Here is a 57,671-nt window from a genome sequence, read left to right on the forward strand (position 1 = left end):
ATTCTCTACTACTTTGACAGCAACGGTTATCGTATTACAGATCTGACAAGCAGATATACAGGACCATATACATTACAGGTGGATAGAACCAATGGTGTTATGACTGTTTATGCAGATTCTGCAAGAACGATTCCGGTAAAAACAATCCGTGTATCTGTAGGTTTACCGAGTACACCAACTCCGACAGGAACTTATTCATTGAGCAGAAGTCTTAGATGGCAGCCGCTGATGGGACCGTCCTGGGGACAGTATGGAACACATGTAGATGGAGCCGGTCAGGGTGGAATTTTCATTCATTCTGTAGCGTGTGCACAGGCAAACTCCTACAATCTTCCTACTGTTGAGTACAATAAGCTTGGATCCCCGGCATCTCATGGATGTATCAGAACTTGTGTTGCTGATGCGAAATGGGTATATGATCACTGCAATGGAGCAACCATCAATATTTACGACGGTAAATATAAAGCAGATGATGCTTTAAAAGGACCGCTTGGAAAGAAACCTCTGACTCCATTAAAAGGAGCTGCAAACTACGACCCGACAGACCCGAACTTATAAAAAGTACGAGCTGTATCTGAAGTGTAGAGAAAGTTTATAGAAAATAATAAAGAGACACAAAGAGCTTTGATTACTCTGCGTGTCTCTTTTTGTATGAGTTACTGAGAATGGAGTGAACAGCAACTTGTATAATCATACAGTAGTAAATTTAACCGTGATTATCTTGCACATATGTAATTAATTGTGTATAATATCTTAATAATATTGTAATAATTAATTCCGACCGATGTGCAGACTGGGCGGATATAGTATGAACAGGAGAAAGAAATGAGAAAAAAATCAATAAAAATCGGGAGAAAGATAGCAATCGGGCTTCTGGCAGCTGCGATGGCAGTGATACCGTCGGTAAGTTCTGTTATGGCGAATCCTCATTATGACAGACGTGACACGGTTGCAGAGGAAGAACGTGTACCGGCAGCAGGAGCTTCTGGTACAGAGAAAGCAAGGAGTAAAGTAAGCCCGAATGCCTGGAAGAAGATTAATGGTGTCTGCTACAATGGAAGCGGAGAAGTAATTCCGGGAGCCATTACAAGAGGAATTGATGTATCGGAATGGCAGGGTAATATCGATTGGGCGCAGGTGAAGAAATCTGGAATTGATTTTGCATTTGTACGTATTTCTTATGGTGCTAACCGACTGGATAAAACCTACGATGCCAATATGACAAAGGCAGAACTGGCAGGAGTTCCGGTTGGAACATATGTATACAGTCTGGCGCTGAATACAGAGACAGCTCTGAAAGAGGCACAGGTTGCCATTGAGCAGATGCAGGGATATAAGGTATCCTACCCAGTTGTATTTGACCTGGAATATTCTAAAGCAAGCAATCTTTCCAGACAAGAGGTATCAAAGCTGGCGCTGACTTTCTGCAATGAAGTGCGTAGGGCAGGATATTATCCGATGGTGTACTGTAATGTAAACTGGTATAACAATTATGTGGACTGGTCTATGTTATCCGGGATGGATGTGTGGCTTGCCAGTTATGGAGACAGGATTCCGGCACCTGACAGGAGCAAATATAATTATACGATCTGGCAGTCAACAGATGGAAACAGTGAGTATGGACTTAATAGCACAAGCGGTCTGGTAGGCGGAATCCCTGCCGGAGATGACGTTGATATGAATTTTGGTTTCGTAGATTATACGAAGAAGATCACACCAAGATGGAAATCTGTTGATTCCTACGTTGCTTCCACAACACCTGACACAGGAACAGCAGATAAGGAGAAAGAAGGCCTCCACAAAGTAGACGGAAAGTATTATTATGTGGATGAGAATGGCAGCCGTGTATCAAGCCGATGGATAACTGCAAACGGAAAGACTTATTATATCAGTTCCGATGGTTATGCGTTGATGGGAATGAAGAAAGTAGACGGGAAATACTACTGGTTCCACACCAAATACGGATATATGTTCAAGAGCCGCCGCGTGACCAGATCCAATGGAGATATTTACTATTTCGGCAGTGACGGTGTCCGCTATGAGAATGGAATGTACCGTGTTACAGAGAGTAGCGGGGAGCATACCTATTATTTCCAGAAGAACGGAAAGGCATATAAAGGGTGGCGTACATTAAATGGCAATAAGTATTACTTCTATAAAGGAAGTTCCGCACTTTCCGGCACCAGAGCAGAGAACATTTCTCTGACAAGCAGCAGCGGACTTGTGTCTGTATTTGATGGAAATGGAGTCTGCGTCAGACAGTACAAGAAATAAAGTATAACAGAAGTGAAAACTATAAAGAAAGATAAAAAGAAAGGTTTTGACTGATATCTGGTTTGGTTGAGGATATCGGTCAGAACCTTTTTTGTTGAATAACAAAATAGCTGCATTGTTACTTGCTCATAACCGAATAACTGCTTATTGCTTTTCGCAATTGAAGCAGAGGACCTCCTGATTCGGTTAAATGTGGCTCAAAGCGTATAGATAATAATTCCTGCAATAATGATCAGATTTCCAATAATCTTACCCTTAGTGATCTCTTCTTTCAGAATAAAATGAGAAAGGAGAAGCACAAACACATAAGCCGCAGTATCGATCACCGGACCGTAACGCATATCTACCTTTGTATAACACCAGGTATTCAGCAGAAGAATCAGCATAAAGATCGCATAAGACAGGATTACGCGGAAATTTAAATATTCCCGGATTCTGTTTTCGTATTTAATGTTTGCACTCTGCTTCAAAAGTATCTGGGAAACCGCAGAGAAAAAAGTTCCACCCAGCATAATTAAAATAAACATTCTATTCATATCTCTGCACCGTCCATACTCCGATTAAAACTACCAGGATACCAATGATATTCTGGATTGACAGATTCTCATGGAAAATAACAACTGCCCAGATCTGTGACCACAGAAGATACACGCTCTTATTGGCATAGGCAGTAGACAACGAAAACTTCTTGATAACCTGCTGCCAGGCAATCGCATAAACTCCACAGTTAGCAACCATCAGAAACAGAAACAGGTAAAGCAGCGGACTGCTCAGACCATGCTTATTGTATTGAACAGAAGCAGCTTTGGAAAAGACACTTGTCAGTGAAAACAGCAGAATATTCAGATGCAGTTGTATGTAGTCTTTTATTTTTGACATAATACCTCCCCAATTATAGACATATATAGTTTATTTTACATAAAAAGACAGGGAAGTCAAGGTTTGTACAGGATGAAACTTGAAATGGCATGTTGAAAATGATATGATAAAAATGATTGCAAAAAGATGAAAAAAGGAAAGGGAAAGCATATGAGCTTATATTCAGTGGTTGTTCCTGTATATAATTCTGAACATACACTGGGAGAACTATATACCCGATTAGAGAAAGTATTCCGAGAGACTCTGAAAGAAGATTTTGAACTGATCCTTGTAGACGATGGGTCAAAAGATAGATCCTTTGAAATAATGAAAGAACTTCGAGAAAAAGACCATAGGGTTCGTATTATACAGATGGCACGAAATTTCGGACAGCATCCAGCACTTTTGTGTGGATTTGCTCACGTAAAGGGAGAATTCGTGGTGACTATGGACGATGACCTTCAGCATCAGCCTGAGGAACTTCCGAAAATGGTAAGAACCATGCAGGAGAGACCGGATGTAGATGTTATTATCGCAAGTTATGAAGGCAGAAAGCATGGTCCGATCCGTAAACTGGGAACAAAGTTCTCTGTATGGGCAACTTCCAAGATGCTTGGAAAGGACCCGGATCTGCAGATCACCAGCTACAGACTGATCCGCAGATTTCTTGTAGATGCAATGGTAAAGACAAACACTTATCTGCCACAGATCGGAAATCTTCTGATCCGTAGTTCGAACCGCATCATCAATGTTCCGGTTCAGCATGCAGAAAGGGCTTACGGCAAGAGCGGCTATTCCCTGAAACGATTAGTCAAAGATCTGATGTACGATATCACTACACATACTGCATTTCCACTTCTCCTTGTGAGAAATATCGGAATTGCAAGTTTTCTGGTAAGTGTGATAATGGCAATTTATTATCTGGTGAGATACTTTACACTTGGAATCTCTGTACAGGGATGGACTTCACTGATGCTGGTTATGCTGGCATTTTTTGGACTTATCCTGTTATCCATCGGAATTATGGGAATCTATTTAATGAACATTCTGAATGAAGCGAAGAAAATGCCTCATTACGTAATACGTCAGGAGGACACAGACGAATAATGACGAAAGAAATTGGCGGATATTTCCAGTTGGAAGAGATGCCGGGTGAGGAATACTATACAGATCTATATAGAGTAAATCTTGGAAGGACAGCTCTGCTGTGGATTCTGGAGAGCCGCAGATGTAAGAAGATCATTCTGCCTTATTTTCTGTGTGAATCAGTAGTACATACCTGCAGTGAGAATCAGATAGAGACAGAATTTTATCATCTGGATGAGAAACTGGAGGTTCAGTATCCGAAAGGACAGCTCCCGGAGGGAGTATACCTGTATTTAGTCAGTTACTATGGCCAGCTTTCAGACGACAGGATTCTGGAATATAAGAAGCTTTACGGAAATATCATTGTGGACCATACTCATGCATTTTTTCAGAGACCACTGAAAGGTATTGACACTCTTTATTCCTGCAGGAAATTCTGGGGTGTCAGTGATGGTGCTTATCTGTCAACAGATACCAAACTGACAGAGAACAATACACCGGATTATTCCGCGGATCGTATGAAACATATCCTTGGACGTTATGAGCAGGATGCAGGAACTTATTATAAAGATATGCTTGCAAATGCAGCAAAATATGAAGGTATGGAGCTCCGGCAGATGTCCAGGCTTACGCAGAATCTGCTGAAAGCTGTGGACTATGAGACAGCAAAAGCGAAGAGAGAAGAGAATTACCGGATACTGAGTGAACTGCTTCCATCAGAGAACATTTTCAATCAGATCATTCCGGAGGGACCTTTTGCCTATCCGTATTTTCACGCCAATGGTATGGAACTTCGCAGACGCCTTGCGGCAAAGAAGATTTTTGTGCCGACTTACTGGAAGAATATCCTTGAGAGCTGTGAAAGAGACAGTCTGGAATATACCTGGGCAGCTGATATTCTGCCTCTGCCCTGCGACCAGCGTTACGGAGCGGAGGATATGAAATATATGGCAGCTGTTGTCAGAGAATGTGAGGAATTAGAATGAAACATAAAGTGCTGATCCTGGGTACACTTGGAGAATTTACAGAACTGGTCAGAAAAGCGAAAGCAAGAGGCTATGAGACGATTGTGTGTGACGGTTATCCGGATGGTATTGCAAGAGAGTATGCAGATAAGGACTACACGATCCCTGTAACAGATATCGATGCCATTGCACAGATGTGCAGAGAAGAGAGTGTAGACGGGATCATCACATCATTCTCAGATCTGCTTCTGGAATGTATGACGAAGATTGCAGATAAAGCAGGTCTGCCCTGTTATCTGAAACCGGAACAGCTTCCCTGGTACAGAGACAAATCAGCATGCAGAGAAGTTCTTGAGAAATTGGGACTTCCCACACCGGGCTTTCGTAAAATTTCTGTAGACCTGCTGAGACAGGGTACAGAAGCGCAGCTGCAGGAGGGCATTGCCGGCCTGGAGTATCCGCTGATCAGCAAACCGCTGGATAAATATGGATCAAGAGGAATCTTTATCATCCATGACCAGAGTGAAATCAGAAGAAAAGCATTACAGACAGCAGAGTATACAAATTGTCAGGAAATTCTGATCGAGGAGTACAATGACGGTTATGAATTTAATATGATGACCTGGGTCATGGACGGCAGAGTCAATGTCGTAAGCATTGCAGACCGTGAGAAAACAGAAGTGGAAGAAGGAATGCTTCCGATCAGTACACGAAATGTCTATCCGTCCCGTTTTCTCACTGAGGTGGAGAAGGGTGCCACAGATGTTCTGCAGAGATACATTGGTTATACCGGACAGACGGAAGGTGCTCTGTCCATGCAGTTCTTCTGGAAACCGGGAAAAGGAATCCAGGTATGTGAGATTGCAGGTCGTTTCTTTGGATACGAACATGAGCTGACGGACATGGTCTATGGATTCCAGATCGAAGAACTTCTGCTGGATTATCTCTATGAGAAAGAGAGAATCCGGGAAATGTTTGCAAAGCATAACCTCCATGCACCTCAGAAATACGGGGCAGTGCTGTATTTTCAGGGAAGACAGCTGCAGATTGCAGATCAGACAGCGCCCCGCCGTCTTGCAGAAGAGAAATGTGTAGTAAAGCCTTGGATTTTTTACAAAGAAGGAGAAAAAGTGGTAGAATATGGACCAAATCCATATCTGGCACTGTATTATATAGAAACAGAGACCCGCGGAGAACTGGACAGAGAAACGGAGAAGTTTTTCAGTGAAATGAGCATCAGGGATCCGGAAGGGAAAGAAGTTGCTTACAAAAATAGAATACCTGACTATGAAAAGGGAAAGAAAATAGATGATTGATTTTAACAGACCTGCTTTTACAGGTAAGGAATTTGACTATATCCGTGATGCTGTGGAGCGGGGAATGCTCTGCGGAGACGGAGAATATACGAAGAGATGCTCCAAGTGGATGATGGATCATTTCAATGTAAGGCATGTCATGCTTACTACATCCTGCACCCACGCATTGGAGATGGCAGCCCATCTTTCAGACATTAAGCCGGGAGATGAGGTGATCATGCCATCCTATACATTTGTGTCAACAGCGGACGCATTTGTATTAAAAGGAGCAAAGATTGTATTTGTTGATATCAGACCGGATACAATGAATATTGATGAGAAGCTGATCGAAGCGGCAGTTACAGAGAAGACAAGAGCAATCGTGCCAGTTCATTATGCAGGTGTTGCCTGTGAGATGGATACCATTATGGCAATCGCGAAGAAATATAATCTCAAAGTTGTTGAGGATGCTGCGCAGGGAGTGGATGCCTATTATAAAGGCAAAGCACTCGGCACGATCGGAGATTTCGGATGTTACAGCTTTCATGAGACTAAGAATTATACTATGGGAGAAGGCGGCGCGATCCTTTTCAACAACGATGAATATCAGGATAAAGCAGAGATCCTGAGAGAAAAAGGGACAGACCGAAGCAAGTTCTTCCGCGGACAGGTAGACAAGTATCGCTGGATGGATTATGGTTCTTCTTATCTTCCGAGTGAGCTGAATGCTGCATATCTGTATGCACAGCTGGAAGAACGTGAGAAGATTTTCAACAAGCGAATGGAAATCTATAATTACTATCATAAGAGTCTGGCACATCTTGCAGATGAAGGTAAAATTGAACAGCCGTATGTACCGGCGGAATGCAGCCATAATGCACATATGTATTATATTAAGGTTCATGACATTCAGGTGAGGACCCGTCTGATCAGTTATCTTCGTGAAAAAGAAATCTGCAGTGTATTCCATTATGTACCGCTTCACTCTGCTCCGGCAGGACAGAAATTCGGCAGATTTTCGGGAGAAGATGTCTACACGACGAGGGAGAGTGAACGTCTGTTAAGACTGCCGCTGTTTTATAATCTTGACATGGAAGATGTGAAGTATATTACGGATACGATCGCTTCCTTTGATGGATTTTAACCGAATCAAGTAAGTCGCCGGATTCAAGTATGAATATCCGTTTGACCCGAATAGCGAAATTGGTGATTTTGTTCGTTTGGCGCAGTAACAGATATTCGGCATCAGGGGACAGACAGATAAGAGGACACAGTATTATGAAAAAAAGAAACCATTTATTTAAGATTGCATTGCTTTCCAGTGTGATTGCAATGACATCTGTACAGATGTGTGCAGCGGCAGAGGTGACTACACAGGACACTGCATCAACAGCAGAAACAGCCCCGGCATCTATTTCCACCAATGAAATTCCGGGATGGCCTGCAGGACCTGAAATCACATCAGAAACAGGTGTGTTGATAGATGCGGACAGTGGAACCGTTCTGTACAGCAAGGGTGGAGATGACATCCGCTATCCTGCAAGCATCACAAAGATTATGACATTACTTCTTGCAGTGGAGAATTGCTCTCTGAAGGAGGATGTGGTATTCACGGAAACAGGAACCCGTGACATCAGCTGGGATTCCGGAAATATCGGAATGCAGGTGGGCGAAGTAATGAGCATGAGGGCATGCCTTTATGCACTTATTATCCAGTCTGCCAATGAGGTTGCAGCTCAGATCGCGGAACATGTAGGCGGCACAGAGCAGAAATTCATAGATATGATGAACCAGCGTGCAGCAGAGATCGGATGCACGAATACACATTTTGCAAATGCCAGCGGACTGCCGGACCCGAACCATTATTCCACAGCCCATGACATGGCGCTGATCATGCGAGAAGGTCTGAAGAATAAGAAATTCCGCAGGATCATCGGCACCACAGATTATACGATCAAACCAACAAATATGAACAGCGAAGCAAGGGTTCTGCATACTCACCATCCAATGTTTGCACCGGAAAGTGGTTATTACTATAATGGATGTATCGGTGGCAAGACCGGATACACCAGTGAGGCAGGCAATACTCTTGTGACAGCAGTTGAGCAGAATGGAACCACTTATATTACAGTGACTATGAAGGCGGCAGATCTTGCCGTTGCCAGCACAGATTCCACAGCACTGTTCAATTATGGCTTTCAGAATTTCACAAAACTACAGGTAAATGGTGGAGAAATCCTTGCGCCAAACGGTGTGACTGTGGATAACCTGACTGTTCAGGAATCACAGGAGAACGGAGAGACAGTGGATAGCTATTATTACAATGATTATCTGCTGGGAAGCGTCACAGTTCCGGAAGCAACACCAACACCGGAACCAGCAGCGGATACTGCTTCAGAGAACGGAAGCGGGGCAGATACGTCTGATGGAAGTGAGACAGTTCAGTCTGACAGTACACAGACCTCAGATCAGACAAAGACCACTGCCGAAGACTCACAGACTTCTGCTGGGAGGATTCAACTGAGAAAAATCCTGCTTGGTATAGGAGCAGCTATGGTTCTGCTTATTATCATTCTCTGTATCGCACTTGCAAGAAAAGAGCGGAGATATAGTGAGTAGTAACGATATTTGACTGATAGAATATAAAAGAATGATTACTGTTTAGTAGTGAACAGTAGCAAATAATGACATAGCATAAGAGAGGAAATCAAAATGGGAAAAATTAAAGTAACAGAATGCGGTGGAATCAAAGGATTAAAAGTAGTAGAACCAACAGTTTTCGGAGATGCCAGAGGATATTTCATGGAAACATACAACTACAATGACTTCAAAGAAGCAGGGATCGACGTAGAATTCGTACAGGACAACCAGTCCAGCTCCCACAAAGGAGTACTTCGCGGACTTCACTTCCAGATCAACTATCCGCAGGACAAACTTGTCCGTGTTGTAAACGGTGAAGTATTTGACGTAGCAGTAGACCTTCGTGAAGGTTCTGAAACATATGGCAAATGGTTTGGCGTTGTACTTTCCGCAGAGAACAAGAAACAGTTCTTTATCCCTAAGGGATTTGCACACGGATTCCTGGTACTTTCCGAACATGCGGAATTTGTTTACAAATGCTCTGACTTCTATCATCCAAATGATGAGGGCGGCCTGATCTGGAATGACCCGGATATCGGAGTAGAATGGCCAATTCCGGAAGGAATGGAATTAAGCTTTTCTGACAAAGATACCAAATGGGGAAGCTTCAAGGATTACCGCAAATAGGAGAACGAGAGATTGAGTACAATTTTTTCTTTACCAAAAGATATTTATAAAAACAGACGGCTTGTGGCAAAGCTGGCAAAGAATGACTTCAAAACAAGATACGCAGGCTCTTATCTGGGAATCGTATGGGCATTTATCCAGCCCGTGATCACGATCCTGGTATACTGGTTTGTATTCTCTGTAGGCTTTCGTTCAGGAACCGGAGATCTGGGAGTTCCGTTTGTTCTTTACCTGGTAGCAGGTATCGTACCCTGGTTCTTTTTCCAGGACGCGCTGATCGGAGGAACGAACTCTCTGCTGGAATATAATTATCTGGTAAAAAAAGTAGTCTTTAATATCAGTGTCCTTCCGGTAGTTAAGATTATTTCTGCTATGTTTGTGCATGCGTTCTTCGTATTATTTACGATCATTCTGTATGCAGCTTATGGGAAATTTCCTGACCTTTATTATCTCCAGATCATTTATTACAGCGGATGCGTATTTATGCTGGTTCTGGGCTTGTCTTATGCAACCAGTGCAATTGTTATCTTTTTCAGAGATCTGACACAGATCATCAACATCGTACTTCAGGTAGGCGTATGGCTGACACCGATCATGTGGATCGTTGAGAATACCCCTCTGGTGGGACATCCGGTGATCATGAAGATCCTGAAACTGAATCCGATGTACTATATCGTTTCCGGATACAGAGATACCTTCCTGATGAAGAATTGGTTCTGGGAACACGCAGGATGGACCATTTATTTCTGGGCATTTACATTCCTGTGCTTCTTATTCGGCAGCTGGGTATTCAAACGTCTGCGCATTCATTTCGCAGATGTCCTGTAGAAGAAAGAGAGTAAGGTGTTCACAGATTATGTTTTTATGCAGTAAGTGCAGAAGATGGAGTGGACAGCAGTTATAGAGATACAGATATGGCAGAAAGGAAATAACGTGGAGAACAAGAAAGTAATTCAGGTGAAAGACCTCACCAAGATGTATAAATTATATGATAAGCCCTCCGACAGACTCAAAGAAGCGCTTGGGCTTACCAGAAAGAAACTTTACAAAGAACATTATGCGCTTCATGATGTCAACTTTGATATTTATGAAGGCGAGTGTGTGGGTATTATCGGAACCAATGGTTCCGGTAAATCCACGATCTTAAAGATCATTACCGGCGTTCTGACTCCTACTTCAGGAGAAGTAAAAGTAGACGGAAGAATTTCCGCACTTCTGGAACTGGGAGCCGGATTTAATATGGAATATTCAGGACTTGAGAATGTGTATCTGAATGGAACCATGATTGGTTTTTCAAAAGAAGAGATTGATGCCAGACTGAATGATATTCTGGAATTTGCAGACATTGGAGACTTTATCCACCAGCCTGTAAAGACATATTCCAGCGGTATGTTCGTGCGTCTGGCTTTTGCTGTCGCGATCAATATTGATCCTGAGATCCTTGTAGTAGACGAGGCATTATCTGTAGGTGACGTATTTTTCCAGGCAAAATGCTACCATAAATTCGAGGAATTTAAGAAACAGGGCAAAACGATCCTGTTCGTAAGCCATGACCTGAGCAGTGTTTCCAAATACTGTGACAGGGTTGTCCTTCTGAATAAAGGTGTGAAGATGGATGAAGGTTCCCCGAAGCAGATGGTTGACTTGTACAAACAGCTTCTGGTAGGACAGAGTCCTGTGAAACAGAGTGAAGCTGCGATTGATGAGCAGGTTTCAGCAGGAAATGGAGAGGATCTGGGAGATTTTCAGGTGAATCCGAACATGCTGGAATACGGAAGCCGCATTGCCGAGATCATAGATTTCCGTGTGATCGATGACAAAGGAATGTGTTCCAATACCATTGAAAAGGGAAGCGAATTTAAGATCCGCATGAAAGTCCGTTTTAACGAAGATATTCAGGAGCCGATCATGGCGTACACATTCAAGAATATCCAGGGAACGGAGATCACAGGTACAAACACCATGTATGAGAATGCAAAGGTAGAACGCTCCGGAAAGGGCGATGTATGTACTGTGACTTTCACACAGAATATGAATCTCCAGGGCGGTGAATACCTCCTGTCATTTGGATGTACCGGATATAAGAACGGAGATTTTACAGTATTCCACAGACTTTATGATGCATGTAATGTGACAGTTATTTCCAGTAAGAATACCGTAGGGTTCTATGACATGGATTCAAAAGTAGAAGTCAGGTGCGGCGAGTAATTTGTGGATATACGGTGGAGACTTTGGGCTTCGGGCACAGATTAAGTTTGCAAAACAAACGATATTCACTGGGCTTTGCATAAGGAGGCTCGGCTTTCCTGTACCGCAAAGCATGTTGCTGGACAAAGTGAACAGTAACAAAAATAAATGAGCGCGAGGAATATATATGGAAGAAAAAATCGGAAAAGTAGTCCTGGATACGACCTGCTATCTCGGACAGGACTTATACAGCGATGGTGCGATAGAGGATGAGATGCTTGCGATTTCCAGAGATTTTGCACCAGAAGAATTTAACAGAGTCATCAGCGAGCGCAAAAGCTGGCCAATCCTGTATCATTTTTCTCATATCAGAGAGAACATCTTAAGCTGGCTTCCTTTCACGGGAGAGGAGAGGGTTCTGGAGATCGGTTCCGGATGCGGAGCTGTCACAGGTGCTCTGTGTGAGAAGGCAAAGGAAGTTACCTGCATCGAGCTTTCCATGAAGAGAAGTAAGATCAACGCATACAGACATCAGGATCAGGATAACCTAAAGATCCTTGTAGGAAACTTCCAGGAAATCGAGAAGAATCTGACTGAGAAATACGATTACATTACGCTGATCGGTGTATTTGAATATGGTGAATCTTACATTCAGAGCGAGAATCCATATGTGGATTTCCTGAAGATCATTTCCAGACATCTGAAGCCAGACGGAAAGATCATTCTGGCAATCGAGAACAAGCTGGGACTGAAATACTGGGCAGGATGCACAGAGGATCATTTTGGAACTCTGTTCGAGGGAATCCAGGGATATCCGAATACCAAAGGCGTGAAGACTTTCTCCAGAAAAGAATTTAACACGATCCTTAAAGATGCCGGAGACTTAAAAGCTGACTGGTATTATCCATATCCGGATTACAAATTTCCGATGACTATCCATTCAGACAGACATCTCCCTGCCAGCGGAGAGCTGAATATGAAGGATTACAACTTCGACAGACTGCGTCTTGGGCTGTTTCAGGAATCTCAGGTATACAACACACTTCTGAGCAATGACCTGTATCCGCAGTTTTCTAATTCTTTCCTTCTTGTGATCGGAAAAGAACAGCCGCAGATGGAGCCGGTTTACGTGAAATTCTCTAATGAGAGAAATCAGAAGCTTTCCATTTATACAGAGATCAGCCAGACTGCTGAAGGCAGACTGACAGTAAAGAAAGTACCAACCCAGAAGAAAGCCACAGAGCATGTACAGAAGCTGAAAACAATTTATGAAAATCTGACCAGTATGTACAGAGAAGAAGGAATTGAAGTAAACCGTTGCACACTTAAAGAAAATAGTGCAGAACTGGAATATCTCACAGGAATTACTCTGGAGGACAAGCTGGATCACCTTCTGGAAGATGGCAGAACGGATGAGCTGGAGGAATTATTCTTCACTTATATTCAGAAGGTAAAGAATATTCACGAGAAGAAAGCATTTGAGAAAACACCAGAATTCATCCGTGTATTCGGAGATGTAAATCTGCGTTCTGATCTGAAGAGTACAGAGGTATCCAATATAGACTTCGTTCCTGCAAATATCATTCTCTCTGAGGACAGAGTATCAGTGATTGATTATGAATGGACATTTACATTCCCTGTGCCATCCCAGTTTCTGGTTTATCGTATGATCTTCTACTATCTGGAACTGAACGACAAACGTGGAGTATTAAAGAGCAGAAACTTCTACGAGAAAGCCGGCATCACAGAGAAAGACATAGAAGTATACGTGCAGATGGAACACAATTTCCAGCAATATATCCTTGGTGAACATACCGCAATGCGAAACATGTATGCCGAGATTTCCCCGGGACGTGTGGAAATGGCAGACTATTATGCAGAGAAGAGGCAGGAGTCCATGGAGAATCTTCAGATTTTCTGGGATAACGGAAAGAGCTTCAATGAAGCGGATTCCGTGAGATACCTGTTCAGAAACAGAAAAATTCAGGCGGAGTTCAAACTTCCAGAACATACCACAATGCTCAGACTTGATCCGGGTGAAATGGCAAAAGGCCTCAGAATCATAAAGATGAACTGGGATGACGGAAGCACTGTGAAATTCCATACAGATGGATGCGAGGTAGCGGACGGAGAATTCTATTTTGGAGGGGACGATCCGCAGATCATTATAGACAGTGTTCCTGAGAATACGAAGTCCATGGAAGTGGAAATGGAGATTCTGGATGACAAAACAACAGAGAAGAAATTCTGGAACATATATACAGAACAGAAACGGGCAATGGACCAGATGAGTCAGGAACTTGCACAGAAGAAAGCACTGGTTGATCAGGTAGAAAGCAGCAAGGCATGGAAAGTTTACCGTGCTATTAAAAGGGTTTAAAGGGATAAATTATGGGAAATATACTTTGGAGTGTGGACAAGAAAATATACAGCGACAAAGAAAATCATACTCTGACCATTACCGGATGGGCAGTAACAAAAGACCAGACAACATATGATTTTTCTCTTTATGGTTCAGGAAAGGAGCTCTCTTTTCCTGAACCTTCGCGCTATGAAAGAGCGGATGTAGCTGAGAATCTGAAAGAAACAGTAAAAGAAATAAAAAACGCAGGCTTTACAGTAAAGATACCGGAAATCCTGCAGCTTGCGCAGGAGCATGAGAACTTCCAGCTTGCACTGCAGGCAGGAGATGAAAAAGAAATCATCTGGGAAGCCAGTGCACAGCAGGTGAAGGATTTCTGCATAGAGAGCCTGATCGAATATTATATTGACGAAGAACAGATCACTCAGGGAAACATCCTGACCATCAAGGGATGGGTAGTAAACCAGATGGATTCTGATGATGTATTTGTACAGGACACAGATGGAAAAGTTCTGGAGTGTACCATCACCAGACACAGACGTCCTGATGTAGAAAAAGCAAAAGGAATCTCTGAGTCTGAGAAAAGAAATCTTGGATTCAGCATCACTGCAGATCTGGAGAACATACACGATCAGAACATCTGCATCTGCTTCCGCGGACAGGACGTGCAGAAAACATATACTGTAAATGTAAAGAAATTAAAGAGAGAGAATACAGGTCTCTATCAGCAGATGAAACTTCTGTCTCTGGAGAACAGACAGAAGAATCATGCGTATATAAAAGAAAACGGGATTGGAAGATTTTTCCGTTATGTACGCAATTCTCAGCTTAAGGATGGTGAGCAGGATTATGAGGACTGGCTCAAAGATCACGAAGCATTCCGAAAGGAACTGAAGAGACAGAAGAATGCGGTCTTTTCTTATTCACCTCTGATCAGTATCGTTATTGTACTGGCAGATACAGATGTGAGACGCCTGAAGAATGTGATCGATGCATATACAGATCAGACCTACGGTAACTGGCAGCTCTGTCTGGTGGACGCCAATGAAGGAGAAGAAACCGGAGAGTTTTTACGAAAGAAATATAAAAAAGAGATTCGACTTTCTTATAAGAAAGTTACAGAGAATAAGGGAATCTCTGAGAATCTGAATGCAGCACTGAAACTGGCAATGGGAGATTATGTACTGTTTGCGGATCAGGAGACAGTACCTGCGCCGGATGCTCTTTTCTGTATGGTTAAGGCAGTCACTGAGAAGAAAGCAGACATGATCTATACAGATGAAGATCAGATCAGTGTGGATGGAAAACAACATTATGAACCGAAATTCAAACCGGATTTCAATCTGTACAGATTACGAGAGAACAATTATATTGGACGGTTCTGGGCAGTCCGGAAAGAAATTATGGAGCAGGCCGGATGGTTCAATCCGCAGTACGACGGAGCCGAGAATTTCGATATGCTTTTAAGATGCAGCGAACAGGCTGCGCAGATTGTGCACATTCCAAGAGTTCTCTGCCATAACATGGATGCCGGACAGCAGCTGTCACAGGAAGAGAAACAGAAAGCCGGGGAAGCCGGAAGAAAAGCACTGGAAGAGCACTATCACAGAGTACAGATCCCTGCCGCTGTAGAACAGACAGAGAAACCGGGATGGTACAGGAGCCATCTGGCTATTCAGGGAGAGCCGCTGGTCTCTATCATTATTCCGAGTAAAGATCACATCAATGACCTGGATCTCTGTGTTACTTCCATAGAAGAGAAGAGCACCTGGAAGAATTATGAGATCATTGTTGTAGAGAATAACAGTGTGGAGAAGGAAACCTTCGTATACTATGAAACACTGAAGAATCGGTATCCAAATGTCAGGATCCTTACCTGGAAAAAAGAATTCAACTATTCTGCCATCAACAATTTTGCAGTGAGAGAAGCCCAGGGAGAATATCTGCTGTTTCTCAATAATGACGTAGAGATCATCACCGATTCCTGGTTAGAAGAGATGCTTCAGCTTTGTCAGCAAAAAGGTGTCGGAATGGTTGGAGCGAAACTCTACTATCCGGATGATACCATTCAGCATGCCGGGGTAGTAGTTGGACTTGGCGGGGTTGCGGCACATGTTTTATGTAAACTTCCGCGTGATGCAGAAGGATATATGGGACGTCTGCGCTGCGTACAGGAGATGAGCGCAGTCACAGCAGCGTGCATGATGGTAAAGACTTCTGTTTTCAAATCTGTTGAGGGATTTGACGAGGAACTCAAAGTTGCATTTAATGACATTGACCTCTGTATGAAAGTAAGAAGCAAAGGCGAAAAGATTATTTTTACCCCATATGCAGAGTTGTATCACTATGAATCCAAATCCAGAGGAATGGAAGACACTCCGGAGAAGCAGCTGCGTTTCTCCAGAGAAGTCAACTGTTTCCGCAGAAAATGGGAACGGGAGCTGTTGAAGGGAGATCCTTATTACAGTCCGAACCTGACATTAAATAACACAGACTGCTCTCTGAGAAAACTGGAGAGAAACGGAGATTAACATGCCTAAGGAAATATTTGAAGTAGTAAGAGAGAGATTTCATTTATCAGACAGAACTCAGTATATTGTTCAGGGCCACTGGCCGAAAACGGCGAAATTAGAAGCGTATCTGGACAATAAAAAGCTGGAAACATCTGTAAAAGAGAATGAGAACGTAAGTGCTCTGGAGCGTTTTCAGGATCCGGAGAAAATGGAAGGAATGCAGATTACAGCAACCATCCAGATTCCAGAGAATCTGAGCAGCTATCATAAACTGGTGATCTATGAAAAGTTCCCGGACAAAAAGCAGACCTGGTTTTCCATCACAGCCCGTGAGTTGGATAAAAAGAGAGATAAGCCGCAGGTTTATTTCGAAGAGGAGAAAGCAGAGCAGGGAACTGTTCGTATCAGGGGATGGGCCATTGCACCGAAACCGGTGACAATCCGTATCTTTGATGCGGACAAAAAGCCGATTACTGCTGAGATCCAGAGAACAGACAGAGTAGATGTAAATCAGTTATTTGAAGAAGCTCAGGATCCGGGAAAGACAGGATTCTTCTCCGAGATCACGAATGTTTCCGGAAAATGCCTGTATGTAGTTTTCTACGCAGGAGAGAAGAAGACGGTACACGTAGTTCCACTTCGAAAAGCAGACATTCTGGCAAAGAAAGTCGATAAATATGTAGAAAAAGGTATCCGCTACTGGAAATCCCAGGGTATGACGGCACTTGCAGAGAAAGTAGTCACTAAGGTAAAAAATGTCCGCCAGGGTCCGCCGACCTACCAGAAATGGATCAGACATCATCTGCCTGGAAAAGCCGAACTGGAGAAACAGCGTAAGACTACATTTGGATACAATCCAAAGATTTCTTTTGTAGTACCGCTGTATAAGACACCGGAAAAATATCTGCGCAGACTGGTAGAATCTCTTCAGGAGCAGACTTATTCCAACTGGGAACTGTGCTTCTCTGACGGAAGCGGAGCCGAGTCACCACTGATCGATTTATTAAAAGAGCTGTCAGCAAAAGACAAGAGGATCAAATATGTTTCCCATGATGAGGCACTGCAGATCTCAGAGAATACCAACAGTGCGATCGAGATTGCTGCTGGTGACTTTATTGCATTTGCAGACCATGATGATGAGCTGACTCCGAATGCGCTGTTTGAGTGTGTGAAAGCATTAAATGACAGACCGCAGACACTGGTGATTTATACAGATGAAGATAAGATGTCCATGGACGGACATAAATTCTTCCAGCCGCACTTTAAACCGGACTACAATCCGGATCTGCTCTGTACAGTAAACTATATCTGCCATCTGTTTGTAGTTTCACGAAAAGTAATTGAGAAGACCGGCGGACTGAGAAGCGAGTTTGACGGTGCCCAGGATTATGATTTTGTATTCCGCTGCGTGGAAACAGTTAAAGATGAGGAGATTTACCATATTCCGAAGATTCTGTATCACTGGCGCTGTCACGAAGACTCTACAGCAGAGAATCCAGAGAGCAAGCTATATGCTTTTGAGGCCGGAAAACGTGCAGTACAGGAACATTACAACAGAACCGGAATTAAGGCAGAGGTGCTTAAGGGAGAATATCTTGGATTATACAGAACGAAATTTATCAGAGATTATGATCCGCTGATCTCCATTATTATTCCAAACAAAGACCACATTGATGATCTGAAGAGATGTATGGATTCTATTGAACAGAATTCTACTTACAAAAACTATGAGTATATCATTGTGGAGAACAACAGTACAGACCCTGCGACCTTTGAATATTACAAGAAGCTGGAAGCTGAGAATCCGAAAGTACACATGGTATACTGGGACGGAATCTTTAATTATTCCGCGATCAATAATTACGGCGCATCTTTTGCAAAGGGTGAGTATCTGCTTCTTCTGAATAATGACACAGAGATCATTAATCCGGACTGTCTGGAGGAACTGCTTGGCTACTGTATGCGCAGTGATGTTGGTGCAGTAGGAGCCAGACTCTATTACGAGGATGACACCATTCAGCATGCGGGTGTTGTAATCGGATTCGGAGGAATTGCAGGACATTGTTTCGTTATGCAGAAGAGAGGTACAACAGGATACTGCCACAGAATTATCTGTGCACAGGACTACAGTGCAGTTACAGCAGCCTGCATGATGGTAAAGAGATCCGCCTTTGATGCAGTAGGAGGACTTTCCGAGGAACTGGCAGTTGCATTTAATGATATTGACTTCTGTATGAAACTTCGTCAGGCAGGATATCTGATCGTGTATAATCCTTATGCGGAATTATATCACTATGAGTCCAAGTCCAGAGGTCTTGAGGACACGCCGGAGAAGGTAGCACGATTTAATAAAGAGATTGCTACTTTTGAGAAAAAATGGCCAGATATTTTAAGAGATGGAGATCCGTACTATAATCCGAACCTCACATTAAAAAGCCAGGATTTCTCACTGAAGAGAATCTGAAAAGTATCCATGGATTTTGACTTGTAACTGTGAAGGTACGGAACAGTTATTCTGAAAATAAAAATGAATGTGAAAGAAGATATGTCAAAGAAAATAGAGATTAATGAAAAAAGCATGACCATAGCTTTTGTACTCCTTGCGTTTATCATTCTGACGGTCTGGGCGATGACCCAGCCGTTTAATGCAGGACCGGATGAACATATGCGATATCTTGTTGCAAACTATATTTATACTCATCATGGAGCACTGCCAAAGGGTGATGATGAAGCAGTACGAAACGCTACCTGGGGAATTTCCTATGCGTATTACCCGGTAGTATCCTATATGGTTTCTGCAGTTTTTATGCGGATCGTCAGATTCTTTGGAAACCCAGGAAACTATATGTTCCGTGCTGCGCGTATGGCAGATGTGCTGTTTGTCACAGGTGCAGTATATTTTCTGGTAAAAGCTTCCGGAAAATTATTTTCAAAGGAGAAGTATTCAAAAGAAGCGAGATGGTTATTTGCAGCACTGGCAGGATTTATGCCTCAGGCGATTTTTCTGGGAACTTATGTAAATACGGATTCTCTGGCACTGTTGGCAGCAGCCATGCTTCTGTATGTATGGGCCTCTTATCTGAAAGAGGACTGGACCTGGAAGAATTGTATTCTTCTTGCTGTGGGAATGGCAATCTGTGCATTGTCCTATTACAATGCATATGGATGGATCCTGTGTAGCTTTTTCTTCTTCTGTCTGACGATTTTATTGTGTAGAGAAGAAGCTTTTGGACAGAGAGTAAAATTCCTTTTCAGCAGAGGACTGGCGATCACTGGTGTGACACTGGGACTCTGCGGATGGTGGTTCATCCGAAACGGACTTTTATACAATGGGGATATTCTTGGAAGAAAAGCAAGCGCCGCCTGTGCAGAGAAATATGCGTTAAAGGATTACCGGCCGTCCAATTATCCGACTCCGCAGAAATTGGGATGGACATGGAAGGACATCCTGATCTATCAGGATCCGGGATGGTATCACAACTGGGTAGTGACTGTGTGTGTAAGTTTTATCGGTACCTTTGGACTGATGGAAATTTACATGCCTTATACGGTCAGCAAGCTGTATATGGTATTTTTTGCAGCAGGCATTCTCAGTACATTCTTTGTAAAAGGAATGTACAGACTGAAAAAGAGAATGTATGTTACACAGAAGAAAACCGTAGGCACAGATACCTGGAAAATAAAGACAAAAGTAATTTCCAGGAAATGGAATAAGCAGGGCATTTTTCATCTGATCATGATACTGGCGATTTTGATTCCTGTAGGATTATTTATGGATTATGTGTACTACAGCGACAATCAGGCACAGGGAAGATATATTATTCCTGCGCTGTATCCGCTGATGTATTTCGTGACTGTAGGATGGGATAATATTCTTACTAGAGTGGTCAGAAATGAGAAAATACGAAGCTGGATTTACAGAGTACTGACTGCATTATTTGTTATTGCACCATTTGCATGCTGGGCATTTCTGGTGCTTCCATATTATGCGAAATAAAAATGATTGATTTATGCAGCTATGTATCGAAAAATACTTTTTAGGATTAACGTTATTGGGTTATGAGCAAGTAGCGAAGCAGATGATTTTATCCATTTGACTGGATTATGAAAAACGGGAATTACCACATTAGAAGGTAATTCCCGTTTTTGATATTCTTTTATTTGCCTGGTGAATCCTGAAGACAGGACTATTATGACTTGATCACTTTGATCAGCAGGAAGAGGAAGAACAGCAGAAATGCCGCTCCGATCGCTCCGATAATATAATATGGAGTTGTCGTATGAGAAGCAGAATATTTCTGTGCTGCTTCCATATTCTTCTGACCTGTGACAGCGGCCTCATTTGTCTCTTGCTCAGTATCTTCAAGAACTGCAGTTCCTACAGGTGCTCCACCAAAGTAATATTGACGGATGATCTGTCCGTCAGAAGAAGTATCCTCAGTAGTCAGATTGTCCTCAGTAGCACCGTTTGGTGTAATGACCGTACCGCCGGAGATACGGTTGAAATCATTGTCTGCGATAGTCAGAGGAGAGAAATTGTCAAATCCATAATTAAGAAGCGCAATTGCCTCGTTATCTGTGACACCGGATGCGCCGTTTAACACAACACATACAAGATTCATATTATTCTTGGAAGCCTCGCATACCAGAGTACTTCCGGAAGCTTCAGTGTAACCTTCTTTTCCACCGATACATGGCTCATAATAACCGTCACTGGCATTGTTGATCATAGTGAAACTGTTTGTAAGTACACGCTCACCGCCGGAAACATTGGTTGCCGGGATTGTATAGGAAGTGGTTGCAGCAATCGTTCGAAATGTTTCATTTGTCATGGCAGTCTCCATGATCAGTGCCATGTCATGAGCAGTTATATGCTGGTTCTCATCCGGAAGACCGGTCGGATTAGTAAAAACGGTATTGGTACATCCAAGTTCCTGTGCACGGGCATTCATATTCTGTACGAATGCATCCACAGAACCTCCTACATGTTCCGCAACCTGCAGGGCGATATCATTTGCAGATCCAACCATAATAGCATACAGACACTGTTCCATAGTGAACACTTCGTCAATCTGTGAGGAAATATTGGCTCCTCCGTCTGTGACACCGGATACACCGGTAGCTGTCATAGTTACCTGCTCATCCAGACTGCTGTTCTCAAGGGCAAGCAGGCAGGTCATAATTTTGACTGCGCTGGCAGGATAGAGCGGCTGATCTGCATTCTTGGAATAAAGGACTGTGTTAGTGGAAGTCTCCATCACGATCGCTGCAGTGGAGGAAATATCAGAAGCCTGCGGCCATCCGTCAGTTCCGTTTGTAGTAACGATGGAAGGGTCTGCTGTCTGTACCTGTGCTTGGGTAGCTGCCTGGTCTGTATCAGTTGTCTCAGCAGTTTCTTCAGCAGCAAAAACCGGAAGCTGGGAAAAGACAGTAACGGTACTGAGTCCCAGAGCCAGCAGAGCTGCGGTAATTCTTTTTTTCTTCATGTTATAATAATACTCCTGTGTTAAAATCTAATAATCAGGTAAAGTTACTTTTCACTCTGTGCATCGCGAAGCGCATTACTGAGAACGGAGTGAACAGCAACCTTTGCATAGTTACTGTTCACTCCGTTCTCAGTAACGTAGCCAAAATTCATTCCAAATTGCCTGCGGCAATGGAATTTTGGCTTGTATGTCTCGGGATTTTGGCATATTCATGCCAAAACACCTCGCGGGATAGTGGTGTGTGAACAGTAACTTTGCATACAAAAGCAGTATAACACATTCTCCGCGTTTCTTGCAAAAAATATCATACAATGTTAAAATAAAAAATCATAGAAAAAATCGAGGTTAATATATGAGCAGAAAACAATCAGCAGGAGGAAAGATTCAGTGGACGAGAATGCTGAAGAAACTTTCTCCTTACACGATCCAGAAAGGGTTTCGCTATCTAAAACATTACGGCCCAAAAGAATTCTGGATCAGGTTGCATGAACGTTTCGAGCCGGAAGAAGTACCATATGGCCCATGGTACCAGGCATACGTTCCAGATCAGGAAACGCTGGAAGCGCAGAAGAAACACAAATTTGACTACAGACCACTGATCAGCATTGCGGTACCGGCTTATCAGACACCTGTGGAATTCCTGAAGCAGATGATCGAATCGCTGATCAGTCAGACCTATCCGGAATGGGAACTGTGCATTGCAAACGCAAGCCCGGACAATGAAGAAATGCAGAGAGTTCTGGCAGATTATTCAGCAAAAGATTCCAGGGTGAGATTCTGCAATCTCAAAGAGAATCTGGGAATTGCAGAGAACACAAATCGGGCATTTTCCATGGCAAAAGGCGAGTTTATGGGACTTCTCGATCATGATGATCTGTTGGCACCGAATGCATTGTATGAGATCGTGCAGGCATTACAGGATCATCCGCAGGCAGACGCACTTTACACGGATGAGGACAAAGTTACCACAGAACTGGACGAGCATTTCCAGCCACATCTGAAACCGGACTTTAACCTGGATCTGCTGCGTTCCAATAACTATATCTGTCATTTCTTTGTCGTGCGCCGAAGCATTGTGGAGAAGGCAGGTGGCTTCCGTAAGGAGTTTGACGGAGCGCAGGATTACGATTTTATTTTCCGGTGTACAGAGAATGCCAGGGAAGTTCTGCACGTTCCGGAGATCCTTTACCACTGGAGAACTCACAAGGCATCTACTGCTGACAACCCTGCAAGTAAGATGTACGCATTTGAAGCCGGAAAGAGAGCAATAGAGGCAAACCTTGAGAGAACAGGAACCAAAGGAGTAGTAAGCCATACCCAGGATCTTGGATTCTACCGTGTGAAATATCCTGTACAGGGAAAACCGCTGGTATCCGTGATCATTCCGAATAAGGATGAGAAAGAAACCCTCCAGACCTGTATGGAAATGTTAAATAGCAACACTTCTTATCAGAATTTTGAGATTATTATTATAGAGAACAACAGTACTACCGATGAGATTTTCAGATATTACAAAGAACTTTCAAAGGATCCGAGAATTCATCTTCTGCGCTGGGGAAAAGAATTCAACTATTCAGCAATCAATAACTTTGGCGTAGCACATGCAAAAGGGGAGTATCTGCTTTTCCTGAACAATGATGTCAAATCCATTAATCCGGACTGGATGGAAGAACTGCTTGGCGTATGCCAGCGCCCGGAAGTTGGCGGAGTGGGAGCAAAGCTGATCTATCCGGACAATACGATCCAGCATGCAGGATGTGTAGTTGGAATGGGCGGCATTGCAGGCCACATGTTTGTAGATATGCCGGCAGACCGGACAGGATATCTTCACAAAGCATCACTGCTTCAGGACATGAGTGCAGTTACGGCAGCGTGTCTGATGATGAAGAAAGAAGTTTTTGAAGAGGCAGGAGGATTTACCGAAGACCTGGCAGTGGCATTTAACGATGTGGATCTGTGCCTGAAAGTAAGAAAGAATAATCATCTGATCGTATATGATCCATATGCAAAGCTTTATCATATGGAGTCTAAGACCAGAGGAGCAGAGGACAGTAAGGAGAAAGTCCGCCGCTTCCAGACAGAGATCGAATATATGCGCTGTCACTGGCTTGATATTCTTAAGAATGGAGATCCTTACTATAACAAGAATCTGTCTCTTACCAAATGGAATTATTCCCTGAAACCGATTCCGGGAATGGAGACTGCAGAGACGAAGACAGGACAGAACAAAGAGAAATCAGCAAATACAGGGAGGAAATCATGCAGGAAGTATCAGTGATTATTCCGAACTTTAACGGTATGGCTTATCTGGATGGTGTACTGGCAGGACTGGAATGCCAGACTGTGAATAATTTTGAGGTAATTCTGGTGGACAATGGTTCCAGTGATGGAAGCTGTGCTTTTGTTGCAGCCAGATACCCCTGGGTACACCTGATCGAACTGCCGGAGAATTTTGGATTCTGTAAAGCGGTCAATGAGGGGATCAAAGCGTCCAGGGCGCCATATGTACTGCTTTTAAATAATGACATTGAAGTGACAGAGAATTTTATCGAAGAAATGATTTCAGCGATCCGGAGACATCCAAAAGCGTTCTCTTGTGCTGCCAGAATGATCCAGTTCCATGACAGAGACAAACTGGATGATGCAGGAAATTATTACTGTGCACTTGGATGGGCCTATGCAAGAGGTAAGGGAAAAGATATCCATACCTATGAGAAAGAGGAGAAGATTTTTGCTTCCTGTGCAGGTGCTGCTATTTACAGAAAGAAGATTTTCGACAAGATCGGTTTATTTGACGAGGAACATTTTGCCTATCTGGAAGATATGGACGTAGGATACCGGGCAAGGATCCATGGATATGAGAACTGGTATGCGCCGGACGCGATGGTATATCATGTGGGAAGCGGCACAAGCGGTTCCAGATATAATCAGTTCAAGATCCGCTATTCCTCCAGAAATAATATTTATCTGATCTACAAGAATATGCCGGTTTTACAGATCATTCTGAACCTGCCGTTTCTTGTGGCCGGTTTTGGGGTTAAGATTTTATTCTTTGCTTTGAAAGGTTTTGGCAGAGAATACATTGCAGGGATCAAGAATGGATTTCAGATCAGTGAAAAAAATCGCAAAGTATCCTTCAAAATGCGGAATTTGCCAAACTATTTTAAAATACAGTTTGAATTGTGGGTGAATATATTCAGGCGCTTCCGCGAATGATAAGAAAGAAGCACTGAAACATATAAAATAGTAACAAAAGAATTCATAGAAATTTTATAAAATTCAGAACAAGATTTTATTGCTTTTGCAAATCAACTATTATAATATAAGGATACTGAGGTCAAAAGAATCTTTTTGACCTTGCCGAAAGGCAATGAAAAAATGAGGTGACAAAAGATTGTTAAAGGACAATGAAAAGAATTTCAGTCGTCTCCATATGCTTGTTGATACAATTGTACTGGTGATTTCTTACTTTCTTGCATGGATGATCCGTTTCGTAGGTCCTATGGCTGCAACGGCAGTTAGAACAAGGAGTTTCCAGCAGTACATGATGATGTTGATTCTGATCATACCTGTTTATCTGCTTTTGTATCAGGCATTCACGTTGTACACTCCTATGCGGATGCAGGGGCGCCGACTTGTACTGGCTAATATCATAAAAGCCAATTCGCTCGGGCTCCTTATTCTCATGTTCACATTTTATATGGTAAATGAGGGGGACTATTCCCGTTCCACTTATATTATGTTCTATGTGATCAATATCATACTTCAGTGGTGCACACGAATGCTGATCTTTACTCTTCTCAGAGATATGCGTGAGAAAGGACTTAATCAGAAGCAGATGATCTGCGTAGGATACAGCCGTGCAGCAGAAGAATATATTGACCGTGTTCTTGCGAATCCTCAGTGGGGATATGTGATCCGTGGGATTCTCGATGACAATGTGCCTGCGGGAACAGAATACAGGAGTATTAAGGTACTTGGAAGAATTGCCAATCTGAATATTATCCTTCCGGAGAACCGTCTGGATGAGATCGCGATCACACTCGGACTGAGTGAATATTACCGTCTGGAAGAGATTGTAGCTCTGTGTGAAAAGTCAGGAGTACACACGAAATTCATTCCGGACTATAATAAGATCATTCCAACAAAGCCATATACAGAGGATATTCTGGGGCTTCCGGTCATCAACATCCGTTATGTACCATTGAATAATACATTTAATGCACTGATCAAACGGGCTATGGATATTGTAGGATCGATCGTTGGTATTATCGTGACTTCACCGTTAATGATTCTGATGTGTCTGATCATTAAGCTGACTTCACCGGGTCCTCTGATCTATAAGCAGGAGAGGGTAGGCCTTCATAACCAGACATTCTGGATGTATAAGTTCCGTTCCATGGAAGTGCAGCCGGAGGCAGAAGAGAAGAAGGCATGGACAGTAAAGAACGACCCGAGAGTTACTCCAATCGGTAAGTTTATGCGTCACACCAGTATTGATGAGCTCCCGCAGCTTTTTAATATCCTGAAAGGCAATATGAGCCTTGTGGGACCGCGACCGGAACGACCGTTTTTTGTTGAGAAATTCAGAGAAGAAATTCCAAGATATATGGTGAAGCATCAGGTACGTCCGGGACTTACGGGATGGGCGCAGGTAAATGGCTACCGTGGAGATACTTCCATAAGAAAAAGGATTGAATGTGACCTTTATTATATAGAGAACTGGAGCGTCGGACTGGATATTAAGATCATATTCCTTACATTTTTCAAGGGATTTATAAACAAGAATGCATATTAAGATAAGGGGAAAGAGTATGACTAGACCAGGAAAAAAGAGAAAAGTACTGTTTGTACTTGAGATTATCGTACTGTTACTGTTCATTGGCGGACTGTATGTGTACGGACAGATTTCCTCCAGACTGGACAAGATTGAGCAGCCGGAACTGGATGAAGAGAAAGTAATTGTCAATCAAGAAGCTCCAAAGATGACGGGATATAAGACATATGTGCTTTTTGGTATTGATACTCGTGGAGAGGGAGCTCAGTATTCAGCACAGAACAGTGATACCATGATTATTGTAAGTGTCAATAATGACACTAAAGAAGTACGAATGGTATCTGTATACAGAGATACACTTCTCAATGTCGGAGATGAGACTTATACAAAGGCAAATGCGGCCTATGCATATGGCGGACCGGAGCAGGCGATTTCCATGCTGAATACAAATCTGGATCTGGATATTACGGATTATGCAACAGCAGATTTCTCAGCACTCGTAGAAGTGGTAGATGATCTTGGAGGTCTGGATATGCCACTGTCCTATGCAGAGATTGAGCATATGAACAATTACTGTGTTGAGACTTCCAAACTGACAGGCAAGGATTATACTCCGATTGAGAAACCGGAACCGAAACCGGAGGATCAGGAAGCAATAGTTGGAACTTATCATCTGAATGGTGTACAGGTAACTTCTTACTGCCGTATCCGTTATACAGCAAGTCTGGATATGGGACGTACAGAGCGTCAGAGACGTGTACTTGGAATGCTCTTTGATAAAGCAAAGATAGCAGGTCTTTCCTCTATCTTTAAGATTATGGATGATGTATTCCCAATGGTAACAACCTCTCTTTCCAAACAGGATATTCTGGGACTGATCCCGACTCTGGTTGGATACAAATTTACTGACAGTACAGGATTCCCGCAGAAATTCAAATTCTCCAATATCAAAGGCAGTATCATTGTTCCTACAGATTTGGAGAACAATGTAGTTGAACTTCATAAGTTCCTGTATGATGATCAGGATTATACTCCATCTTCAGAGGTAGTAACACGCAGCAATAAGATTCTTGAGATCGTAGGCGGTGAGAGCCAGCTGGATGATGCAGCGAAGACTACTACACAGGATACCACAACTACAACAGACACATTTGTATGGTCTGAGAATAATACTTCTGATAGCAGCTATGACACCAGTGGAGATTATAGTTACGATAACGACTATGATAATGATTATTCCGGTGGTGGAGACTATTCTGGCGGTGGAGATGATTATTCCGGTGATGGTGATACCAGTGGTGGAGATGACTATTCCGGTGGTGGCGATACCAGTGGTGGAGATGACTACTCAGGCGGAGATGATTATTCCGGTGGCGGAGATGACTATTCCGGTGGAGATGATACCAGTGGAGACGGTGGATTCGAAGACGGTGGAGATGCAGATTCCGGAACAGGTGAAGAATAATAGAGAAATTAAATAAGTATTACTGAAAAGGACCATCCATCGGAAAGGATGGTCCTTTCTTTCAGATAAGGAGTATGTAGAATGGATAATCCGGGTAAAAATAAGAATTATATAAATCATACAGATACAGATGAAGGTTTGACAGGTAAACAGAATAAAAAAACAGTAGACGTGATCATTCCATCGTATCGTCCTGACAAAGAATTTGGAAAACTCCTCCACAGACTGGAGGAACAGGAATACCGTCCTGACAGGATCCTGGTAATGAACACAGGAGAACAATACTGGAATAAGGACTGGGAGAAATGCCCGCTCCTTGAAGTTCATCATCTGGAACAGAAAGATTTTGATCATGGCGGAACCAGAAAAAAAGCAGCAGGGCTTTCAGAGGCAGATATCATGGTTTTTATGACACAGGATGCACTTCCCGCAGACCGGAAACTGATCGGAAATCTGGTACATGCAGTTACAGAGAATGAACAGACGGGAGCTGCCTATGCGAGACAGCTGCCGAAAACAGATTGCAGATTCCTGGAACGTTACACCCGTTCTTTTAATTATCCGGATCAGTCCCACGTGAAATCCCTGAATGATATTGATAAATATGGAATTAAGACGTATTTTTGTTCGAATGTATGCGCAGCATATGACAGAGAAATTTATGAGAAAATGGGCGGATTTGTAAATCGGGCAATTTTTAATGAGGACATGATCTATGCGGGAAAGATGGTTCAGAATGGTTATGCGGTTGCCTATGCTGCAGATGCAAGAGTATATCATTCCCATAATTATTCTGGCAGGCAGCAGTTCCATCGGAATTTTGACCTGGGCGTGTCACAGGCAGAGCATCCGGAGATTTTTGAGGGTGTTCCTTCTGAAGGTGAGGGAATCCGTCTGGTAAAAAAGAGCCTGGCTTATCTGATAAAGACAGGACATATCTGGCTTATTCCACAGCTGATCTGGCAGAGCGGTATGAAATATGCGGGATATTTTCTGGGAAAAAGATACGAAAAGCTTCCGCGTAAAGTAGTGCTGGCATGTACTATGAGTCCTTATTATTGGAATAGAAATGAGAAGTAAGGGAAGGGCGTCTGACCGCCGGAAAATGGTGTAGTCAGGACACGCCAATTTACGATTATTGTCACATTTTGAACACAATTAATTGCTATACTGAATCCAGAATCCAGATAAGAGTTATTGTTCATTTTGCAGGTGATAAATTCTTTTTCAAACAGATTGGATATTTTCATAAATTATGTTGGATGAACAGTGACTGACAGGGACAGAAGGGAGCAGATTTACATGAATGATGAGAGAAACTGGGGTGAGAACCGGAACGATTCCGGACAGCAGCCGCCCAGATACGAACACTATCAATTCCATGAGGAATCCAGACCTGCTTTAAATACATCCGGTCCCTCAGAGCATAAGAAGAATCGAAATTCTTTTCAGAAGAAAGCAGAGACAACTGTTGCGCTGGCGGTGATTTTTGGACTGGTGGCAGCAGTTGTATTTCAGGCTGCGAACTTTACAGCAGACAGATTTTTAATACAGGTAGTTCTACTGCACAGATAGGAACAACACAGAGCGTGAATCTGCAGGAAGCAGTCTCAGATTCAGGCAGTACAGATGAGCAGATGATTGCAGATACAGCTTCCGAGAATGGAACAGTAGCAGCAGTAGCACAGGCTTCTATGCCCTCTGTCGTTGCTATCACTACTGTAAGTGTTCAGGAGATTCCAAGTTTCTTTGGTTATGGATCCCGTCAATATAAGAGTGCTGCCAGCGGCTCTGGAATTATTGTAGGAGATAATGATGATGAGCTTCTGATCGCTACCAATAATCATGTAGTTGAAGGTGCAACAACATTAAGTGTCTGCTTTATCGGAGATGATGTGACAAATGCAGAAACAGAGACTGTCAATGCAGGTGACAACGGAGATCTGAATGTAGAGGACGCAGTCAGTGCGAAGATCAAGGGTACGGATGCAGATAATGATCTGGCAGTTGTTGCAGTAAAGAAAGCAGACATTCCAGAGGATACATTGAGCCAGATCAAGATTGCTCAGATCGGCAGTTCAGATGATCTGGTAGTTGGACAGCAGGTAGTTGCCATTGGTAATGCATTAGGTTATGGACAGTCAGTAACATCTGGATGGGTCAGCGCGTTGAACAGAACGATTTCTACAGATGATGGGGACAGTACAGGTCTGATCCAGACAGATGCAGCGATCAATCCAGGAAACAGCGGCGGCGCACTTCTGAATATGAAAGGTGAGCTGATCGGTATAAACTCTGCGAAGTATGCAGACAGTTCCGTAGAAGGCATGGGATATGCAATTCCGATCTCCAAAGCAAAACCGATTCTGGAAGATCTGATGAACCGTGAGACCAGAGAGAAAGTAGACTCCAGTGAGAAAGGATATCTGGGAGTAGTTCTTGCAAATCTTACAACAGAAGCGATTCAGATGTACAATATGCCGACGGGCGCTTTTGTGAGAGGCGTAGAACAGAATTCACCGGCACAGGAGAGTGGCCTTTGCAAGGGAGACATTATTGTGAAGTTTGATGGCCAGAAAGTCAGTGATGGTGATGATCTGATGGATAAGCTGCAGTATTACAAATCAGGAGAGAAAATAGAAGCAGTCATAGCAAGAGCTAATAATGGTGTATATGAAGAAAGTACCATAGAATTGACTCTCGGTACCAGACCGGACAATGAATAAATAGTAAAGCAGGGCATCGCCGGAAACGGCGGTGTCTTTTTGCAAGTTTATAAAACTTTCATTTTGTGATAGGGTCAGAATATGGTATAATGCATTTTAAGGTAACTATGAAGACATGAAGCAGTTACGATAAATATTTGACTGCCGAAGACCGCCGGCAGCAGAATCAGACAGAAAGGAGTCATTATGAGCGAAATCTATAATGATGATGAAATCATAGATAATGACACAGATATAGAAGAGAAAGAGGACAAATCAGAGAAATACTGTTTCCTCTGCCGCAGACCGGAGAGCAAGGCAGGCCCGATGATTGAGCTGCCGAATAATATTCATGTCTGCACAGACTGCATGCAGAAGAGTTTCAATTCCATGAACCAGCAGTTCAATGATGGAAAATTTAATTATTCAGATCTGTTGAATATGCCGAATGTGAGCATGATCGACCTCAGCAGTTTCCAGAATCCTGTACAGCAGCCTAAGAAAGCAAAGAAGAAAAAGAAAAAAGCGAAACCGGCTCTGGATCTGAAGAATATTCCTGCACCGCATAAGATTAAAGAAACTCTTGACCAGTACGTGATCGGACAGGAGAGAGCAAAAAAAGTAATGTCTGTAGCCGTTTATAATCATTATAAACGTGTAGCAACAGATACTATGGATGAAATAGAAATTGAGAAATCCAATATGCTGATGATCGGACCAACCGGATGCGGTAAGACCTATCTGGTAAAAACACTTGCCAAACTTTTGGATGTGCCGCTTGCGATCGCAGATGCGACATCTCTGACAGAGGCTGGCTATATTGGAGATGATATTGAGAGCGTGGTATCTAAGCTTCTGGCAGCAGCAGACAACGATGTGGAACGTGCAGAGCACGGTATTATTTTCATTGATGAGATCGATAAGATCGCGAAGAAGAAGAACACCAACCAGAGAGATGTCAGCGGTGAAGCAGTACAGCAGGGAATGCTGAAGCTTCTTGAAGGAAGCGAAGTGGAAGTTCCGGTAGGAGCCAACAGTAAGAATGCAATGGTACCACTGGTAACAGTGAATACACGTAACATTCTGTTTATCTGCGGAGGTGCTTTCCCGGATCTGGAGAACATCATCAAGGAGAGACTGAACAAGCAGGCATCCATTGGATTCTATGCAGATCTTAAGGACAAATATGACAATGATCCAAATCTGCTTCAGAAGGTGACTGTGGAAGATATCCGTAATTTTGGTATGATCCCGGAATTTATCGGACGACTTCCGATCATCTTTACGTTGGATGGACTGACTGAGGACATGTTTGTGAAGATCCTGCAGGAACCTAAGAATGCAATCCTGAAACAGTATCAGAAACTTCTGGCACTGGATGAAGTGAAACTGGAGTTTGAAGACGGAGCACTTCATGCGATTGCTGCGAAAGCTCTGGAGAAGGATACCGGTGCCAGAGCGCTCCGTGCGATCCTGGAAGAGTATATGCTGGATATTATGTATGAGATTCCGAAGGATGACAATATCGGAGAAGTAGTGATCACCAGAGAATATATTGAGGGAAATGGTGGACCAAGAATCTTATTGCGTGGGCAGGAACCGGCACTGCTGGAGGAAACTCACTGATTCAGACAGGAATTATATTATGAAAATGATCTGACGCAGGCTGAGAATTCTGCAGGAAGAATAGAATTTCTTCGGCAGCAGATATAGAAGCAACAAAGCAAACGTAATGGAAAGGGGTAATATTATGGCAGCAGAATTTTTTGATGGATTAGTTAAGACAATTTCAAAAACAACAAAAGAACTGGGAAAGACAACAAAGGAGATTGGAGCCCGTGCAGAGCAGACGATCGAGACACAGAAGATTCGCAATAAGATTGCAGGTGAAGAACGTATCATTGCGAAAATTAAAGAAGATATCGGAGATGTGATCTACAGAAGACACTCCGAAGGTGACGGAATTGACAATGAGTTAAGTTCTTTATGCCAGGAGATTGATCAGCATTATCTGAAGATCAGAGAATTTAAAGATAATGCAGCGAATTTAAAGGGACAGAAGATCTGCCCGTCCTGTGAGAGGGAAGTGGACATTACAGTTAGTTTTTGCCCATATTGTGGAACACCATGTCCAACTCCTGAACCGGCACAGGATGTAGAGGGAGAAGCAGTACAGGACGAGGAAACTGATGATGGGAGTAATGGCACAGAGGAGGTGCAGACAGAGGAACAGTCCGAAGAAGTACAGACAGAAGAACCGGCAGCAGATGCCGCAGAAGAGCCTGCACAGGAGCAGCCAGTGGAAGAACAGCCGAAAGAAGAACCAGTGGAAGAACAGTCCGAACAGGAAACAACGGTAGAAGAGAAAATCGAAGAATAAACAAAACTGTACATAGATAAACAGCAGGATAAAGCCGTTGCGTGAGAGCATGAATATCTCAGGCAGCGGCTTTATACGTGTAATATGTAAGCAAAAGATGCTGCAATATTTTACGAAACAGCGGCAGAAAGGGGAAACTTATTTTTACAGATATGTAAAAGTTTTACATTATAATTAAAAATATATTGCAAAATGCAGTGAGATATGATAAATTTATATCGTATCAAAAGGTACGCAGATTTATGAACAGGAGAGTGTAAGATGAAAAACAGAAAATTAAATCAGTTATTAGTCGCAAGTGTGATCAGTGCAGCGATGATGACTTCTGCCATCGGTGTAAATGCAGCTGACTTTAGTGATGATACATCTGCAGCAGAACAAACACTGGATGCAGGAGAAGATGAGACACCGGATTTTGAGGATGATTCCGAATTCCAGTCAGATGCAGCAGAAGCAACATCAACTGTTGCGGTCAATGCTACAAACTTCCCGGATGCGAAATTCCGCCAGTATGTTCTTGATAATATTGATACAAATAAGGATAAGAAACTTTCTACAGAAGAGATTAAAGCTGCCAAGAGTATCGATGTTTCCGGACTTGGAATTTCAAATCTGAAGGGTGTTGAGCGTTTTACTTATGCAACAGATCTTTTTGCAGCTAATAATAAACTTAAAACTATAGATATTACTAAGAATACAAAGATTGCATACCTGAACCTGAACAACAACAGCTTAACAGGAACTTTGAATCTCAGCAAATGTACAAATTTACATGTAGTAAAATATGGCAGTAACAAGCTGACAAAGGTTACAATGCCTGCTAAGAAATACCTCAAGAATTTGGATTTTGTAGATGCAAGTTCTAATAAATTTACTACACAGGCAAATGCAGGATTAAACATCGGAGATACAGATTATGTGCCGAGTCTTTCAGAGGTTAACGCATCTAACAATGCGATTACTTCCTTTAACTGTGCAGGTTTCCAGGGAATTCTTGATCTGAGAAATAATAAGATCACAACTCTGAAACTCGAAAACAGTAAAGAAGGATCTCAGGTAGTTTCTTTATATCTTGACGGAAATACCCTGAGTAAGACTACTTCTATCGACTTTACACCAGAGTGGATCACTGTGCCACAGCAGTTCAGCTGTGATTCAAAAGTTTCTTCCAAGGTAAAAATGTTGAAGGCAAAGGCATCTATCACATCTTACACATGGGATCAGATTGTAGTAAATGTTGGATCCAGTACAGATGATGCGTCCTATAAGCTTGAGAAGAAGAAAGGCAATGGTGCATACGAGACTGTTAAGACCTGGGATAATGGAGATATGTCAGATGCAGAGTTCGGAGAAGATTATACAGATAATGTAATCACTACAGGTGCAACTTATACATACAGAGTTACTGCAACTGCACAGATCAAGGATGCAAACAAGAACCTCAAATCCTGGTCTAACTCTGTAGAAGTAAAAGCTACAGCAACAGGCACTAAACCAGTTCTTACTCTGAAATCTACCAAGAAAGGTGTGGCAACAGTAAGTTGGAAAGCAGTTGCTGGCGCAGATGGATATGATGTTTACTGCGGATCATCCAAGAAATCTCAGAAGGGTACTGTAGTAAAAGGAACAACAAAACTTACAGCAAATAAGACAGGCTTAACAAGTGGAAAAACTTATTACTTCAAAGCACGTGCATACAAGTTAGTTGGTTCAACTAAAGTATACACAGGCTACAGTGCTGTAAAGAGCATAAAAGTAAAATAATCGTAACTGTTCAGCATTTTCACAGCAGACTGCCAAATAGTTACAAATAATCAATAAAAGTAAATTAAATAAAAATGTCTGAAAAGACAGTACAGGCCGGCATATGTGAAAGCAGATTTCTTTTACAGAGCCGGCCTTTGTAATAATCAGGCTATTACAGAGAACAGAGTAAATGGCGACAGAGGATATCTGCTGAAACGAAAAGAGTTCGTTTGTCTATTTGACTTGAGACGGGAGGGATGTCAGGTGAAGCGAATATTAAAATATGGAAGAAACGTGATACTATTGTTTTTGTCAGTATGTGTTTTTCAGATAAGCGCAGTTGCAGTATTTGGGGCTTCTGCAAAACCGGAGACACCGATATTATCAGGAACAGCATCTGGAAATCAGGTAACTCTTACATGGAACAAGGTAAAGAAGGCATCTGGATATCATATTTTTCTCTATTATAAGGCAGACGGGAAATACAAATGCGTTGGCAGGATCAAGAATAACAATACCACAAGCTTTACATTGACAGGGTCTGTAAATAAGACTTATACCTATAAGATACGTTCTTATCTCAAACAGGGCAGTAAAACATTGTACAGCCCATCATCAAAAGCATTTGAGATAAAAACAGCTCCTGGTAAACCAGTTATCAGCCAGGTACGAATGAGTGAAGAGAACGGTGCATTGCTACAGTGGAAAAAAATAAGTTCGGCACAGGGATATCAGATATTTCGTTCTGAGACCGCCAGTAAAGGATATAAAAGAATTGCGGTAGTTTCAGGGAACACTACTTTCAGCTACCGTGATACCAAAGTTGTTTCAGGAAAAACTTATTATTACAGAGTACGGGCATATCTGCGAAATCAGGGGAATGTGGTATATTCAGAACTGAGTGACTCGGCAGAAGTACTATTGCGTACGACCATTATGATTGGAGATTCCAGGATGGATATGATGAAAGATGCCGTTGAGAATGACAAAATCACCTGGATCTGTAAAGTCGGTATGGGCTATCAGTGGCTCAGAGACACCGCTTTGAAAACATTGCAGGAGCAGATGAAAGGAAATGAAGATATCTTTATCTGGCTTGGCGTAAATGATGTTTATAATATTTCTAATTATATCAGCCTGTTAAATGAAGAAATTCCGAAATGGAAGGCACAGGGAGCGAATGTCTACATTGTGGCAGTAGGCCAGGTGACAGATGATCCCTATGTGACAAATGAAGAAATTGAAGATTTTAATTCCAGAATGAAAAACGGCGTTACAAATGTGAAATATATAGATCTGTATTCTTATCTGAAGAAACAGGGATATAAGACAACAGACGGCACGCACTACGATAATGAGACCACATGGAAGATTTATCGATATTTGATGTCGTTTATATCATAAAAAATAAATGTGTCGGTATATTCACTTACAGACAGATATGCCGACACATTAAAATTCACTAGTGTGCCGACAAGTTGATTCTTGAAACAATCTTGCAGTATAAATTTTTTTATTTCAAGGCGGAGGAAGGAGGCGTAGCGGTGGCTACGGCGACCGACGACAACGCGGAAATAAGAAATTTAGACGCAAGATTGTTCGAGAAATCAACTTGTTGGCACACTAGTATAGAGCTGATATATGAAAACAAAAAACGTAAAACCTTATTGTTAAAGGTTTCACGTAAATAAAAAAATAATGCAGAAGATGGGACTTGAACCCACACGATATTGCTACCACAGGCACCTGAAGCCTGCGCGTCTGCCAATTCCGCCACTTCTGCATTTCTTATTTATCAATCGCTCTCTCGCGACTGCTCATTTATAATAACCGATGTATGGATAAAAGTCAATAGGTTTTTTTAAATTTTTTTAATTTTTTTTACAGTATCCTCAAATTATACAATTTTGCATCTGAGAAGTGCTGAATTGGCACTGGACCAGCAGTTTTTTGCCGAGCAGGATTCGCGTCTGTGGAGGTTGGCTTCAATGATATAATGCAAAAAAGTTTTTGATATCAACATAATTATTTTTAGTGCCGCATAAGGTTGAAAAAAGCACTTTGCTGTGATACAATCTTGAAGATTTAGGAAAAAATAAGTGATAGACACAATATAAAGATAAGAAAGGGAGATTGTATGAAAGCATTTCTGATATTAGAAGATGGCCATGTGTTCAAAGGTACAAGCATTGGTTCAACGAGAGACGTTATCAGCGAAATCGTCTTTAATACTTCCATGACCGGTTATCTGGAAGTAATGACCGACCCTTCCTATGCAGGACAGGCAGTATGTATGACTTATCCCCTCATTGGGAATTACGGAATCTGTTATGATGACCAGGAGTCATCAAAGCCATGGGTGGACGGCTTTATTGTCCGCGAATTATCCCGTGTCCCAAGTAATTTCAGAAGCGTGGACACGATTCAGCATTTCTTAACAAAGCATGATATTCCAGGTATTGCCGGAATTGATACCAGAGCCTTAACGAAAATCCTTCGTGAGAAAGGTACCATGAACGGTATGATCACCGTTAATGAAAATTATGATTTAGATACAATTATCCCCCAGTTAAAAGCATATACAACAGGTAAGGTAGTAGAGAAGGTAACATGCCGCGAGAAAGAGATTTTAAAAGGCGACGGTCCGAAAGTAGCACTTCTTGACCTGGGAGCAAAGAGAAACATTGCACGTTCCCTGAATGAAAGAGGATGTGAGGTTACAATTTATCCGGCACTGACACCTGCGGAAGAGATTCTGGAGGCAAATCCGGATGGCATTATGTTAAGTAACGGCCCTGGAGATCCAAAGGAATGTACTTCTATTATAAAGGAAATAAAAAAATTATATGATTCTGAAGTTCCGATCTTCGCAATCTGTCTTGGACATCAGCTTATGGCTCTTGCAACAGGTGGAGATACCCATAAGATGAAATACGGACACAGAGGCGGAAATCATCCGGTCAAAGACCTTGCAACAGGACGTGTTTACATTTCTTCCCAGAACCATGGCTATGTAGTAGATGCTGAGGGACTTGAAGAGAAAAACATTGCAAAACCTGCATTCGTTAACGTCAATGACGGCACAAACGAAGGTATGGCATACGAAGGAAAGAATATCTTTACTGTACAGTTCCATCCTGAAGCATGCCCGGGACCGCAGGATTCCAGTTACCTGTTTGACAGATTTATGGATATGATGGGAGGAAATAAATAATGCCAAGAAATAAAGACATTAAAAAAGTACTTGTAATTGGTTCCGGCCCGATTATCATCGGCCAGGCAGCAGAGTTTGACTATGCAGGAACACAGGCATGCCGTTCCCTGAAAGAAGAAGGCATTGAGGTTGTTCTTCTTAACTCCAACCCTGCAACCATCATGACAGATAAAGATATCGCTGACAGAGTTTATATCGAGCCTCTGACAGTAGAAGTAGTAGAACAGCTTATCCTGAAAGAGAAACCGGACAGCGTCCTTCCTACACTGGGCGGCCAGGCGGGATTAAATCTTGCCATGGAGCTGGATGAGAAAGGTTTCCTCAAAGAACACAATATAAGACTGATCGGTACAACTGCCCAGACAATCAAGAAAGCGGAGGACCGTCAGGAATTTAAAGATACCATGGAGAAGATCGGTGAGCCGATCGCAGCATCCAAGGTTGTTACAACAGTAGAAGATGGTCTTGCATTTACAAACACCATTGGTTATCCGGTAGTTCTCCGTCCTGCTTACACACTCGGTGGAAGCGGCGGCGGTATCGCTCATAATGAATATGAACTTCGTGAAATCCTGGAGAATGGTCTTCGTCTTTCACGTGTAGGTGAAGTTCTGGTAGAGCGCTGCATCGCAGGATGGAAAGAGATTGAATATGAAGTAATGCGTGACAGTGCAGGAAACTGCATCACAGTCTGCAACATGGAGAACATTGATCCGGTTGGTGTCCACACAGGTGACTCTATCGTAGTTGCTCCATCTCAGACACTGGGAGATAAAGAATATCAGATGCTCCGTACTTCAGCCCTGAACATCATCACAGAACTTGGAATCACAGGTGGATGTAACGTTCAGTACGCTCTGAAACCGGACAGCTTTGAATACTGTGTAATCGAGGTAAACCCGCGTGTAAGCCGTTCCTCTGCACTTGCAAGTAAGGCAACAGGTTACCCGATCGCAAAGGTTGCAGCAAAGATTGCCCTGGGTTACACACTGGATGAGATCCCGAATGCGATCACAGGAAAAACATATGCAAGTTTCGAGCCAATGCTTGACTACTGCGTAGTGAAGATTCCGAGACTTCCATTTGATAAATTTATTACTGCAAAGAGAACCCTTACTACTCAGATGAAGGCAACAGGTGAGGTTATGAGTATCTGCCATAACTTCGAAGGTGCCCTGATGAAAGCCATCCGTTCTCTTGAACAGCACGTAGACAGTCTGATGTCCTATGATTTCACACAGCTTACAGACGAGGAACTCCTTGCAGAGCTGGAAATCGTAGATGACCGCAGAATCTGGAAGATTGCAGAAGCAATCCGTCGTGGTATGCCACAGTCCATGCTTCACGACATCACAAAGATTGATATCTGGTTTATCGATAAGATTGCAATCCTTGTAGGCATGGAAAATGCTCTTAAGACCAGAAAGCTCACAAAAGAGCTTCTCCTTGAAGCAAAACGCATGGAATTCCCGGACTACATCGTTGCACGTCTGGCAGGCAAGACAGAAGAAGAGATTAAAGCTCTTCGTGAAGAATATCAGATTAAAGCGGCATATAAGATGGTTGATACCTGTGCTGCAGAGTTTGCGGCAGCAACACCATATTACTATTCTGTATACGGCGATGAAGGCACAGAGAATGAAGCAGTAGCAACACCGGATAAAAAGAAAATCCTGGTACTTGGTTCCGGTCCGATCCGTATCGGTCAGGGTATTGAGTTCGACTTCTGTTCCGTACACTGTACATGGGCATTTGCAAAAGAAGGCTATGAGACCATCATCATCAACAACAACCCGGAAACAGTAAGTACAGACTTTGATATTGCAGATAAACTGTATTTCGAGCCTCTGACACCGGAAGATGTTGAGAATGTAGTAAATATCGAGAAACCGGACGGAGCAGTTGTACAGTTCGGTGGTCAGACAGCTATCAAATTAACAGAAGCACTGACAAAGATGGGCGTTAAGATTCTCGGAACATCTGCGGAGAACGTAGATGCAGCAGAGGACCGTGAGCTCTTTGATGAGATTCTTGAAAAATGCGAGATCCCGAGACCAAAGGGACAGACAGTATTTACTGCTGAGGAAGCTAAGAAAGCAGCAAATGAGCTGGGTTATCCTGTTCTGGTTCGTCCTTCCTATGTACTTGGTGGTCAGGGCATGAGAATCGCTGTAAGCGATGAGGACGTAGAAGAGTATATCGGTGTGATCAACCAGATCGCACAGGAGCACCCGATCCTTGTTGATAAATATCTGATGGGTAAGGAAATCGAAGTAGATGCTGTATGCGATGGCGAGGATATCCTGATTCCTGGTATCATGGAACATATCGAGCGTGCCGGAATTCACTCCGGTGACAGTATCTCTGTATATCCGGCTAAGACCATCAGCGAAAAAGCAAAAGAGACAATTGCAGAATACACCAGACGTCTTGCAAGAGCACTGCATGTTATCGGTATGATCAACATCCAGTTCATTGTTCTTGGAGATGATGTATATGTAATCGAGGTTAATCCCCGTTCCAGCCGTACTGTACCGTACATCAGCAAGGTAACAGGAATCCCGATCGTTCCTCTTGCAACTAAGGTAATCCTTGGATACAAGCTGAAAGACATGGGCTATGAACCGGGACTTCAGCCGGAAGCAAAACACTATGCGATCAAGATGCCTGTATTCTCATTTGAGAAGATCCGCGGCGCTGATATCAGTCTTGGACCGGAAATGAAGTCAACAGGTGAGTGCCTTGGTATTGCTGAGACATTCAATGAAGCGCTTTACAAAGCATTTATCGGAGCAGGTATCCGTCTTCCGAAACATAAAAACATGATCATCACTGTCAAAGACGAAGACAAACAGGATATCATCCCGATCGCAAGAAGATTCGAAGCACTTGGATACAGAATCTATGCTACACTGGGAACTGCAAAAGTCCTCAAAGAAAACGGAATCAAAGTTATCCGTACAAATAAGCTGGAGCAGCCTGCACCGAACCTTATGGACCTTATCCTTGGTCATAAGATCGACGTTGTCATCGATACTCCGCCACAGGGCGTAGAGCATCAGAAAGATGGTTTCGTCATCAGACGTAACGCCATCGAGACAGGTGTCAATGTCCTTACTTCTCTGGATACAGCAGAAGCACTGGCAACCAGCCTTGAGAATACAGACCTGAACAATTTATCTCTTATTGATATTGCTACGATTGCAAGAAGATAATTTTAAAGCAGATAAATGATATAATATAAAATGAAAAGACAGCAGTTGCGTTTTCTTTGTGGAAGATGGCAGCTGCTGTCATATTTTATGTTATAGGAAATTACTCCGTAATGTTCCTGTAACATAAAAAAGCCCTCCAGGCAGGATCGCACTGCGACGGAGAGAAATTATGTCGCTGAAGCGACCCGCCGCAGGCGGAGAATCCTGCAAGCAGGATTTTATATGAGGATTACTATAGTACGAAAATTGAAAATTACAGTTGTGCAGGCATCATGGTGTGTAATATAATCATATAAGCAGATAAAAGAAAATAAATGAATGCTTTAAGAAAGGAAAAATTATGGATTTTATTGAACTGTTAAAGGTCATTTTCCTTGGGATTGTAGAGGGAATCACAGAATGGCTCCCGATCAGCAGTACCGGACATATGATCTTGGTGGATGAGTTCCTGAAACTGAATGTGACAGAGGATTTTAAGAATCTGTTTTTCGTAGTGATCCAGCTTGGCGCGATCCTCGCGGTTGTAGTTCTCTACTGGAACAAATTGTGGCCGTTTTATATCAGACCAATTTCAAAGAAACAGCAGGCGGTGCTTAACAGGCATGGTGCAGTATCCAGAGGAATTCTTACTTTTGTGGAGAAGTTCTGTGATAAAGAGAAATGGGTACTCTGGTTTAAAATTATAGTAGCCTGTATACCGACGATTGTTATCGCACTTCCATTTAATGATGTCATTGAAGAGAAATTTAATAACTATGTAGTAGTTGCCATTGCACTGATCGTATATGGTATCCTCTTCATTGTTATTGAGAACTATAACAAGAGAAGGAGACCAACCTGTACAAATCTGGAAAATCTGTCATTTAAGACTGCATTCATTATCGGTCTGTTCCAGGTACTCTCCGTAGTTCCGGGTACATCCCGTTCAGGTTCCACCATTATCGGTGGTATCCTTGCAGGAACCTCCCGTACAGTAGCAGCAGAATTTACGTTCTTCCTTGGAATCCCGGTTATGTTCGGAGCCAGTCTGCTGAAAATCCTGAAATTCGGTTTCTCTTTCACAGGAACAGAGGCGCTGATCCTGATTGTGGGAATGGTAGTGGCATTTGTAGTTTCCATTATCGCGATCAAATTCCTGATGGGATACATAAAGAAACATGACTTTAAGGCATTCGGATGGTACAGAATCGCACTTGGTATTCTGGTGCTTGGATACTTTATCGGAAAAACACTTCTTGGTTGTAAATAATGTATAAGAAAAGCCCTGCTGTATAAGCGGCATGTACGTCATAAGCGTATATCCCGGACAGCAGGGCTTTTTATTATGTTACAGGTTTCTTATATGCAGATCATTTCGCCGGTATAAGAGGTATCATAACCTGTCAGATGATGAATCTCAGTTTTGAAATCTTCAGACTGTACAATTTCCACAAGAGCAGAGAACCCCGGCTTTCTCACAGATTCCGCAGGAATTGCCAGATACATCTGCATATCAGTCACAGGGACGAAATCAAGTCCCGGAAAGTAACGTGCGATCATTTCTTCTCCAAAAGCAACATTCGCTCTGTGCTCAAAAACAGCAGATGCAGATGACATATCAGAGACAGCTTCATTTCTGTATCCGCTGATTTTTTCAGAAGAGATTCCCCGTTCTTTTAACAGACGGTCCAGATAAACCCTGCGGGCACTTCCCTTTTCACGATTCATAAAAACAACTTTCGAATCCGTCAGGTCCTCCACAGAAGAAATCTTTTCAGGATTTCCGGCCTGTACATAGAAGCCGACAGAGTATTTATATAAAGAAAGAAGTATCAGCGGGATTCCGGGAACCAGGTGACGGATATCATCTATATCCAGACTGGTAGCAGCGATATGTGCCTTTTCGAAATACAGGGAATAAAGTCCGTTATAGTCATTCATATGAGACTGCAGGACAGGAAGGCCATCAGGATGAGCGGACATTTTGCCGAGAAGAAGCTCCAGGGCGGCAGAAGTCTGGCCGCCTAAAATGATACCACTGGAATGAAGCAGATAATCTCTCTTCAGCAGAGAGCTCTCAGGTTCAAAATTAACAGAAGTGTATGGAATATCCTGCCCGCTTTCGGAATTGCCGGAACTGCTTCTGTTAAGATACTGTGTCAACTGCTCTTCGCTGACCCTGAGTTGTTTTCCGATTTTGGAAGATTCCAGCTCACCGCGCTTGATAAGTTCATAGACCGTTGTCTTTTTGATCTTCAGACGGTCTGCGACCTCCTGAGCTGTGTAAAGTTTATTCATCAATACCTACCATGACATTAGTAGCCTTGATCACTGCATAAGCATCAGAACCTACTTTCAGGTTTAATTCTTCAACTGCTGCACAGGAGATGGTTGCTGTGATAATGTTTCCACCGCCGATATCAATAGAAACGATGGAGTTTACAGCTCCGTTATTGATACTTACTACTTTACCCTTTAACTGATTGCGTGCACTTAATTTCATGATAATTACCTCGCTGTTTATTATTTTTTTCTATAGATTTATCTGATACCCGATCAAAGGCCGGAAAGTTGTTTATGGCAGTAAAAATAAGGCTTTCGACCTTTTGTCATTTACATGATAACATATACAAATAAAATTGACAAGAATACAAAAGTTTTGTACAATAGATACAAAAGGAAACAAAACTGAATAAAACAAAACGAAACTAAATGAAAGACGGTAAAAATATGAGAAAGAAATTAATTGCAGCAATGATGGCAGGAGTACTGAGCGCAGGAATGCTCAGCACAGGAGTTTTCGCAGCGGATACAGACTTAAAAGGTGAAGTCAACACATTCATCGCAGCGAGCTTAAGCAATGCAATGGAAGAAATCCAGAAAGACTTCAATGAGACATATCCTGATGTTGAAATCCTCTACAATGCAGACAGCTCAGGTACATTACAGACACAGATAGAAGAAGGCGCACGCTGTGATATCTTTTTCTCAGCAGCTGATAAACAGATGAATGCTCTGGTAGACGAAAATTTGGCTAAGAAAGATACTGTAGAAGATATCCTTGAGAATAAAGTCGTTCTGATCAAACCTAAGGATGGAGAAACAAAAGTTACAGGATTTGAGAACATTACAGATGCAGCCAATATTGCACTTGCAGGTGACAGTGTTCCGGTTGGACAGTATGCCAGAGAAATTTTTGACAACCTTGGAATTACAGATGAAGTAAATAAGATGGAGATCAATGAAGGTAAGAACGTATCTGAAGTTCTTGCAGCAGTAAGTGAAGGAAGTAATGAGATCGGTATCGTTTATGCTACAGATGCAGCTTCCGTTGCAGATAAAGTAGACGTTATCGCAGAAGCTCCGGCTGATGCACTGAAGACACCTGTTCTCTATCCGGTAGGTCTTATCGAAGACAAAGAGGCATCTGAGGATGATACAGCAGCCACAGAAGCATTCCTTGAGTACATCAAATCTGACGACGCTATGAAAGTATTCGAGAAATATGGATTCACAGCATACAAAGCAGACGATGCTGATGCTTCAGAGGGAGATGAGACAGAAGCAACAGAAGAAGCAGATGACACAGAAACAAATGCTGAGACAGAGACAACAGAGGAAGCTAAATAAGAATGAGTGAATTTCTGGCAGAAATAAACTGGAGTCCCTTGTGGATTTCATTGAAAACAGGTTTCGCAGCTACTGTGATCGCATTCTTTCTGGGGATATTCTTTGCGAGACTGGTAATGAAGATGAAACCTGTTTCCAGAGGCATACTGGATGGTATCCTGACCATGCCTCTGGTACTTCCCCCGACAGTGGCCGGTTTCATTCTGCTTTTGCTGTTCAGTCTGAGACGTCCGTTCGGGGCATTTCTGCTGGATAATTTTGATATTAAGATCGTACAGACCTGGAAGGGCTGCGTGATCGCAGCGTCTGTAATTGCGTTTCCATTGATGTATCGAAATGCACGCGCTGCATTTGAACAGGTGGATGTGAATCTGATCGCAGCAGGCAAGACACTTGGCATGAGTGACAGAAGAATCTTCTGGACAGTTGTCATGCCGACAGCAGGACCCGGAATCGCATCCGGTACAGTCCTTGCCTTTGCCAGAGCAATCGGAGAATACGGCGCTACATCCATGCTTGCAGGAAATATTCTTGGCAAGACAAGAACTGTTTCTGTCGCCATTGCTTCTGAAACTGCGGCGGGAAATTATGGAATGGCAGGTTTCTGGGTAGTTGTGATCTTGATCATTTCATTTGTGATCGTTGCGGCGATTAATATCGTTTCCGGTAAGGGAATGAAGATGGGCAGGTGGATGTAATGGCAGTCAGTGTGGATATTGAGAAGAAACTTCATGGCTTCACTCTGAAAGTAAAGCTGGAGAGTGATGGTTCTCCAATGGGGATCCTTGGAGCATCCGGAAGCGGAAAAAGTATGACTCTGCGCTGTATTGCAGGAATCCAGACACCGGACTCAGGAAGAATTGTTGTAAATGATAAAGTTCTTTTTGATTCAGAAAAGAAAATCAATCTTAAACCGCAGGAGAGGAAGGTTGGCTATCTTTTTCAGAACTATGCACTTTTTCCTACCATGACTGTAGAGAAGAATATCGCATGCGGATACAGAGGGGATAAGAAACAGCTTAAGGCAAAAGTGGCAGATTACATAGAGCGCTATCAGCTTAACGGGCTGGAGAAGCGTTATCCGGGACAGCTTTCCGGAGGTCAGCAGCAGCGTGTCGCACTGGCACGAATGATGATCGGAGAACCGGAAGTCATCCTTCTGGATGAACCGTTCTCAGCACTGGATGGATATCTGAAAGATATCATGCAGCGTGATATGCAGAACTTTCTTAATGAGTACACAGGTGATATGATTCTGGTCACTCACAGCCGTGATGAGGCTTACAAGTTCTGCGGATATCTGACAATTCTGGACAGCGGTCAGGCACTTACTACAGGAGAAACCAAGAAACTCTTTGAACGACCCGGTATTCTGCAGGCAGCCAGACTGACAGGGTGTAAAAATTTCTCAACTGTACAGAAGATGGGAGAACACAGCATTTATGCAGTGGACTGGGATCTGATGCTGCAGACAAAAGATGTGGTGCCGGATGATGTTACCCATGTGGGAATCCGCGGTCACTGGATGAAAGGTGCATCTGAAGGCGGAGAGAACCACATGGAAGTGGAAGTTGTGGAATATATTGAAACGACCTTTGAACATCAATATTTACTGAAGAACAAGAAAGGCGGAGACTGTCAGCCGGTCTGGTGGATGTGCCCGAAAGGAGATTTCGAAGAAGACCCGCAGGCAAGAGTCCCGAAATATATCCTATTCCCGGCAGAGCATCTGATGTTGCTGAAAGATATAAAATAAGAACTATAAAAGTCAGTGGAGACTCGTAAGCATCGCAGAAGACTTACCTGATTTGGTTAAAAATGAAAAGTGCTGTATCTTCATTTCCAGGAAAGAAGATACAGCACTTTTTGCAATCTGAATTATGACAGATTACTGTTGAAAAGATAATCAATATAAGACACAGCTTCTGATAAATGAGGGGAGTTGGAAATCACTCCCAGATAAACAGTGCCGTTCATGCCTGTATTTTTTAAATAGACAGATTCGGAAATATCCAGTCCCATGGGATATTCCTTTGTCTCAGCTGAGTAAGTAACAGAATGATCCAGATATATATCTACTGAATTATCGTTCAGGATTTCTGTATTTGTCTGAAGAAATGGAGAAACTTCCTTATATAATCCGGGATTTTTTTGCTGAAGCAGTTTCTCAAGATCGCAGAGATAACCATTTTGGGAAAAGGCGTCAAATGCTTCTTTGTTCATGAATACAACATCAAGTGATTCACTGTCAATTGCTCCAAGGATCTTCATACGGGAGGCGTAGGTGTATTCGTGGTTAGGATTATTTTCGTTATCTGTAAGATATAAACCTTTGTACAGACGAACCTCATTTCTGGAATCATTAATTTTCTGTGCGTCAAGAAAACCATTTCCAAGCTGTTCACTCAGTTTTTCGCCTGGAACGAAGTTTACAAAGGCAGCAGACAGAATCTGATTTTTTTCTGTAAAGTGTCCATACAGAATATATCCTATGATGTATATCACAATACATACAAAAATAATCGGCAGTTTATAATAATCCCAGATATACCTGATTTTTGCTTTTGTGCCTGGCAGACTGGAAATTCTGGTATGAGTGGAAGTCATAAACGAGTCTCCTTTATAAAAATCATGTACGTAAAGGACTGGAAGTTTCTGAAATACTTTTTTCCTCCAGAAGTTTCATAATGTTGGAAAGAAGACAGGAGCATAAAAATGCACAGAGTCCTTCGCCAAAGATAATTGCCGGTGTGAAGAAACGGATTACAACCACTGTCATTATAAAATAGATAACCATCATCAAAACTGTACAGAGGAGAAAACGCATTCCTGTGATAATGGAGTTTTTAAACATGGCAGGAATAGTGTTTTCAAAGCGCGCCATTAATGGGAAAATGTAGAGAAGAACAATGGCATAGGCAATTACCGCAACAATAAAAACAGCTGTTATGATGGTCCAGAAAACATTTTCAAATCGCAGATGGTATAACACATAGCCGTCTATGCCAAGGATGATTCCGATTCCCAGTAAAATAAGCCATACGATTGTGCTCTGTCGGAAATTACTCTTAAAGGAATGAAAGAAGTCTTTGGTGATGTTTCCTTCTTCATTTCGTGCCATTTTCAGAGTGACATAAAAAAGTGCAGTTGTGGAAGCACCGGCGGTAACAACAGGAATACAGCAGATGAACCATAAAATGTTCAGGTAAACGCTGAGTGCTGTTTTGGTTATAAACTGCATAACTGTATTATCCGGATTGAAGAAATTTTTCATAATATAATTACCTCCTGTCAGATTGGGAACTGAATCAGTCTCCGGTGGAGTCTCGATAAATGAGGCTGGTTTCTGTATATATGGTACGATAGTTCAGAGACGGATTTTTGATCCGGGATATCAGAAGATGAACAGCGGAAAATCCCATGATCTGGCTGTGAATGTGGATGGTAGTCAGAGGCGGCATAACAATCTTTGATTCCGGAGAATCATCGAAGCCACAGATATAAACATCTTCAGGAATGGAATATCCCAGTTTGCGAAGCACATGCATGGTATCAATGGCAACAAAATCGTTGGCACATATGATTACTTCCGGAAGCTTTTCTAATTTCACGAAACACCGGGTAAGATAATCCTGATAATCTTCGGAACCGGGATTTTCTACCCCTTCTTTGTTTTCCAGAATGCAATAATCTTCATTATAGTCCAGCCCAAGAAGAAACATGGCGTCACGAAATGCCATATAACGTTCCCAGAAGGACTGGCAGTGAAAACGTTCTCCTACAAAACCAAAACTCTTTTTTCCTCGTCGGATCATTTCCTGTATAAAACTGTAGATACAGGACTGGTTATCCATATAAAGCCGGTCTGCCTTTAAGGGGGCAGCAAGACCTGCGACTGGTGAATCAACAAAGAGAACAGGAATATCCAGATTGCAGACCATCTGACTGTAGGCGTGATCGAAAAGTTCATAACAGATGATTCCTGAAGTTCTGGAAGCGTCGAAGGTGACCGGAAGCTTCTGGCTCTTTAATTCATTTCCCAGAATACGGTGCATGGAAAGGCTGTATCCCATCTGAGAGATTTCTCTCTGGAATTTGTCAAGCATGGTAGAAGAAAAGTGGGAATCTCCCAGAAACTTCGTTGTCAGCAGTGCGATTTCCTTATTATTAGACTGTGGATCAGAAGCATTGTTCTGATTTGTGATATCTTCCAGTGTTGCAGCGTAGGAAAACTGTTTATATCCCATTTCTACTGCTTTTCTGAGAACCTTTTCTTTTGTGGCATCAGCCAGGATGCCGGTATTATTGATTGCTTTTGAAACTGTATTTCTGGATAGGCCGAGGGCATCGGCAATATCCTGTATGGTTACTCGTTCAGGCATAATTACCTCCTGTGTTTTAATAATTTTATGGATTTTATGGAGTTATTTCTTATATATATAACTATTGTAATGTAAAATGGATGAAATGTCAAATGATAAATGTAAAAATGTAAAATAAAAGAATATCATAAATGTAACAGAACATAGATAAAAAGTATAAATATACAATAGAAAATAAAAATATAGTTGTGCAAAGTGTAAAAGTCATATTGACAAATGTAAAAATATATGGTAAAACAATGTTATAAATCAAAAAGATAATTTTACAGATGCACAAACGATGATTGTAAAAAAAGTCAGAAGAATAGTTACAAATGTAAAATTATCAGGAGAAGGAGAAAGGAGGAGATTCTGAAACTATGAGTGGAAAAACTATGAGCGTTTCAGAAAAGAAACAAGGAGAGAAAAAGCAGGGACTTCATAACACGCTGGTCTATGTGAAACAGCACTGGCAGCTTTATGTGATCTTTCTGTTTCCGGCACTTATCCTGACTCTGATATTCAAGTACATACCGATGGGCGGAATCCTGATCGCATTCCAGAGGTATAACCCGATCAGAGGAATTATGGGAAGTGAATGGGTAGGACTGACATATTTCAAACGGTTTTTGTCATCTCCGGATTTTATGAGATATCTGGTAAATACACTGAAGCTTAGTATTTACGGATTATTGTGGGGATTTCCAATACCGATCCTGCTTGCATTTCTGTTAAACAGAATTGAGAGTAAAGGAATTAAGAAAAAAGTCCAGCTTATCCTTTATATGCCAAACTTTGTTTCTGTAATTGTACTGTGCGGTATTGTAAGAATTTTTCTTTCCGTAACAGGTCCGGTAAATCTTTTACTGGGTACAAGCATTAACTTTATGACAATGCCGGAGGCATTCAGATCCATTTACATTATCAGCGGTATCTGGCAGGGTGCAGGATGGGCGTCCATTATGTACACAGCTTCACTTTCCAATGCAAGCCAGGAACTGAAGGAAGCGGCAGTCATTGATGGTGCCAACATTTTTCAGCAGATTAAGGCTGTAGAGTGGCCGGCGATCAAAGATATGGTAGTCATCCAGTTTATTCTCCAGGCCGGTAACATTATGAGTATTGGATTTGAAAAAGCATATGCACTTCAGACAGACCTGAACCTGCCTTCTTCAGAAATCATTGCTACATATGTATACAAAAAAGGTCTGTTGGATGGAGATTACAGCTTTTCTACAGCTGTAGGTCTGTTTAATACAGTGATTAATGTAATCCTGCTGATCATAGTAAATAAAGTTGTTGCAAAAATGAATGACGGTAAAGGTTTATAGGGAGGAAGAATATCATGAAGAAAAAAAGCAGATTTGCCAGATACTCCCTGCAGGATAAGGCATTATTATTAACAGGATATATTTTATTAGGACTTTTTGTAATTGCGATCGTAGTTCCAATGTGTTATATCGTAGTAGCATCCTTTATGGACCCGATCACTCTTCAGAATAAAGGAATTACCTTTGATTTCAGCAAATGGACACTGACAGCTTATCAGAGAGTTATTTCCAATGCACAGATCTGGATCGGTTTTAAAAATGCGGTAGTTTATTCAGTTATTTTTACAATTGTATCTGTACTGATCACGTTGTTTGCAGCTTATCCTATGTCCAGAGCTGATTTTAAGGGAAGAGGATTTTTCAATGTTATCTTTATGATTACCATGTTCTTTGGAGGCGGACTGATCCCTACATATTTGCTGATCAGCAACCTGGGACTTCTGGACAGCATGTGGGCGGTTATCCTGCCTGGTGCTTTCAGTGTATGGAATATGATCATTGCCAGAACATTTTATCAGGGAATTCCTTCTGAACTTCGTGAGGCAGCAGAAGTAGATGGTGCCAATGAGATGGTATATTTCTTTAAAATCCTTCTTCCGGTATGTACACCGGTTATTGCAGTGCTGGCATTATGGCAGTTTGTAGCAATGTGGAACAGTTATTTTGATGCAATGATCTATCTGAATGATTCTGCAAAACAGCCATTGCAGCTGGTTCTCCGTTCTATTCTTATCCAGAACCAGCCGGAGTCAGGAATGATCTCAGATATGCAGAGTACCGCAGCAAGAGCACAGCTCGCAGAACTTCTGAAATATGCAACAATTATTATATCAAGTTTACCATTGTTGGTAATGTACCCGTTTTTCCAGAAATATTTTGATGCCGGTATTATGGCTGGCTCTATCAAGGGATAAAGAGAGGAGAAGAGTATGAAAGCAAAAAAAATAAAAGCATTTATGGCAGCAGCACTGGCAGTTTGTATGGTAGCTTCCATGACAGGATGTGGAAAGAGTAAAGTGGCACTTAATGACGGAGAATTTCAGGAAGTAGACAAAGCAGAACTGGAATTTCCACTGAAAGAAAAAACAGAGATTTCCGGTATGACAAGCTATCCGGCAAACACAGAGTCTGACCCGAATAAGAGAACCATCTTCAAACGTCTTCAGGAAAAAACAAATGTTGAAGTAAAATGGAATGCGATCCAGGCAGACCAGTGGAGTGATAAGATCTCTCTTGCAATGGCAAACCCCAAGGAATTATCGGATTTCGTATTTTCAGCAGGTTTCAGTGACAGTGATCTTCTGAAATATGCAGACCAGGGAATCATCATTGCTCTGGAAGATTACATAGATGCTTATATGCCGAATCTGAAAGCTGTTTTTGACAAGTATCCGGAATACAGAACCATGTGTACAGACACAGAAGGACATATCTGGGCACTTCCGTGGATCGAGCAGCTGGGTTCAGGCAAAACAGCAATCCAGACAGTGGGAAATATGAGCTTTATCAATAAGAAATGGCTGGATTTCCTGAATCTTGAAGTTCCTGAAACTGTAGATGAATTTGAACAGGTTCTGATCGCATTCCGCGACCATGCCTCCGAACTTCAGGAAGAATTTGGTATTGATGGAAGTATTATCCCAATGTCCTGTATCGTAAATGACGGAGATCAGGACCCATCTATCCTGATCAACGGATTTGGAGAAGGATACGGAGATGCAGATAAAACCAGACACATCGCAGTTACAGACGATAAGAAAGTAATCTGCTCTGCTACACAGGAAGGATACAAAAAAGGTATCGAATGGCTGCACAAACTCAATGACGAAGGTCTGATCGATCCGGAAGCATTTACACAGGAATGGTCCACTTATGTATCCAAAGGAAAGTCCGGAAGATATGGCGTATGCTTTAGCTGGGATGTAGCAAACGTTGACAACCTGAAAGACTGGGTTCCGCTTCCTGTTCTTACAGCAGATACCAGAAACCTGACACCGCAGAATGGTTCCTTTACAAGTGGATTTGACCGTGGACGTTGTGTTGTAACAGCAGTTGCCAAGAATCCGGCACTTGTATGTGCATGGTTAGACCAGATGTATGATCCGATACAGTCCCCACAGAACAACTGGGGAACTTACGGCGAAGATGATGACTTTGATATCTTCGAAATGAGCAAGAACGCAGAAGGCGGAGATATGCTGAAACATGCACCTCTTGGAGATGCTTCCCCTGTAGAAGTAAGAGAGGCAGAGGCTGTAGGAGGACCGCTGGCAGTTCTGGATGAATATTATGATAAATATGTAACCTGTCCGGATGATGCACAGTATCGTCTTGACTGGATTGAAGACTACTTTACTCCGGACATGCACACAGAATATGTATATCCGAACGTATTTATGAACAGAGAAGATACAGAAGAATTGTCCAACCTTCAGGCTGATATTCAGAAAACGATCAATGCAAAGAAATCTGACTGGATCATGAACGGATTTACAGATGCTGACTGGGATGAATATCTCAAGAGTCTGGATTCCTATGGACTGGAAGATTATCTGAAGATTTATCAGGAGTATCTGGATGCATATTATGCTGAACAGAAATAGAAACCTGTTCCTTTGATGGCACTGTCAGGCAATTTGTCTGTGAGAAAAAATAATGAAAATGTGAATGATTTCTCCCGGTCAGATAATGTCCGGGAGAGACAGCGAGAGGTTAGAATTTATGAAGAGTATTTTAGATAAGGCAAGAGAATACGAAGCAGTGAATGGTCAGAAAATACCCTCAGAGAAAAGACCAGCTTTTCATATAAGTCCATATGTAGGATGGATGAATGACCCAAATGGTTTTTCCTGGTATAAAGGACAGTATCATTTATTTTACCAGTATAATCCATATAAAACACAGTGGGACAGTATGCACTGGGGACATGTGGTCAGTAAAGATCTGCTGCATTGGGAATATCTTCCGGCAGCTCTGGCTCCGGACGAAGAATACGATAAGATTGGATGCTTTTCGGGCAGTGCAGCGGAACTGCCTGACGGACAGCAGCTTCTGATCTATACATCTGTAGATCATGAAACTCTGGAAGATGGCACTGTAAGAGATATACAGACACAGTCAGTTGCTGTGGGAGATGGAACAGACTATAAGAAATATGACAAGAATCCTGTACTTACCGGATTGGATGTGCCGGAAGGCGGAAGTAAGGTGGATTTTCGTGATCCAAAGATATGGAAGGGAAAAGATGGGCTTTTTTACTGTGTGGTCGGCAACCGTCCTTCAGATGGAAGTGGACAGATTCTCCTTTACAGCAGTGAGGATGGATTTCAGTGGAAGTTTGTGAGCATACTTGCAGAGAATAAAAATCGATATGGGAAAATGTGGGAATGTCCTGATTTCTTTGAACTAGACGGCAAATATGTTCTTCTGACCAGTCCGCAGGATATGCTGGCTGAAGGAATGGAGTATTACAGTGGAAATGGAACTCTTTGTATTATTGGTGAAATGGATTCTGATACGCATACATTAAAAGAAGAGAACTATCAGTCTGTTGACTATGGCATTGATTTCTATGCAATGCAGACTGTAGAAGCACCGGACGGACGTCGTATCATGATTGGATGGATGCAGAACTGGGATACTCTTTCTCATCGATGTGAAGAGTCAAAATGGTTTGCGCAGATGAGTCTTCCCAGAGAGTTATCTGTGAAGAATGGAAGACTGTATCAGAAACCGGTACGGGAACTGGATGCGATCAGAAAGAATAAAACGGAATATAGAAATGTTGTAGTCGAAGACAAGCCGGTTATGCTTAAAGGGGTACAGGGACGTACTATAGATATGGAACTTGCCATCAGCCCGGAAGACAAAGAAACAGGTTATGGAAAATTTACAGTATGTTTTGCGCAGAATGAAAAATTCCATACAGAATTAAGTTTTTGTCCTGAAGATTCGGTGTTAAAGCTGGATAGAAAACTTTCCGGAAGCAGAAGAGCAGTAGTTCACGAGAAAAGCTGTCTGGTAAATAGAAAGACAGATGAATTAAAACTTCGTATGATTCTGGACAGATATAGTGTGGAAGTATTTGTGAATGACGGTGAACAGGTAATGTCCATGGTAATCTTTACAGAACAGGAAGCAGATGGAATTTCCTTCCAGGCGAATGGAAAGGTAAAAATGGACATTACAAAATACGATCTGGTATAAAGTATCAGAAAATTGCAGAAGGATAAAGGAATTCCTGTAATGGGAATTCCTTTATTATATTATAGAGAGTTATAGAGAAAATTATTCTGCTTATTATACAAAAGCAAGTAACGATAGCAATCCTCGTAAATATTTCTCTGCTTCGAAAAGTTACTTGATTTTGGGATTATAACAGATGATTCTTGGAATATTTAATATAATCCACAACCATCATCGCCAGTTTAAATGTCAGTGCATCCTCAAACGCGCGGATATCCAGTCCAAATTTTCTCTGCAGCTTCTCAAAGCGGTACACCAGAGTATTTCTGTGTACATAAAGCTGTCTGGAAGTCTCAGAGAGATTCAGGTTATTTTCAAAGAAAGTACGGATAGTGATCAGGGTTTCTTCGTCAATAGAATCCAGAGTTTCCTCTTTGAAGATCTCGTCGATAAACATTTCACATATGGAAACAGGAAGCTGGTAGATCAGTCTGCCGATTCCAAGCTGGTTATATCCGAATACATTTTTATCTGCGTAGAAAATCTTGCCTACTTCAAGGGCTGTATGTGCTTCCTTGTATGCGTCTGGAAGCCTGGAAATATCCTCTGCCAGATTACTGTAGGCAACCCATGCGGAAGTCATTGCTTCTGTATTTAACATATCTACAAGCATATATGCAATTGATTCCAGATCCTCATAAGTTTCTGTAGACTGTAATTCTCTGATGATGATAATCCCTGTATCATCAATAGCTGTGATGAAATCTCTGGTACGAGCAGAGAAAATATTCCGGATCGTAGCGAGAGCGTTCTCATCCTTGGTCTGTTTGGTTTCCACAAGAAATACGGCACGCTGAACAGAAGTTGCAATGTGCAGTTTCTTGGCGCGGTTAAAGGCATCTACATCAGAATAACTACCAAGGAGAAGATTCTGCATAAAGGTATTCTTGTCGCTTTTCTCCGCATAGGCAGTCAGGAGACTCTGTACCTGGCATACGGCCAGCTCTCCGATGGTAGCAGTACTTTCTGCTTTTCCCCATACGATCAGAATATAGGAGATGGAATGGTTCTCCATGATCTTATACAGGCAGCAGCTTGTATTGGAAACACACAGGGCACTGCTTTGGCGAAATTCTTCCAGTTTTGATTCTGCAGGAAGTTTTTTATCGCAGGTAGAGAGAAAGATATGGTTATCAGAATCCAGCAAACAGAAATCAAGCTGGCTGATATTCTTCCAGTCTGTCAGGCATTTCTGTAAAATCTGTTGTATTTTCATTAGGTCAATCCTTTCTTTTGGGGTATGAGTCAGCTTATAGCAATCCTTGCAAATTGTCTGATCGAAGTAATCAGGCAGCAATTCTATATTATAACATAAAAACCCGGGGAAAACTCCCCGGGTTTATTAAAGATTCCTGAAAATTAGTTGCAGATTGTAAGTTCTGTTTCTTTATCAAAGAAATGAGATTTTTCCATATCGAATGCGAATTTGATCGGATCACCGGTCTTAGCTGTTGTACGAGGATCAACTCGTGCTGTAACCTGAGTTCCGTTTACGTCGAAGTATAAGAATACTTCAGCTCCGAGAAGCTCGTAAACTTTAACTACGGATGTCATCGGTGCGCTTGGAGAAGCTTCGATGAACATCTGGGAATCATGGATATCTTCCGGACGGATACCGAGAACAACTGTTTTACCTACATAGCCGCCATCTTTAAGAGCTTTTGCTTTAGCAGCCGGGATAGCCAGTTCATGCTCGCCAACTTTAGCGATAAGGTTGCCGCCTTTTTCGGAGATAACAGCGTCAAGGAAGTTCATCTGCGGAGATCCCATGAATCCTGCAACGAATAAGTTGCCTGGTTTCTGATACAGGTTCTGTGGTGTATCTACCTGCTGAACAACACCGTCTTTCATAACAACGATTCTGGTACCAAGAGTCATAGCCTCTGTCTGGTCATGTGTTACATAGATGATTGTAGCACCCAGTCTCTGATGGATCTTGGAAATCTCGATACGCATCTGTACACGAAGTTTAGCATCCAGGTTGGAAAGAGGCTCATCCATAAGGAATACCTTAGGATTACGTACGATAGCACGTCCCATAGCAACACGCTGTCTCTGACCACCGGAAAGAGCCTTCGGTTTACGATCAAGAAGTTTCTCAAGGTCAAGGATTCTTGCAGCTTCACGAACTGCTTTATCAATCTGATCTTTCGGAACTTTACGAAGTTTAAGTCCGAATGCCATGTTATCATATACTGTCATATGAGGATACAGAGCGTAGTTCTGGAATACCATTGCGATATCACGGTCTTTAGGCTCTACATCGTTCATAACTTTGTCACCGATTTTTAATGTACCGCCGGAAATTTCTTCCAGACCGGCAACCATAC

The 57,671-nt window shown here is 42.3% G+C and carries 45 protein-coding genes and 1 tRNA gene (2 of these 46 cut by a window edge); 35 read left to right on the forward strand and 11 right to left on the reverse strand.

The features are described from left to right. Together KQI87_RS04915 and KQI87_RS04920 are read left to right on the forward strand one after the other, a co-directional pair. On the forward strand, positions 1–558 hold the 3' portion of the coding sequence (locus tag KQI87_RS04915) for a L,D-transpeptidase family protein (RefSeq protein WP_330655688.1). Its footprint begins 2,055 nt before the window's first position; the window shows 558 of its 2,613 coding nt (coding positions 2,056–2,613); the start codon falls outside the window, past its left edge; the stop codon is at positions 556–558. A gap of 267 nt (positions 559–825) precedes the next feature. Continuing rightward, positions 826–2,274 (forward strand): GH25 family lysozyme, encoded by a 1,449-nt coding sequence (locus KQI87_RS04920; RefSeq protein ID WP_216459138.1) that lies wholly within the window; start codon positions 826–828, stop codon positions 2,272–2,274. A gap of 197 nt (positions 2,275–2,471) precedes the next feature. Here KQI87_RS04920 and KQI87_RS04925 read toward each other — a convergent pair whose 3' ends face one another. Then, positions 2,472–2,801 (reverse strand): EamA family transporter, encoded by a 330-nt coding sequence (locus KQI87_RS04925; RefSeq protein WP_330636079.1) that lies wholly within the window; start codon positions 2,799–2,801, stop codon positions 2,472–2,474. A gap of 1 nt (position 2,802) precedes the next feature. Beyond that, positions 2,803–3,153: an EamA-like transporter family protein gene (locus tag KQI87_RS04930; RefSeq protein WP_216459140.1), complete on the reverse strand. Its 351-nt coding sequence runs from the start codon at positions 3,151–3,153 to the stop codon at positions 2,803–2,805. 150 nt (positions 3,154–3,303) lie between these two features. Between KQI87_RS04930 and KQI87_RS04935 the strand changes: the two genes are divergently transcribed. From KQI87_RS04935 to KQI87_RS04990, 12 genes are all read left to right on the forward strand, one after another. Continuing rightward, positions 3,304–4,239: a glycosyltransferase family 2 protein gene (locus KQI87_RS04935; RefSeq protein ID WP_216459141.1), complete on the forward strand. Its 936-nt coding sequence runs from the start codon at positions 3,304–3,306 to the stop codon at positions 4,237–4,239. Then, a complete protein-coding gene (locus KQI87_RS04940; RefSeq protein WP_216459142.1) occupies positions 4,239–5,204 on the forward strand; it encodes a hypothetical protein in 966 nt (321 codons plus the stop codon). The genes KQI87_RS04935 and KQI87_RS04940 overlap by 1 nt, the downstream gene beginning before the upstream one ends. Continuing rightward, positions 5,201–6,499 (forward strand): ATP-grasp domain-containing protein, encoded by a 1,299-nt coding sequence (locus KQI87_RS04945; protein WP_216459143.1) that lies wholly within the window; start codon positions 5,201–5,203, stop codon positions 6,497–6,499. Before KQI87_RS04940 ends, KQI87_RS04945 begins: the two co-directional genes overlap by 4 nt. Then, the gene (gene rffA / locus KQI87_RS04950; protein WP_216459144.1) at positions 6,492–7,622 is read left to right on the forward strand and encodes a dTDP-4-amino-4,6-dideoxygalactose transaminase; all 1,131 of its coding nucleotides are present in this window, start codon (positions 6,492–6,494) and stop codon (positions 7,620–7,622) included. Before KQI87_RS04945 ends, rffA begins: the two co-directional genes overlap by 8 nt. A 134-nt stretch (positions 7,623–7,756) precedes the next feature. Next, entirely contained in the window at positions 7,757–9,097 is a 1,341-nt protein-coding gene (locus KQI87_RS04955) for a D-alanyl-D-alanine carboxypeptidase family protein (RefSeq protein ID WP_216459145.1), read from the forward strand. Positions 9,098–9,190: 93 nt separating this feature from the next. Continuing rightward, positions 9,191–9,745: a dTDP-4-dehydrorhamnose 3,5-epimerase gene (gene rfbC, locus KQI87_RS04960; protein WP_118510525.1), complete on the forward strand. Its 555-nt coding sequence runs from the start codon at positions 9,191–9,193 to the stop codon at positions 9,743–9,745. Between the two features lie 12 nt (positions 9,746–9,757). Further along, on the forward strand, positions 9,758–10,573 hold the full coding sequence (locus KQI87_RS04965; protein WP_216459146.1) for an ABC transporter permease: 816 nt from the start codon (positions 9,758–9,760) through the stop codon (positions 10,571–10,573). 147 nt (positions 10,574–10,720) lie between these two features. Further along, entirely contained in the window at positions 10,721–11,953 is a 1,233-nt protein-coding gene (locus KQI87_RS04970) for an ABC transporter ATP-binding protein (protein WP_216459213.1), read from the forward strand. A gap of 166 nt (positions 11,954–12,119) precedes the next feature. After that, positions 12,120–14,312 carry a class I SAM-dependent methyltransferase gene (locus tag KQI87_RS04975; protein ID WP_216459147.1) on the forward strand — a complete coding sequence of 731 codons (2,193 nt, stop codon included), beginning with the start codon at positions 12,120–12,122 and terminating at the stop codon, positions 14,310–14,312. A gap of 11 nt (positions 14,313–14,323) precedes the next feature. Next, positions 14,324–16,825 carry a glycosyltransferase family 2 protein gene (locus KQI87_RS04980; protein ID WP_216459148.1) on the forward strand — a complete coding sequence of 834 codons (2,502 nt, stop codon included), beginning with the start codon at positions 14,324–14,326 and terminating at the stop codon, positions 16,823–16,825. Position 16,826: 1 nt separating this feature from the next. After that, positions 16,827–19,271 carry a glycosyltransferase family 2 protein gene (locus tag KQI87_RS04985; RefSeq protein ID WP_216459149.1) on the forward strand — a complete coding sequence of 815 codons (2,445 nt, stop codon included), beginning with the start codon at positions 16,827–16,829 and terminating at the stop codon, positions 19,269–19,271. An 81-nt stretch (positions 19,272–19,352) separates the two neighbouring features. Next, complete coding sequence (locus tag KQI87_RS04990; RefSeq protein ID WP_216459150.1) at positions 19,353–20,804, forward strand: DUF2142 domain-containing protein; 1,452 nt, start codon at positions 19,353–19,355, stop codon at positions 20,802–20,804. A gap of 193 nt (positions 20,805–20,997) precedes the next feature. Here KQI87_RS04990 and KQI87_RS04995 read toward each other — a convergent pair whose 3' ends face one another. Continuing rightward, on the reverse strand, positions 20,998–22,293 hold the full coding sequence (locus tag KQI87_RS04995; protein ID WP_216459151.1) for a D-alanyl-D-alanine carboxypeptidase family protein: 1,296 nt from the start codon (positions 22,291–22,293) through the stop codon (positions 20,998–21,000). Between the two features lie 352 nt (positions 22,294–22,645). Here KQI87_RS04995 and KQI87_RS05000 point away from each other — a divergent pair, with 352 nt between their 5' ends. The 11 genes from KQI87_RS05000 (at position 22,646) to KQI87_RS05045 (ending at position 36,770) form a co-directional block, all read left to right on the forward strand. Beyond that, the gene (locus tag KQI87_RS05000) at positions 22,646–24,571 is read left to right on the forward strand and encodes a glycosyltransferase family 2 protein (protein ID WP_216459152.1); all 1,926 of its coding nucleotides are present in this window, start codon (positions 22,646–22,648) and stop codon (positions 24,569–24,571) included. Further along, the gene (locus KQI87_RS05005) at positions 24,553–25,509 is read left to right on the forward strand and encodes a glycosyltransferase family 2 protein (protein ID WP_216459153.1); all 957 of its coding nucleotides are present in this window, start codon (positions 24,553–24,555) and stop codon (positions 25,507–25,509) included. Before KQI87_RS05000 ends, KQI87_RS05005 begins: the two co-directional genes overlap by 19 nt. A 178-nt stretch (positions 25,510–25,687) precedes the next feature. Next, a complete protein-coding gene (locus tag KQI87_RS05010; RefSeq protein ID WP_216459154.1) occupies positions 25,688–27,091 on the forward strand; it encodes an undecaprenyl-phosphate glucose phosphotransferase in 1,404 nt (467 codons plus the stop codon). Positions 27,092–27,107: 16 nt separating this feature from the next. Next, positions 27,108–28,535: an LCP family protein gene (locus tag KQI87_RS05015; protein WP_216459155.1), complete on the forward strand. Its 1,428-nt coding sequence runs from the start codon at positions 27,108–27,110 to the stop codon at positions 28,533–28,535. A gap of 81 nt (positions 28,536–28,616) precedes the next feature. Then, positions 28,617–29,615, forward strand: a complete 999-nt coding sequence (locus tag KQI87_RS05020) for a glycosyltransferase family 2 protein (RefSeq protein ID WP_216459156.1) — start codon at positions 28,617–28,619, stop codon at positions 29,613–29,615. A 222-nt stretch (positions 29,616–29,837) separates the two neighbouring features. Continuing rightward, entirely contained in the window at positions 29,838–30,110 is a 273-nt protein-coding gene (locus tag KQI87_RS16950) for a hypothetical protein (protein WP_330655690.1), read from the forward strand. Between the two features lie 14 nt (positions 30,111–30,124). Continuing rightward, positions 30,125–31,261: a S1C family serine protease gene (locus KQI87_RS05025; RefSeq protein WP_330655692.1), complete on the forward strand. Its 1,137-nt coding sequence runs from the start codon at positions 30,125–30,127 to the stop codon at positions 31,259–31,261. Positions 31,262–31,447: 186 nt separating this feature from the next. Beyond that, positions 31,448–32,866: an ATP-dependent Clp protease ATP-binding subunit ClpX gene (clpX, locus tag KQI87_RS05030; RefSeq protein WP_216459157.1), complete on the forward strand. Its 1,419-nt coding sequence runs from the start codon at positions 31,448–31,450 to the stop codon at positions 32,864–32,866. Between the two features lie 124 nt (positions 32,867–32,990). Then, positions 32,991–33,620: a DUF7575 domain-containing protein gene (locus KQI87_RS05035; protein ID WP_216459158.1), complete on the forward strand. Its 630-nt coding sequence runs from the start codon at positions 32,991–32,993 to the stop codon at positions 33,618–33,620. A 261-nt stretch (positions 33,621–33,881) separates the two neighbouring features. After that, the gene (locus KQI87_RS05040) at positions 33,882–35,384 is read left to right on the forward strand and encodes a leucine-rich repeat domain-containing protein (RefSeq protein ID WP_216459159.1); all 1,503 of its coding nucleotides are present in this window, start codon (positions 33,882–33,884) and stop codon (positions 35,382–35,384) included. 246 nt (positions 35,385–35,630) lie between these two features. Continuing rightward, complete coding sequence (locus KQI87_RS05045; protein WP_216459160.1) at positions 35,631–36,770, forward strand: hypothetical protein; 1,140 nt, start codon at positions 35,631–35,633, stop codon at positions 36,768–36,770. A 295-nt stretch (positions 36,771–37,065) separates the two neighbouring features. On the opposite strand, the gene KQI87_RS05050 is transcribed toward KQI87_RS05045, so the two are convergent. Beyond that, a tRNA-Leu gene (locus tag KQI87_RS05050) sits at positions 37,066–37,149 on the reverse strand. Positions 37,150–37,503: 354 nt separating this feature from the next. Between KQI87_RS05050 and KQI87_RS05055 the strand changes: the two genes are divergently transcribed. The 3 genes from KQI87_RS05055 to KQI87_RS05065 all read left to right on the forward strand — a co-directional run bounded on the left by KQI87_RS05055 (position 37,504) and on the right by KQI87_RS05065 (position 43,044). Beyond that, entirely contained in the window at positions 37,504–38,580 is a 1,077-nt protein-coding gene (locus KQI87_RS05055) for a carbamoyl phosphate synthase small subunit (RefSeq protein ID WP_022380222.1), read from the forward strand. Continuing rightward, positions 38,580–41,795: a carbamoyl-phosphate synthase large subunit gene (gene carB / locus KQI87_RS05060; RefSeq protein WP_022380221.1), complete on the forward strand. Its 3,216-nt coding sequence runs from the start codon at positions 38,580–38,582 to the stop codon at positions 41,793–41,795. The genes KQI87_RS05055 and carB overlap by 1 nt, the downstream gene beginning before the upstream one ends. Positions 41,796–42,135: 340 nt before the next feature. Then, positions 42,136–43,044 (forward strand): undecaprenyl-diphosphate phosphatase, encoded by a 909-nt coding sequence (locus KQI87_RS05065; RefSeq protein ID WP_216459161.1) that lies wholly within the window; start codon positions 42,136–42,138, stop codon positions 43,042–43,044. 89 nt (positions 43,045–43,133) lie between these two features. On the opposite strand, the gene KQI87_RS05070 is transcribed toward KQI87_RS05065, so the two are convergent. Both KQI87_RS05070 and KQI87_RS05075 read right to left on the reverse strand, forming a co-directional pair. Beyond that, complete coding sequence (locus KQI87_RS05070; protein ID WP_216459162.1) at positions 43,134–44,072, reverse strand: substrate-binding domain-containing protein; 939 nt, start codon at positions 44,070–44,072, stop codon at positions 43,134–43,136. Next, positions 44,065–44,277: a TOBE domain-containing protein gene (locus tag KQI87_RS05075; RefSeq protein WP_008706085.1), complete on the reverse strand. Its 213-nt coding sequence runs from the start codon at positions 44,275–44,277 to the stop codon at positions 44,065–44,067. Before KQI87_RS05075 ends, KQI87_RS05070 begins: the two co-directional genes overlap by 8 nt. A 227-nt stretch (positions 44,278–44,504) precedes the next feature. Between KQI87_RS05075 and modA the strand changes: the two genes are divergently transcribed. The 3 genes from modA to KQI87_RS05090 are packed head-to-tail and all read left to right on the forward strand — an operon-like array spanning position 44,505 to position 47,160. Continuing rightward, a complete protein-coding gene (gene modA / locus KQI87_RS05080) occupies positions 44,505–45,404 on the forward strand; it encodes a molybdate ABC transporter substrate-binding protein (protein ID WP_216459163.1) in 900 nt (299 codons plus the stop codon). A 2-nt stretch (positions 45,405–45,406) separates the two neighbouring features. Next, entirely contained in the window at positions 45,407–46,102 is a 696-nt protein-coding gene (gene modB / locus KQI87_RS05085) for a molybdate ABC transporter permease subunit (protein ID WP_022380219.1), read from the forward strand. Beyond that, complete coding sequence (locus KQI87_RS05090; protein WP_216459164.1) at positions 46,102–47,160, forward strand: sulfate/molybdate ABC transporter ATP-binding protein; 1,059 nt, start codon at positions 46,102–46,104, stop codon at positions 47,158–47,160. Before modB ends, KQI87_RS05090 begins: the two co-directional genes overlap by 1 nt. Before the next feature lie 122 nt (positions 47,161–47,282). On the opposite strand, the gene KQI87_RS05095 is transcribed toward KQI87_RS05090, so the two are convergent. The 3 genes from KQI87_RS05095 to KQI87_RS05105 are packed head-to-tail and all read right to left on the reverse strand — an operon-like array spanning position 47,283 to position 49,786. Further along, positions 47,283–48,011 (reverse strand): hypothetical protein, encoded by a 729-nt coding sequence (locus tag KQI87_RS05095; RefSeq protein WP_216459165.1) that lies wholly within the window; start codon positions 48,009–48,011, stop codon positions 47,283–47,285. Positions 48,012–48,033: 22 nt separating this feature from the next. Beyond that, positions 48,034–48,678: a YesL family protein gene (locus KQI87_RS05100; RefSeq protein ID WP_119234931.1), complete on the reverse strand. Its 645-nt coding sequence runs from the start codon at positions 48,676–48,678 to the stop codon at positions 48,034–48,036. A gap of 34 nt (positions 48,679–48,712) precedes the next feature. Continuing rightward, a complete protein-coding gene (locus tag KQI87_RS05105) occupies positions 48,713–49,786 on the reverse strand; it encodes a LacI family DNA-binding transcriptional regulator (RefSeq protein ID WP_216459166.1) in 1,074 nt (357 codons plus the stop codon). 374 nt (positions 49,787–50,160) lie between these two features. On the opposite strand from KQI87_RS05105, the gene KQI87_RS05110 reads away from it, so the two are divergent. From KQI87_RS05110 to KQI87_RS05125, 4 genes are all read left to right on the forward strand, one after another. Next, positions 50,161–51,096, forward strand: coding sequence for an ABC transporter permease (locus tag KQI87_RS05110; protein WP_117676216.1), 936 nt, complete (start codon positions 50,161–50,163; stop codon positions 51,094–51,096). 14 nt (positions 51,097–51,110) lie between these two features. Next, on the forward strand, positions 51,111–52,010 hold the full coding sequence (locus KQI87_RS05115; protein ID WP_117676125.1) for a carbohydrate ABC transporter permease: 900 nt from the start codon (positions 51,111–51,113) through the stop codon (positions 52,008–52,010). A gap of 15 nt (positions 52,011–52,025) precedes the next feature. Further along, positions 52,026–53,699: an extracellular solute-binding protein gene (locus KQI87_RS05120; protein WP_216459167.1), complete on the forward strand. Its 1,674-nt coding sequence runs from the start codon at positions 52,026–52,028 to the stop codon at positions 53,697–53,699. A gap of 118 nt (positions 53,700–53,817) precedes the next feature. Continuing rightward, entirely contained in the window at positions 53,818–55,302 is a 1,485-nt protein-coding gene (locus KQI87_RS05125; protein WP_216459168.1) for a glycoside hydrolase family 32 protein, read from the forward strand. Positions 55,303–55,468: 166 nt separating this feature from the next. Here KQI87_RS05125 and KQI87_RS05130 read toward each other — a convergent pair whose 3' ends face one another. Together KQI87_RS05130 and KQI87_RS05135 are read right to left on the reverse strand one after the other, a co-directional pair. Continuing rightward, positions 55,469–56,557 carry a PucR family transcriptional regulator gene (locus KQI87_RS05130; protein WP_216459169.1) on the reverse strand — a complete coding sequence of 363 codons (1,089 nt, stop codon included), beginning with the start codon at positions 56,555–56,557 and terminating at the stop codon, positions 55,469–55,471. A gap of 143 nt (positions 56,558–56,700) precedes the next feature. After that, positions 56,701–57,671 carry the 3' portion of an ABC transporter ATP-binding protein gene (locus tag KQI87_RS05135; protein WP_118330588.1) on the reverse strand. 142 nt of this gene lie beyond the right edge of the window, so only the last 971 of its 1,113 coding nucleotides appear in the window; its start codon lies off the right edge, out of view; it ends in the stop codon at positions 56,701–56,703.

This window comes from Blautia sp. MSJ-9, assembly GCF_018919065.1.
Taxonomy (GTDB): Bacteria; Bacillota; Clostridia; order Lachnospirales; family Lachnospiraceae; genus Blautia_A.

What these genes read in the sequence shown, in the direction of transcription:
- KQI87_RS05120 (WP_216459167.1), top strand. Translation starts at nt 52,026, where the DNA reads ATGAAAGCAAAAAAAATAAAAGCATTTATGGCAGCAGCACTGGCAGTT.
- KQI87_RS05125 (WP_216459168.1), top strand. Translation starts at nt 53,818, where the DNA reads ATGAAGAGTATTTTAGATAAGGCAAGAGAATACGAAGCAGTGAATGGT.
- KQI87_RS05105 (WP_216459166.1), bottom strand. Translation starts at nt 49,786, where the DNA reads ATGCCTGAACGAGTAACCATACAGGATATTGCCGATGCCCTCGGCCTA.
- KQI87_RS05035 (WP_216459158.1), top strand. Translation starts at nt 32,991, where the DNA reads ATGGCAGCAGAATTTTTTGATGGATTAGTTAAGACAATTTCAAAAACA.
- KQI87_RS04955 (WP_216459145.1), top strand. Translation starts at nt 7,757, where the DNA reads ATGAAAAAAAGAAACCATTTATTTAAGATTGCATTGCTTTCCAGTGTG.
- KQI87_RS05100 (WP_119234931.1), bottom strand. Translation starts at nt 48,678, where the DNA reads ATGAAAAATTTCTTCAATCCGGATAATACAGTTATGCAGTTTATAACC.
- KQI87_RS05005 (WP_216459153.1), top strand. Translation starts at nt 24,553, where the DNA reads ATGCAGGAAGTATCAGTGATTATTCCGAACTTTAACGGTATGGCTTAT.
- KQI87_RS04980 (WP_216459148.1), top strand. Translation starts at nt 14,324, where the DNA reads ATGGGAAATATACTTTGGAGTGTGGACAAGAAAATATACAGCGACAAA.
- KQI87_RS04940 (WP_216459142.1), top strand. Translation starts at nt 4,239, where the DNA reads ATGACGAAAGAAATTGGCGGATATTTCCAGTTGGAAGAGATGCCGGGT.
- KQI87_RS16950 (WP_330655690.1), top strand. Translation starts at nt 29,838, where the DNA reads ATGAATGATGAGAGAAACTGGGGTGAGAACCGGAACGATTCCGGACAG.
- KQI87_RS05020 (WP_216459156.1), top strand. Translation starts at nt 28,617, where the DNA reads ATGGATAATCCGGGTAAAAATAAGAATTATATAAATCATACAGATACA.
- KQI87_RS05065 (WP_216459161.1), top strand. Translation starts at nt 42,136, where the DNA reads ATGGATTTTATTGAACTGTTAAAGGTCATTTTCCTTGGGATTGTAGAG.
- KQI87_RS05110 (WP_117676216.1), top strand. Translation starts at nt 50,161, where the DNA reads ATGAGCGTTTCAGAAAAGAAACAAGGAGAGAAAAAGCAGGGACTTCAT.
- KQI87_RS04920 (WP_216459138.1), top strand. Translation starts at nt 826, where the DNA reads ATGAGAAAAAAATCAATAAAAATCGGGAGAAAGATAGCAATCGGGCTT.
- KQI87_RS04945 (WP_216459143.1), top strand. Translation starts at nt 5,201, where the DNA reads ATGAAACATAAAGTGCTGATCCTGGGTACACTTGGAGAATTTACAGAA.
- KQI87_RS04970 (WP_216459213.1), top strand. Translation starts at nt 10,721, where the DNA reads ATGTATAAATTATATGATAAGCCCTCCGACAGACTCAAAGAAGCGCTT.
- KQI87_RS04990 (WP_216459150.1), top strand. Translation starts at nt 19,353, where the DNA reads ATGTCAAAGAAAATAGAGATTAATGAAAAAAGCATGACCATAGCTTTT.
- KQI87_RS04985 (WP_216459149.1), top strand. Translation starts at nt 16,827, where the DNA reads ATGCCTAAGGAAATATTTGAAGTAGTAAGAGAGAGATTTCATTTATCA.
- KQI87_RS05015 (WP_216459155.1), top strand. Translation starts at nt 27,108, where the DNA reads ATGACTAGACCAGGAAAAAAGAGAAAAGTACTGTTTGTACTTGAGATT.
- modA (WP_216459163.1), top strand. Translation starts at nt 44,505, where the DNA reads ATGAGAAAGAAATTAATTGCAGCAATGATGGCAGGAGTACTGAGCGCA.
- rfbC (WP_118510525.1), top strand. Translation starts at nt 9,191, where the DNA reads ATGGGAAAAATTAAAGTAACAGAATGCGGTGGAATCAAAGGATTAAAA.
- rffA (WP_216459144.1), top strand. Translation starts at nt 6,492, where the DNA reads ATGATTGATTTTAACAGACCTGCTTTTACAGGTAAGGAATTTGACTAT.
- KQI87_RS05095 (WP_216459165.1), bottom strand. Translation starts at nt 48,011, where the DNA reads ATGACTTCCACTCATACCAGAATTTCCAGTCTGCCAGGCACAAAAGCA.
- KQI87_RS05055 (WP_022380222.1), top strand. Translation starts at nt 37,504, where the DNA reads ATGAAAGCATTTCTGATATTAGAAGATGGCCATGTGTTCAAAGGTACA.
- KQI87_RS05115 (WP_117676125.1), top strand. Translation starts at nt 51,111, where the DNA reads ATGAAGAAAAAAAGCAGATTTGCCAGATACTCCCTGCAGGATAAGGCA.
- KQI87_RS05040 (WP_216459159.1), top strand. Translation starts at nt 33,882, where the DNA reads ATGAAAAACAGAAAATTAAATCAGTTATTAGTCGCAAGTGTGATCAGT.
- KQI87_RS05075 (WP_008706085.1), bottom strand. Translation starts at nt 44,277, where the DNA reads ATGAAATTAAGTGCACGCAATCAGTTAAAGGGTAAAGTAGTAAGTATC.
- KQI87_RS05070 (WP_216459162.1), bottom strand. Translation starts at nt 44,072, where the DNA reads ATGAATAAACTTTACACAGCTCAGGAGGTCGCAGACCGTCTGAAGATC.
- KQI87_RS04935 (WP_216459141.1), top strand. Translation starts at nt 3,304, where the DNA reads ATGAGCTTATATTCAGTGGTTGTTCCTGTATATAATTCTGAACATACA.
- KQI87_RS05090 (WP_216459164.1), top strand. Translation starts at nt 46,102, where the DNA reads ATGGCAGTCAGTGTGGATATTGAGAAGAAACTTCATGGCTTCACTCTG.
- KQI87_RS05130 (WP_216459169.1), bottom strand. Translation starts at nt 56,557, where the DNA reads ATGAAAATACAACAGATTTTACAGAAATGCCTGACAGACTGGAAGAAT.
- KQI87_RS04925 (WP_330636079.1), bottom strand. Translation starts at nt 2,801, where the DNA reads ATGTTTATTTTAATTATGCTGGGTGGAACTTTTTTCTCTGCGGTTTCC.
- modB (WP_022380219.1), top strand. Translation starts at nt 45,407, where the DNA reads ATGAGTGAATTTCTGGCAGAAATAAACTGGAGTCCCTTGTGGATTTCA.
- KQI87_RS04995 (WP_216459151.1), bottom strand. Translation starts at nt 22,293, where the DNA reads ATGAAGAAAAAAAGAATTACCGCAGCTCTGCTGGCTCTGGGACTCAGT.
- KQI87_RS04930 (WP_216459140.1), bottom strand. Translation starts at nt 3,153, where the DNA reads ATGTCAAAAATAAAAGACTACATACAACTGCATCTGAATATTCTGCTG.
- KQI87_RS04975 (WP_216459147.1), top strand. Translation starts at nt 12,120, where the DNA reads ATGGAAGAAAAAATCGGAAAAGTAGTCCTGGATACGACCTGCTATCTC.
- carB (WP_022380221.1), top strand. Translation starts at nt 38,580, where the DNA reads ATGCCAAGAAATAAAGACATTAAAAAAGTACTTGTAATTGGTTCCGGC.
- clpX (WP_216459157.1), top strand. Translation starts at nt 31,448, where the DNA reads ATGAGCGAAATCTATAATGATGATGAAATCATAGATAATGACACAGAT.
- KQI87_RS05000 (WP_216459152.1), top strand. Translation starts at nt 22,646, where the DNA reads ATGAGCAGAAAACAATCAGCAGGAGGAAAGATTCAGTGGACGAGAATG.